At 36.8% G+C, this 57671-nt stretch carries 51 protein-coding genes, 3 tRNA genes and 1 riboswitch (2 of these 55 only partly in view); of the genes, 22 read left to right on the forward strand and 32 right to left on the reverse strand.

Annotated features, from left to right (window positions below):
- Positions 1-100, reverse strand: partial view of a peptidoglycan-binding domain-containing protein gene (locus tag OW492_RS04060; protein ID WP_290038622.1) — the start only. The gene continues 1385 nt to the left of window position 1, outside the view; only the first 100 of its 1485 coding nucleotides appear in the window; it begins with the start codon at positions 98-100; its stop codon lies off the left edge, out of view.
- Positions 101-217: 117 nt separating this feature from the next.
- Here OW492_RS04060 and OW492_RS04065 point away from each other — a divergent pair, with 117 nt between their 5' ends.
- Together OW492_RS04065 and OW492_RS04070 are read left to right on the forward strand one after the other, a co-directional pair.
- On the forward strand, positions 218-727 hold the full coding sequence (locus OW492_RS04065; protein WP_290038623.1) for an OmpA family protein: 510 nt from the start codon (positions 218-220) through the stop codon (positions 725-727).
- Between the two features lie 282 nt (positions 728-1009).
- Complete coding sequence (locus OW492_RS04070; protein WP_290038624.1) at positions 1010-3406, forward strand: diguanylate cyclase; 2397 nt, start codon at positions 1010-1012, stop codon at positions 3404-3406.
- Positions 3407-3452: 46 nt separating this feature from the next.
- Here the strand turns inward: OW492_RS04070 and OW492_RS04075 are convergent, their stop codons facing one another.
- Both OW492_RS04075 and OW492_RS04080 read right to left on the reverse strand, forming a co-directional pair.
- Positions 3453-3752 (reverse strand): hypothetical protein, encoded by a 300-nt coding sequence (locus tag OW492_RS04075; protein WP_290038625.1) that lies wholly within the window; start codon positions 3750-3752, stop codon positions 3453-3455.
- A gap of 286 nt (positions 3753-4038) precedes the next feature.
- Positions 4039-5997: a DNA topoisomerase III gene (locus tag OW492_RS04080; RefSeq protein WP_290038814.1), complete on the reverse strand. Its 1959-nt coding sequence runs from the start codon at positions 5995-5997 to the stop codon at positions 4039-4041.
- A gap of 284 nt (positions 5998-6281) precedes the next feature.
- Between OW492_RS04080 and OW492_RS04085 the strand changes: the two genes are divergently transcribed.
- The gene (locus OW492_RS04085) at positions 6282-6863 is read left to right on the forward strand and encodes a hypothetical protein (RefSeq protein WP_290038626.1); all 582 of its coding nucleotides are present in this window, start codon (positions 6282-6284) and stop codon (positions 6861-6863) included.
- Positions 6864-6943: 80 nt separating this feature from the next.
- Here OW492_RS04085 and OW492_RS04090 read toward each other — a convergent pair whose 3' ends face one another.
- The 3 genes from OW492_RS04090 to OW492_RS04100 all read right to left on the reverse strand — a co-directional run bounded on the left by OW492_RS04090 (position 6944) and on the right by OW492_RS04100 (position 8472).
- Positions 6944-7294 (reverse strand): DUF1294 domain-containing protein, encoded by a 351-nt coding sequence (locus OW492_RS04090; RefSeq protein WP_290038627.1) that lies wholly within the window; start codon positions 7292-7294, stop codon positions 6944-6946.
- Positions 7295-7296: 2 nt separating this feature from the next.
- Entirely contained in the window at positions 7297-7824 is a 528-nt protein-coding gene (locus OW492_RS04095; protein ID WP_290038628.1) for an NAD(P)H-dependent oxidoreductase, read from the reverse strand.
- Between the two features lie 411 nt (positions 7825-8235).
- The gene (locus OW492_RS04100; protein WP_290038629.1) at positions 8236-8472 is read right to left on the reverse strand and encodes a PA3496 family putative envelope integrity protein; all 237 of its coding nucleotides are present in this window, start codon (positions 8470-8472) and stop codon (positions 8236-8238) included.
- A gap of 354 nt (positions 8473-8826) precedes the next feature.
- Here OW492_RS04100 and OW492_RS04105 point away from each other — a divergent pair, with 354 nt between their 5' ends.
- Positions 8827-9879 carry an aldo/keto reductase gene (locus tag OW492_RS04105; protein WP_290038630.1) on the forward strand — a complete coding sequence of 351 codons (1053 nt, stop codon included), beginning with the start codon at positions 8827-8829 and terminating at the stop codon, positions 9877-9879.
- 57 nt (positions 9880-9936) lie between these two features.
- Here OW492_RS04105 and OW492_RS04110 read toward each other — a convergent pair whose 3' ends face one another.
- From OW492_RS04110 to OW492_RS04125, 4 genes are all read right to left on the reverse strand, one after another.
- Positions 9937-12351 (reverse strand): DNA polymerase II, encoded by a 2415-nt coding sequence (locus tag OW492_RS04110; RefSeq protein WP_290038631.1) that lies wholly within the window; start codon positions 12349-12351, stop codon positions 9937-9939.
- A gap of 73 nt (positions 12352-12424) precedes the next feature.
- Positions 12425-13690 (reverse strand): uracil-xanthine permease family protein, encoded by a 1266-nt coding sequence (locus OW492_RS04115; protein WP_290038632.1) that lies wholly within the window; start codon positions 13688-13690, stop codon positions 12425-12427.
- 115 nt (positions 13691-13805) lie between these two features.
- Complete coding sequence (upp, locus tag OW492_RS04120; protein ID WP_290038634.1) at positions 13806-14432, reverse strand: uracil phosphoribosyltransferase; 627 nt, start codon at positions 14430-14432, stop codon at positions 13806-13808.
- Between the two features lie 192 nt (positions 14433-14624).
- Positions 14625-15842, reverse strand: coding sequence for an ammonium transporter (locus OW492_RS04125; RefSeq protein ID WP_290038636.1), 1218 nt, complete (start codon positions 15840-15842; stop codon positions 14625-14627).
- 499 nt (positions 15843-16341) lie between these two features.
- On the opposite strand from OW492_RS04125, the gene OW492_RS17015 reads away from it, so the two are divergent.
- Positions 16342-16476 carry an ATP-binding cassette domain-containing protein gene (locus OW492_RS17015; protein WP_354669218.1) on the forward strand — a complete coding sequence of 45 codons (135 nt, stop codon included), beginning with the start codon at positions 16342-16344 and terminating at the stop codon, positions 16474-16476.
- Positions 16466-16654 carry a hypothetical protein gene (locus tag OW492_RS04130; protein ID WP_290038638.1) on the forward strand — a complete coding sequence of 63 codons (189 nt, stop codon included), beginning with the start codon at positions 16466-16468 and terminating at the stop codon, positions 16652-16654. The genes OW492_RS17015 and OW492_RS04130 overlap by 11 nt, the downstream gene beginning before the upstream one ends.
- Before the next feature lie 172 nt (positions 16655-16826).
- On the opposite strand, the gene OW492_RS04135 is transcribed toward OW492_RS04130, so the two are convergent.
- From OW492_RS04135 to OW492_RS04160, 6 genes are all read right to left on the reverse strand, one after another.
- Positions 16827-16975, reverse strand: a tRNA-Asn gene (locus tag OW492_RS04135).
- A 66-nt stretch (positions 16976-17041) separates the two neighbouring features.
- Positions 17042-17117 (reverse strand) — tRNA-Asn (locus OW492_RS04140).
- A 136-nt stretch (positions 17118-17253) separates the two neighbouring features.
- A tRNA-Asn gene (locus OW492_RS04145) sits at positions 17254-17329 on the reverse strand.
- Between the two features lie 322 nt (positions 17330-17651).
- Positions 17652-18395: a DUF3379 family protein gene (locus OW492_RS04150; protein ID WP_290038640.1), complete on the reverse strand. Its 744-nt coding sequence runs from the start codon at positions 18393-18395 to the stop codon at positions 17652-17654.
- Positions 18388-18951 carry a sigma-70 family RNA polymerase sigma factor gene (locus OW492_RS04155; RefSeq protein ID WP_290038642.1) on the reverse strand — a complete coding sequence of 188 codons (564 nt, stop codon included), beginning with the start codon at positions 18949-18951 and terminating at the stop codon, positions 18388-18390. Before OW492_RS04155 ends, OW492_RS04150 begins: the two co-directional genes overlap by 8 nt.
- 550 nt (positions 18952-19501) lie before the next feature.
- A complete protein-coding gene (locus OW492_RS04160) occupies positions 19502-19729 on the reverse strand; it encodes a hypothetical protein (RefSeq protein WP_290038644.1) in 228 nt (75 codons plus the stop codon).
- A 322-nt stretch (positions 19730-20051) separates the two neighbouring features.
- On the opposite strand from OW492_RS04160, the gene OW492_RS04165 reads away from it, so the two are divergent.
- Positions 20052-20789: an FNR family transcription factor gene (locus OW492_RS04165; protein ID WP_290038645.1), complete on the forward strand. Its 738-nt coding sequence runs from the start codon at positions 20052-20054 to the stop codon at positions 20787-20789.
- Between the two features lie 215 nt (positions 20790-21004).
- Positions 21005-21946, forward strand: coding sequence for a universal stress protein UspE (uspE, locus tag OW492_RS04170; protein ID WP_290038647.1), 942 nt, complete (start codon positions 21005-21007; stop codon positions 21944-21946).
- A 233-nt stretch (positions 21947-22179) separates the two neighbouring features.
- Here uspE and OW492_RS04175 read toward each other — a convergent pair whose 3' ends face one another.
- From OW492_RS04175 to OW492_RS04185, 3 genes are all read right to left on the reverse strand, one after another.
- A complete protein-coding gene (locus tag OW492_RS04175; protein ID WP_290038649.1) occupies positions 22180-24066 on the reverse strand; it encodes a methyl-accepting chemotaxis protein in 1887 nt (628 codons plus the stop codon).
- A gap of 207 nt (positions 24067-24273) precedes the next feature.
- Positions 24274-24738, reverse strand: a complete 465-nt coding sequence (gene bcp / locus OW492_RS04180) for a thioredoxin-dependent thiol peroxidase (protein WP_290038651.1) — start codon at positions 24736-24738, stop codon at positions 24274-24276.
- Between the two features lie 134 nt (positions 24739-24872).
- Complete coding sequence (locus OW492_RS04185) at positions 24873-25952, reverse strand: AI-2E family transporter (protein ID WP_290038653.1); 1080 nt, start codon at positions 25950-25952, stop codon at positions 24873-24875.
- Between the two features lie 412 nt (positions 25953-26364).
- Here OW492_RS04185 and OW492_RS04190 point away from each other — a divergent pair, with 412 nt between their 5' ends.
- Positions 26365-27810 (forward strand): M48 family metalloprotease, encoded by a 1446-nt coding sequence (locus OW492_RS04190; protein ID WP_290038655.1) that lies wholly within the window; start codon positions 26365-26367, stop codon positions 27808-27810.
- Positions 27811-27903: 93 nt separating this feature from the next.
- Here the strand turns inward: OW492_RS04190 and OW492_RS04195 are convergent, their stop codons facing one another.
- Entirely contained in the window at positions 27904-28536 is a 633-nt protein-coding gene (locus OW492_RS04195; RefSeq protein ID WP_290038657.1) for a GNAT family N-acetyltransferase, read from the reverse strand.
- Positions 28537-28862: 326 nt separating this feature from the next.
- Here OW492_RS04195 and OW492_RS04200 point away from each other — a divergent pair, with 326 nt between their 5' ends.
- Both OW492_RS04200 and OW492_RS04205 read left to right on the forward strand, forming a co-directional pair.
- Positions 28863-29483: a LysE family translocator gene (locus OW492_RS04200; protein WP_290038660.1), complete on the forward strand. Its 621-nt coding sequence runs from the start codon at positions 28863-28865 to the stop codon at positions 29481-29483.
- A 19-nt stretch (positions 29484-29502) separates the two neighbouring features.
- A complete protein-coding gene (locus OW492_RS04205) occupies positions 29503-31134 on the forward strand; it encodes an FMN-binding glutamate synthase family protein (RefSeq protein WP_290038661.1) in 1632 nt (543 codons plus the stop codon).
- 108 nt (positions 31135-31242) lie between these two features.
- Here the strand turns inward: OW492_RS04205 and OW492_RS04210 are convergent, their stop codons facing one another.
- The 8 genes from OW492_RS04210 to trmJ form a co-directional block, all read right to left on the reverse strand.
- Complete coding sequence (locus OW492_RS04210; RefSeq protein WP_290038663.1) at positions 31243-32085, reverse strand: S1-like domain-containing RNA-binding protein; 843 nt, start codon at positions 32083-32085, stop codon at positions 31243-31245.
- Between the two features lie 37 nt (positions 32086-32122).
- Positions 32123-32563, reverse strand: coding sequence for a hotdog fold thioesterase (locus OW492_RS04215; RefSeq protein WP_290038666.1), 441 nt, complete (start codon positions 32561-32563; stop codon positions 32123-32125).
- A gap of 22 nt (positions 32564-32585) precedes the next feature.
- On the reverse strand, positions 32586-35630 hold the full coding sequence (locus OW492_RS04220; RefSeq protein ID WP_290038669.1) for an FAD-binding and (Fe-S)-binding domain-containing protein: 3045 nt from the start codon (positions 35628-35630) through the stop codon (positions 32586-32588).
- Positions 35631-35916: 286 nt separating this feature from the next.
- Positions 35917-36345: a hypothetical protein gene (locus OW492_RS04225; protein ID WP_290038670.1), complete on the reverse strand. Its 429-nt coding sequence runs from the start codon at positions 36343-36345 to the stop codon at positions 35917-35919.
- 335 nt (positions 36346-36680) lie between these two features.
- Entirely contained in the window at positions 36681-37976 is a 1296-nt protein-coding gene (pepB, locus tag OW492_RS04230; RefSeq protein WP_290038672.1) for an aminopeptidase PepB, read from the reverse strand.
- Between the two features lie 274 nt (positions 37977-38250).
- Positions 38251-39444, reverse strand: coding sequence for an IscS subfamily cysteine desulfurase (locus OW492_RS04235; RefSeq protein WP_290038674.1), 1194 nt, complete (start codon positions 39442-39444; stop codon positions 38251-38253).
- A 16-nt stretch (positions 39445-39460) separates the two neighbouring features.
- A complete protein-coding gene (gene iscR / locus OW492_RS04240; RefSeq protein ID WP_290038676.1) occupies positions 39461-39937 on the reverse strand; it encodes a Fe-S cluster assembly transcriptional regulator IscR in 477 nt (158 codons plus the stop codon).
- Between the two features lie 121 nt (positions 39938-40058).
- On the reverse strand, positions 40059-40817 hold the full coding sequence (gene trmJ / locus OW492_RS04245) for a tRNA (cytosine(32)/uridine(32)-2'-O)-methyltransferase TrmJ (RefSeq protein WP_290038678.1): 759 nt from the start codon (positions 40815-40817) through the stop codon (positions 40059-40061).
- Between the two features lie 213 nt (positions 40818-41030).
- Between trmJ and suhB the strand changes: the two genes are divergently transcribed.
- From suhB to OW492_RS04270, 5 genes are all read left to right on the forward strand, one after another.
- Positions 41031-41819, forward strand: a complete 789-nt coding sequence (gene suhB / locus OW492_RS04250; RefSeq protein ID WP_290038680.1) for an inositol-1-monophosphatase — start codon at positions 41031-41033, stop codon at positions 41817-41819.
- A gap of 181 nt (positions 41820-42000) precedes the next feature.
- Entirely contained in the window at positions 42001-43530 is a 1530-nt protein-coding gene (locus tag OW492_RS04255) for a YbhB/YbcL family Raf kinase inhibitor-like protein (RefSeq protein ID WP_290038682.1), read from the forward strand.
- A gap of 59 nt (positions 43531-43589) precedes the next feature.
- Complete coding sequence (locus tag OW492_RS04260; protein ID WP_290038684.1) at positions 43590-44090, forward strand: hypothetical protein; 501 nt, start codon at positions 43590-43592, stop codon at positions 44088-44090.
- A gap of 116 nt (positions 44091-44206) precedes the next feature.
- Positions 44207-45616 carry an ATP-binding protein gene (locus tag OW492_RS04265; protein WP_290038686.1) on the forward strand — a complete coding sequence of 470 codons (1410 nt, stop codon included), beginning with the start codon at positions 44207-44209 and terminating at the stop codon, positions 45614-45616.
- Positions 45617-45621: 5 nt separating this feature from the next.
- Complete coding sequence (locus OW492_RS04270; protein ID WP_290038687.1) at positions 45622-46302, forward strand: response regulator; 681 nt, start codon at positions 45622-45624, stop codon at positions 46300-46302.
- Positions 46303-46304: 2 nt separating this feature from the next.
- Here OW492_RS04270 and OW492_RS04275 read toward each other — a convergent pair whose 3' ends face one another.
- The 3 genes from OW492_RS04275 to OW492_RS04285 all read right to left on the reverse strand — a co-directional run bounded on the left by OW492_RS04275 (position 46305) and on the right by OW492_RS04285 (position 49591).
- Positions 46305-46955: a LysE family translocator gene (locus OW492_RS04275; RefSeq protein ID WP_290038688.1), complete on the reverse strand. Its 651-nt coding sequence runs from the start codon at positions 46953-46955 to the stop codon at positions 46305-46307.
- Positions 46956-47212: 257 nt separating this feature from the next.
- The gene (locus OW492_RS04280; RefSeq protein WP_290038689.1) at positions 47213-48301 is read right to left on the reverse strand and encodes an endonuclease/exonuclease/phosphatase family protein; all 1089 of its coding nucleotides are present in this window, start codon (positions 48299-48301) and stop codon (positions 47213-47215) included.
- A 222-nt stretch (positions 48302-48523) separates the two neighbouring features.
- Positions 48524-49591 (reverse strand): PLP-dependent cysteine synthase family protein, encoded by a 1068-nt coding sequence (locus OW492_RS04285; protein ID WP_290038690.1) that lies wholly within the window; start codon positions 49589-49591, stop codon positions 48524-48526.
- Positions 49592-49767: 176 nt separating this feature from the next.
- Between OW492_RS04285 and OW492_RS04290 the strand changes: the two genes are divergently transcribed.
- Together OW492_RS04290 and OW492_RS04295 are read left to right on the forward strand one after the other, a co-directional pair.
- Positions 49768-50229: an Lrp/AsnC family transcriptional regulator gene (locus OW492_RS04290; protein WP_290038691.1), complete on the forward strand. Its 462-nt coding sequence runs from the start codon at positions 49768-49770 to the stop codon at positions 50227-50229.
- 76 nt (positions 50230-50305) lie between these two features.
- Positions 50306-52666, forward strand: coding sequence for an AsmA family protein (locus tag OW492_RS04295; protein WP_290038692.1), 2361 nt, complete (start codon positions 50306-50308; stop codon positions 52664-52666).
- 514 nt (positions 52667-53180) lie between these two features.
- Here OW492_RS04295 and OW492_RS04300 read toward each other — a convergent pair.
- Positions 53181-53678, reverse strand: a complete 498-nt coding sequence (locus OW492_RS04300) for a fasciclin domain-containing protein (protein ID WP_290038693.1) — start codon at positions 53676-53678, stop codon at positions 53181-53183.
- Between the two features lie 397 nt (positions 53679-54075).
- Here OW492_RS04300 and OW492_RS04305 point away from each other — a divergent pair, with 397 nt between their 5' ends.
- The 4 genes from OW492_RS04305 to thiD form a co-directional block, all read left to right on the forward strand.
- Entirely contained in the window at positions 54076-54897 is an 822-nt protein-coding gene (locus OW492_RS04305; RefSeq protein WP_290038815.1) for a TIGR01459 family HAD-type hydrolase, read from the forward strand.
- 596 nt (positions 54898-55493) lie between these two features.
- Positions 55494-56429 carry a porin gene (locus OW492_RS04310; protein WP_290038694.1) on the forward strand — a complete coding sequence of 312 codons (936 nt, stop codon included), beginning with the start codon at positions 55494-55496 and terminating at the stop codon, positions 56427-56429.
- A gap of 123 nt (positions 56430-56552) precedes the next feature.
- Positions 56553-57164, forward strand: a complete 612-nt coding sequence (locus OW492_RS04315) for a DUF2057 domain-containing protein (protein WP_290038695.1) — start codon at positions 56553-56555, stop codon at positions 57162-57164.
- Between the two features lie 165 nt (positions 57165-57329).
- A riboswitch (TPP riboswitch) is annotated at positions 57330-57446 on the forward strand.
- 67 nt (positions 57447-57513) lie between these two features.
- Positions 57514-57671: the 5' end (the start) of a bifunctional hydroxymethylpyrimidine kinase/phosphomethylpyrimidine kinase gene (gene thiD / locus OW492_RS04320; protein ID WP_290038696.1), read on the forward strand. The gene runs 733 nt beyond the window's last position; only the first 158 of its 891 coding nucleotides appear in the window; it begins with the start codon at positions 57514-57516; the stop codon falls past the right edge of the window.

A 57671-nucleotide genomic window follows, 5' to 3' on the forward strand; every position in this document is an offset into this window, starting at 1 on the left:
TCTTTGCTAAATCCTCATTTGAAGAATCTGATACTGAACACCCTGTTGCAGTAAGCAGAACCGAAGCTGCGATAGCTGTCATTTTAAAGTTAATTTTCATTGCTTTTCCCTTTCGTTGAATATGACAAGCACTTTATCACAAAAATAACTTTTATTTAGCTATTTAATTGCTAGTTCGTGATATAGTTCATTTATAAATTTAAAAAGGAGTTTAATTTTGAAAACATTAAAAATATTATTTACATCTTCGGTTCTTAGTTTAGCACTTGCTGGTAATATTTATGCACAAGACGGCGGAAAGGATTGTCCCGATTGCATTATGGTACCTGATTTAAATGTTGAGTTTAAAAATGATTCGACTGTTTATATGAATGATGCTGAAAAAAAGGAAATCGCTGAATTCGCTACTTTCTTAAAAGAAACAGACTTATACGCAGTCATCGAAGGCCACACTAGTAAATTTGCAACGGCTACTTATAATCTACAACTATCTTCAGATCGAGCAGTTAAAATAAGAGCTGAGTTAATTAAATTAGGTGTTAAACCTGCGCAAGTCAAAGCGATTGGATTTGGTGAAAGCTCACCACTATACGATAACAATACAGAGATTGGTGCACAAAAGAACCGTCGTGTTATAGCTGAAGTATTTAATGATGCAGTTGAGCTAGCTGAGTATGTTTCATCTGAAAGAAGTCGTATTTCAGAAATCAAATACAAAGAACAATAAGCCTTTATTTATCGTTCTTTACAATCATCAATAGCACTCTACTGCTATCAATATAACCACTGCTATTTTGCAGTGGTTATATTTCCTCTATATTTTATTTTGTATTACAAACCCTCATCAAATTCAACTACATCAAATAATTATTCATTTTAACCTATAAAAATATGATTATTTATTCATTTTATCTCCAAAAATAAATATTGCTTTGAAGATGTCTGCTATAATTAGCTTTTAGAGATGTATTGTGTGTATGTAGAGTCAAAGATTAAAAGGAATTAATGAGTGTTTAAAAATATAAAGATATTCATGTTCTTTTTTATACTTTTTAGCCACTTCTCAATTGCAGAAGAGTTAAAACAAGTAACATTAAAAACATCGTGGTATGAACAGTTTCAGTTTGCCGGATATTACATGGCAAAAGAAAAAGGATTCTACAGGCAAGAAGGACTGTCTGTCTCTATAAAACCGTTCTCAATAGAAAGCCAGTCAGATACTGTCCAACAAATTATTAATGGTGAGATTAACTTTGCCGTTGGTAAAGAAAACCTCATTTTAGAAAAAGCAAAACACAAACAAATCGTAGTGCTGTTTGCCTTATTTCAATCAAGTCCTTTGACATTAATCACCACTAAAGCTTCTAATATTAATACCTTTGCTGATTTTAATGGAAAGAAGATCATGACCAGTGTTGCAGATGCCAAACAAGTGTCTATAAAGGCAATGCTAAATGCAAACCATGTGCAATTAACTGACTTAAAACAAATTACTCATTCGCACAATATTGAAGATTTAATCAATAAAAAAACTGATATTATTTCAGCGTATATTTCTAAAGCGCCCTACGATCTACAACAGAAAGGGGTCGACTTTAATATTTTTTCCCCACAATACGATGGTTTTGATTTATATAGTGACTTCCTGTACACCAGCGAGCACTTTATAGCCGAAGATATCTCAGCCACAAAAGCCTTTAGAAAAGCATCTCTAAGGGGGTGGGAGTATGCATTCTCTCACATTGATGAAGCTGTTCAAATCATACTTGATAAATACAATGAACAAAATCTAACTAAAGAAGCCCTCACCTTTGAAGCGGTCGCATTAAAAAAATTAGCTTATCTGAATACAGCTAAAATCGGGGTTATTGATAAGACTAAAATACAAAAAAGCTTTGACCTATACAAAGTGTTAGGTATTAATGAAGGTAGTATTGATTATGATAAATTCATTTATGATGCAGAAACTCCTTACATATTTTTTAACTCTTCAGAGCAAGCATATTTAAAACAAAAGCAAAAAATAACCATGTGTGTTGACCCTAATTGGCTGCCCTTTGAAGGCCTTGACGGTAATGGCCGACACATAGGTACAAACAAGGCATTTATTGATATCTTTAGAGAGCAACTTCCTATCCCTCTTGAAATAATACCAACGGAGAATTGGTTGGAATCAATAGAATTAGCCAAGCAAAGAACCTGTGATCTACTTTCGTTAGCGGGTGAAACAGAGGAAAGAAAACAATACCTCAATTTTACAGATCCTTATTTAGTTTTCCCACGTGTTTTAGTAACTCAGCACCATATGCCTTTTGTTAATAATTTCAATTTATTAGCCAATAAAAGAATAGGTATGGTTAAAGGTTATGCACAACAAGATTTTATACGCCAAAACTACCCCAATATCATTGTAGTTGATGTTGATGATGTTCAAAGTGGTTTGAAAAAAGTTGCTGATGGAGAATTATATGGGTTTATTGATGGCTTAGATGCCGTGACCTATTTTTTACAAGAGCACTTTTTAGGACAACTAAAAGTCAGTGGCAAATTTGACCAAAAAAGGCAATTAGGTATAGGGGTTAGAAGTGATCAAGTACCGTTGCTCTCGATTATGAATAAGTTAATCCACAATCTATCGCAAGAAAAAATTGCACAAATAATGGATACCAGTGGTTCTATAAAGTATATAGAAAAGTTCGATTACAGATTACTCTGGTGGGGGCTAATTGTAACAATTTTGATTATCGCATCTTTCTTATACCGTCAGAGTCTTCTCAATAAACTAAATAAACGTTTAAACGTTCAAATAGAAGAAAAAACAAAAGCACTAAGAGAATTAAACGAAAGTTTAGAACGACAAATTAAAGAAAGAACAAAAAATATCGAACATTCAAAAGAGCTTTTACGTGATGTGGCTTATAAAGATAACCTAACAGATACCTTTAATCGTCACTATTTAATCGAGCAATCACGACTATTTTTCAAAACCTCTGATGAGCTTGATACTCCCCTTTCTATGTTATTAATTGACATTGATCACTTCAAAAAAGTAAATGACGATTTTGGACACATAACCGGCGATAAAATATTAAAATATTTTGTCACAATAACTCAAGAAGCATTAAGGGGGGATGATTTATTTGCACGTTATGGCGGTGAAGAGTTTGTTATTTTATTACCGAAAGCTGGATTAGATGAGAGTATCTCGGTAGCTGAAAAATTGCGTAAAAAAATAGAAACCAACCCTTACCTTTCACAAAGACTAAATTGCTTTATTAATATTACTATTAGTATTGGTGTCACTGAGTATCAGAAGGGTGACTCTCTGGAGCGTTTAGTTGAAAAAGCAGATAAAGCATTATACAACGCAAAAGAAAAAGGCAGAAATCAAGTGCAATCAAGCTAATACGGCTGGTGCACTGATTGACGATGAATCAGATAAAAACGAATAATTAAGCGGCTAGCGATAATCTAGCTTCCAAAAAGTCTTCAACAGACTCCCAAATAGCAATGCTAGCAAACTCTAAAATATTAAAAACTAGCCAACAATATGGATCATGCTCATACCACCTTAATCGAGCGGAATCTAAACGGAATTCATTCGCCTTTTCATCACTTAATAAACTAGGCTCTTCCTGTTCAACCAAATGAATAATCGCTTTTAAAATAGGCTCACGTACTTGAGGATCCATCTCTTTAAATTGATCTAGCCCTTTACCAAGTTGTGGGCGTTTATCATACCATCTACTCATAAACTCTACTTCTTTAGAACAATTGAGGTATTCAACCTTTAATCAAAAAAGTCAAACAGAAACAACCTGCAAAGATGTAAAGTTCATTAATAATTCACATACACCAATCTACAGCAAAAAGATATTACACTAATGGGTAATAAATTAACATTAATTAACTGGGTTTAAGTGCTTTATAATTGATCAATTATTTGGGTAAACCTGATTTATGTGAGGTGTAGATACGCTACTTGGACCACGTTACCTATAGTAAGCAGTTTGCATTAGTCATATCGAAAATGTCTTATTATTTACGCGAAGCAGCTTTGCCTTTTTTATAATTATTTTTTGTATAAGCAGTATTTTTAGTCGGCCGTCCTGCTCGTTTTCTAAAGGTTTTTTTAGTGCTTACTGAGCTACTAGGTAGATTAACCAAAGCTTGTGGACCATCTGCAATTGCTTTATGAATAACCCCTTCAAGTTGCTCTTGAAGTGGTAAAACAAACCCCTGATAAGTTTGCTGCTTGAGACTTATCGCATTCAACTGCATTTCCCATAACGCGGTCATATCAGGCAACGTTAAACTATCTGGTAGGCTTTCAATTAACTTGCGCCCTACTTCTGTTGCTTGAATGGTTTTACCGACTCTTTGTAAAAACAGTCTTTTAAACAATAATTCAATAATGCCAGCCCTAGTCGCTTCCGTCCCTAAACCATCAGTGTCTTTTAATACTTTTTTAAGGTCAGGATCTTGTACAAACCGAGCAATATTACTCATTGCCGCAAGCAGTGTCGCATCAGTAAAATATGCTGGCGGCTGGGTGTTTTTATCAATAACTTCGCCACGTTCACAGTGTAAAACTTGCCCTTTAGTTAAATGAGGTAAAAAACTTTCAGCTTCCTTGTGTGGAAACAATATTTTCCAGCCATCACTTATTTTAGACTTTGCTTTACTAACAAACAGACCTTGGTTAATCTCGATTTCTGCAATGCATTCTGCATAATGATAATCATCATAAAATTGACATAGGTATTGGCGTACCACTAACTGGTAAATATTTTTGCTTAGATTGTCTAAAGTGCTAGTTAGTTTTTTTGTATCCGTTGGGATGATCGCGTGATGAGCATCAACTTTACTGTCATTCCAAGCTCTACCTTTGATTGATAAATTTGCCCCTTGAACAGCCTGTTTCATCTCAGTATCGTTATGCATAATAGCTTGGCTAATAGTTTTAGCTTGCTTATGATGATTACGTGGTAAATAGCGTGAATCTGAACGCGGATAAGTAATAAGCTTGTAACGTTCATAAAGAGCTTGAGCAGCATCTAATACTTTTTGTGCGCTGTATCCAAAGCGCTTTGCTGCGTCAATTTGTAAGCTCGATAAATTATAGGGTAATGGCGCAATTTGCTTTTTTTGTTTATTCACAAAACTCAAGACCTTGGCTGGTTGATTTGTAATGCGATTTGCTACATTTTCAGCTAAGCCTCTCACTAGTACGCGACCTTCACTATCTTGATAAGGGGTACACGCTTCACTAGGCTGCCACTTTGCCGTAAAGTTTTCTCCAGCCCCTGTATTACAATGGGCTAAAACTTCATAAAAGGGTTTACTGACAAACTGCTGTATCTCACGGTCTCGTTTAGCCACCAAACCTAGTAATGGAGTTTGAACTCTCCCCACCGAAATAACGCCTTTATAGCCTGATTTTTGAGCTAATAAAGTGTAAGCACGAGTCAGGTTTAAACCGTATAACCAATCTGCACGGGTGCGTGCTAATGCTGAAGTTGATAATGGAATAAAGTCTTGATTTGAGCGTAATGATTGCAATGATCGTTTCACCGCATTAACCGTTAAATCACTGATCAAACATCGTTCAACTTGCTTTAGTTTAGCTCCTTTCACTCCACTAAAATGGATCACTTCATCTACTAATAACTGTCCCTCTCGATCAGGATCTCCGACATGCACCAGTTGATCGGCTTGTTTAATTAACTTCTTTAGCACACTCAGCTGCTTACTGGTTTTAGGAACGGACTTTAACTTCCACTGTTCAGGGATAATCGGAAGATGCTCAAACTTCCATTGTTTAAAGCTCGCATCATAAGCTTCAGGATCAACTTGTGTTAAAAGGTGTCCAATGCACCAGCTTACAACATCCCCATTACCGACGTAAATACACCCATCAGCTTTACGATGGGGTTTTGGTAAGGCATCAGCAACGGCTCTCCCAAGGCTTGGTTTTTCAGCAATATATAACTTCAACATGGACTCCAACTGTTTTTATAGACAGTATTTTATATAATAGAACAATTCAAGCTTTAACGCCCTATATTTGCAACTAAATTAACTGACAGTAGTCTATTTATGCAGATCAAATTAAAACGAATTTAGAAGAACATGACTATGAACATTAAGTCGCGTTACATTAAAAATCAGTAATAAATAGGTATTGTCTCTTTGAGTCATTCAATAGAACTTTTAAAATACCATTTCGTATATACTAGTGAGCTCTTTGTTACTCACTAATAGCCTAATAGGAAATAATTATGAATCATTTATCTCTCTCTAAAGCGGCACTTTACGCCAGTACTTTATTATTTCTTAGTGCCTGTAATGATAATGAACAGGAGTTGCCTACTGAACCAACAGTGATAGAAGCACAGCAAGACACAATAACAGACAGCAGTGCTGCAAAACCGACATTGTTAGAAAGAACCACTGCTGCGGCTTCTAAAGCTAAAGGCACTGTTGAAGATAGTTCATGGGATAACGTGACAAAATCCAGCAAAGAAATTTGGAATAAAAGCAAAAAAACTAGCCAAGAAGCACTCAATCTAAGCATTGAATCAGGTAAAGATGCTTGGCAAAAAAGCAAAGAAACTAGCTTAGAAGCATGGGAAGGCAGCAAAGAAAAAACACAATCTCTATGGCAAGATGGTAAAGAAACCAGCGAAGATTTATGGGAAAATGGCAAAACCTCTAGTGAATCTCTATGGAATGAGAGTAAGGAAAAAAGTCAGCAACTTTGGGATGAGAATAGTCAAAAGCTAAATGATTTATTTAATGATACTGAAGAGGAAGATGCATTCGATAAAGCAAATCAAGCTTTTGAAGCGGATGAAATCTAATTTGTGAAAACGAGCTTTTAAGAAGTCAGTTATCAAGTTACAAAAGATCGTTGGTTATCTATAGCATTAACAGCTCACATTTAGCGGTTAATATAATAAATATAAGCCGCTGTACTAGCTACATTGAAAAATATCATTAGATAAAAATATCGGCGAAAGCTAACTTTAGTCGTTTTATGGTTAAATAACATTTGTCCCGCTAGGCTGCCAGGCCAACCAGAAAACAAAGCTAAGTAATGAAAGTGTTTCTCCGGTGTTCTTTGCCATTGTTTAATGGCAGCTAACTTATCCATCCCATAAAGAACCACACTTAATACATTAATCGCCGCCATAAAAAGCAGTGACCAACTTGGTAGCCACTGAATTGATTGAAAATAAAAGACGGCTAAAACATAAATAGTAGCCAGTAAAATAAATAGCAGTTTATGCACGATTAGTCGGTTAATTTAGCCACCAGCGAAATAAGTGCATTTTGCACTTTTTCATCGATCATTTTATTACTCACAATATCAAACACATCAAAAAAGTTAGGTACTGATAATGTGCCTTTCACATCTGCCGCAAAGTAAGAGGCAGAACCTGTTGCAGAAGCAAGTACAGATGCTGCTCCACTCGGACCCGGCGAGGTGGCTAACATCAACATAGGTGTATCCTGATAGACCTTCATATCAATACGAGAAGTCCAATCAAACAGGTTTTTGTAAGCAGCCGTGTAAGAACCATTATGCTCTGCAAATGAGATAATAATGACGTCTGCTTCAGTTATCTTTTCATAAAAGTCTAACGCTTGTTGGGGCTTTCCTAGTTTCACTTCACGCTGAATACTGTAAATTGGCATCTCATAATCATTTATATCAAGCAACTCGACTTCAGCATCAGAAATTAGGCTGGCAGTGTACGCTGCTAACTTTTGATTAATTGAATTTTCAGAATTACTCGCTGCAAATGCTAATACTTTCATATTAACTCCTTGTTATCTTGATGAAAATAAATCCCCCACTCAATAACTATACTACTTAAGCATTTTATTAGGATAAGAGTGGTAAATTCACTTATATTTCTAGATTAATACATACGCTTTAAAACGGCGTTATGCTAATGATTTTAATAATGTTAACCTTTAAAAACATCTTATCACCTTCGTCAATTATTATTCAACGACGAGAATCGATATCATTTTCCTTGTTAGCAAACTTTTCAAGCTACGTCACTTATATAAAACGCAAGTGAAGCCAAAAAATAGGCGAAAAAAAAGGTTAATGTAAACATCAACCTTTTAGTGACAGAAAATATAAGCTATAAAAAACTAGCATAGCTCTGTACTACCTTATAAAAACATAGAGAATTATTTCTCCACAAAGATAAAATATCTTTAGCTATCTAGGTAATCTAAATCGTCGTAATCATCACCTAACAACTCTTTTAAACGTTTTCTTTCTTTAATTTCTTCAATGCTACGGCGTACTTTGCCTCGTTTTCTATCGTTCATTAATGCTTGTTTCTTTTTCACTGAAGAGTTCTCTTCATCCCAATCATCTTCAGAAAAAAAGTCAACCATATCTTGTGTGTCGTCTTCAGTTTGTAGAGAGTTTCTATTACTATTTGCCATTTTAGTTCTCCAATCATGACAGTATTGCTGAGCCGATTACCGGCTTATATAACTACAAAAATTAATTTTTAAATTGTGTGGTATGGGTGACTTTATTCAACTTTAAATAAATAACCATACACTCTCTTTTTAACTCATTATTCGAAAAATTCAATATAAATATTCAAAATAAATTAACTAAAAATTTATTTATTAAAAAATATGCGATTAGTGCATTATTTTAATACAGTTTTAAGCACCAGCTCCCTAAGTGGTCGGACATATAAATAACATTGATTAATAACAGAGAATATACAATCCATGTATAAGCAGTTACATTAAGCACTTATTTATAAGACGATAAAAAGGGTGAATATGCAATTTTCAACTTTAGGTAGTAGCGGTGAGTCAGTTTCACGTATTTGTTTAGGCAGTATGACTTGGGGGTTACAAAACAACCAACAAGATGCAGACCAACAAATTGCTTATGCTTTAGCACAAAATATTAATTTTATTGATACCGCTGAGATGTATGCAGTGCCACCCTCTGCCGACACATACGGTAAGACAGAATCTATTATTGGTCATTATTTAAAAAATAACCCTAGTCAACGCCAAGACATTATTCTTGCGTCTAAAATTGCGGGTCCAGGATTACCTTGGGTAAGAGATGGTGGCCCCATTACTGGAGAAGCTGTTATCAGTGCTGTAGAGGCATCTTTAAAGCGTTTACAAACCGATTATATCGACCTTTATCAATTACATTGGCCAAACCGCCAATCGCCTCATTTTGGTCGCCATCAACCAAACCACTTCAAGTTTTCTGACAGTGATGCAACACAACAAACTGAATCCATGTTGGACGTATTACAAGGCTTAGAGAAGTGCGTAAAAGCTGGTAAAATTCGTCACTGTGGGTTATCTGATGATACACCATGGGGAATAAACACCTTTTTAAAGTTGAGTGAGCAACATAACTTGCCACGCATGGTATCGATTCAAAATGAGTTTAATTTATTACATGCCAAAGATTGGCCATACTTGATAGAGAATTGTGTGCATGAAGATATTGCTTATTTGCCTTGGTCACCTTTAGCAACAGGTATGCTAAGTGGAAAATACCTTGACGGGGCACGCCCTGAAGGTAGTCGTTGGACATTACAGCAACGCAATGGCTTATATCGTGATACTGAAAGCAGTAAACAAGCAATTAAAGCCTACCAAGAGGTTGCAACAGCTAATGGCATCACCACCGCCCAGTTAGCGTTAAAATGGTGTGACCAAGTAGACGGTGTAACATCAACGATCATTGGTGCAACCACTATGAAGCAACTAAAAGAAAACATTGAAGCTTTTAAAGATCCGCTTTCTGAACAAGCATTGTCAGATATTAGTGAGATCGTAAAGCTTTATCCAGCTCCGTATTAGCCAGTTATAGTTATTACGTTAGCCTTACTATCACAGTATGGCTAACTCAAACTCCCATTAAAATAATGACATTTGGTCTGACGTTATTAAGTTAAAATCCTTCCCTAATACCGGTAAAATAGCTTCTGCAATTGGTTTTAATTGTTTATCAATGTATTGCTGATAATCAATATCTGAATGTAGGTATTCCTGTGGTTCAGGACCATTAACTGTCAGTAAATACCCAATTCTGCCTCGTTGCTGATAACGCAATGGCAACCCCAATGCGGCGTTTTGCTGATCTGCTAAACGTGCAGCTTTAACTTGTGGAGGCACATTCTTAACATAATCAGCTAAGGGCCGACGTAAACGTTTATGGTAGACCAACTTATCATCTAATTGACCTTGCTTGAGTTGCTCAATAGTCTCCATGATATAAGCTTCTACCGGCTGCTCTGAAAATATTTTTTTATAAAGCGTCTTCTGAAAGTTTTGCGCTAATTCAGTCCAATCCGAGCGAACCGTTTCTAGCCCTTTAAACACTATCTCTTCGCCCTTATCGGTCATAGTTAAACCTGCATAACGTTTTTTAGATCCCGTATCTTGGCCACGTAAAGTAGGCATAAAAAATTTCGAAAAAGCAGTTTCAAACTCAATCTCTAAGAAACAATCTAAATCGAACTCTTCGCGTAGCCTAGCTTCCCAATATTGGTTAATATCAGTCGCTAATTGCTTCCCAATCTCCATCGCTTGCTGCTGATCAGTACAATTTTTTAAATAAACAAATGTAGAATCTGTATCTCCATAAATAACCTGCTGCCCCTGCGCTTCAATGAATTGAGCCGTATCTTGCATTATTTGATGACCACGTAACGTGATCGAACTCGCTAAACGGGTATCATGAAAACGACAACCGGCAGAGCCTAATACACCATACATACTATTCATAATAATCTTAATAGCATGTTGAAAGGCATGGTTTTTCTCTTTTTTAGCCTGCTCACGCGCAGCAGTTAAGGTGTTGATAATTTTAGGCAAATAATGTGCTGTTCGACTAAATCTAGCCCCCCTAAAACCCGGAATAGTGTCATTTTCAGGTGCTAATAATCCTTCTACCATCCCTAGTGGATCTATTTTAAAACTCCGCATGATATTAGGGTACAGAGACTTAAAGTCTAAAACTAATACCCATTGATATAACCCAGGCACCGAGTCCATCACAAAGCCACCCGGTGAGTGTTGTGCTTGTACATCCCCTAAGTTAGGTGCAATGTAACCACTGCGGTGTAATAACGGTAAATACAGGTTAATAAATGCGGCAACTGATGCACCACGTCTATCTAAAGCAAGTCCCGTCAAACGTGCTCGTTGAATGGTATATTCAGCGAGTTGTTTATGTTCAAAAATACGCTCTACTAGCAAACAATCTTGTAGGTTGTAACGTGCTAATGTTAAGGGTTCTTGTTCAAATTGACGCTTAATTTCGAGGCCTTTATCGCTATTATTAGCGATCAACTTCCCTTCCCCAAATAAACTTTGACTAACATACTCTAAACTATAGCTTTCAAAGTGTAGACTGGCATTCTTTAATGCATCTATACCGTCCAATACGACTCGACCATTTAAGATTACTGAGCCTGATTCAGGGTCATCTCTATGCGTTAACCACTTTAATGCACTTCCATCACGACCAATGGTTAAAGGGACATTCAATAACTGCGCCCTTTTGGCTAATAAACGCATATCAAAGTTGCCAACAGCCCAACCAATAATCGCATCAGGATCATATTGCTCAAACCAACGAATCAACGCCAATAATAATGCCCGTTCATCTTTAACCCAGCACACATTAATATCATCGGCAGCTTGAGGACGACCTATCATCAATACCGTATGATGTGCTTGCTGTGCTTCTCCTACATTACCCATACTTAAAGCGATGCTGTATAACTCACTGTGTGGGCTACACTCCACATCCAATGAAACCATGCTTAAATGGCTATTGGCTTCAATGACTTCAGCATTAGCTTCACTCGACACAGTCGCTTGCTGACAGGACCAATAAGATCCTAGCCAGTCGATTTGACCTGACACTTTCACAACACCATAGATAAAACGCTCCATTAAAAAACGATCGCTTAATTTAATATCTCCTTCATAGGTAGCAATACCTTGTTGCATTAAAGCGAGTTGGCACCACTTATGGAGTTGTTGCTTAGCAGTATAAATAGCACAGACTTTTTGCCCATTAAAGGTTTTAAGCTCAATGGGTCTAATAAAGTCTGGGAAGCAATTTTCTTGTTTCCAAAGCGCTTCAGCCTGTTCTAAATGGGCTTGTTCGATGAGAAAAACATAACGTTGTTGGGGAATAACAATACGGCATGGACCACGTTCAGTGCTTAGCCAAAATATCAGGTTAACACCATTCGTAGTTTCGACTTGTTGACGAGATAAAATCAGGCCTGATAGGGAAGTAATAGAAGATTCGCTCATGACCTGCATATTATACTAAATAATATGATAAAGGGAGAAACAAGGAGCATTGAAGCTCCTTGTTAATCAAAACTTATAGACGATGACGCGGTAAAAATAGGTTCAGTAGAATAGCAACAATACCGCACAAACTTACACCCTGTAAGCTAAATGAGCCAATACCTAATGCCATACCACCGATACCAAACACTAAGGTAACGGAAACAATACACATGTTACGTGGTTGTGATAAATCAACACGATGGCGAATCATGGTATTCAGGCCTACCGAAGCAATAGTACCAAATAACAGCATCATGATACCGCCCATTACTGCACCAGGAATAGTTTGCAATACAGCTCCGAATTTACCTACAAATGCCAATAAAATAGCAATAATAGCAGCCCACCACATGATTTTAGGGTTAAAATTACGCGTTAGCATCACTGCACCGGTTACTTCTGAATAAGTCGTATTAGGCGGTCCACCAAATAATGAAGCAGCACTAGTTGCAATACCGTCCCCTAGTAAAGTGCGGTGTAAGCCTGGCTTTTTCAGGTAATCTTTCCCGGTAACATTACTGATCGCTAAAATATCCCCTACATGTTCAACGGCTGGGGCAATAGCAACAGGTATCATGAATAATACCGCATGCCAATTCCACTCAGGTGCAACAAACTTAGGCACACTTAACCAAGCAGCGTTACTGATGGCACTAAAATCTACAACACCAAACAAAAAAGCAAGAATATAGCCCACTAATACACCACAAAATATTGGTACTAGTTTGAAGATGCCCTTAGCTAATGTTGACACTAATAAAGTGGTCACCAATGCAGAGAAAGAGATGATCATCGCAGTATTTTGATCCATCAATACCGCACTTGCATCCCCGGTTTTACCTAACGCCATATTGACGGCAACAGGCGCTAACCCCAGGCCAATCACCATGATCACAGGGCCAACTACTACAGGTGGTAATAAACGATGAATAAAACCGACGCCTTTTAACTTCACTGCATAAGACATCAACATATACACCACACCAGCGGCAAACAAACCAGACATAGTTGATGCGATACCCCACGTTTGAACGCCATAGGCAATAGGAGCGATAAACGCAAAGCTAGATGCGAGGAAAATCGGTACTTGTCCTTTGGTGACAAAATGGAACAATAATGTACCAATACCGGCAGTGAATAACGCTACATTTGGATCTAAACCAGTAATCAAAGGCATTAATACCAATGCACCAAAAGCAACGAATAACATTTGAGAGCCGGCAAGTGCTTGCTGAAATAATGTTAGGTTAGCTGTGCTATCTAGCTCAGCTGAGTCAGAGGAAAGACTATCTGACATAATAAATTCCCTTTACTAAAAACGAATGAAATAGATAAATCGACTTATTTTACTGAGGTAAAGTAAGTCGATTTATTCATAAAATATGATGTTGTTAAGTTATGCTTTGATGGCGTTACTTAGTACCAAAGATTTTATCGCCAGCATCGCCTAAACCAGGAACGATGTAACCATGCTCATTCAAATGAGAATCAATTGATGCGGTGTAAACTTCAATATCTGGATGTGCTGCCTCTAGTGCTTTTAAGCCTTCAGGCGCTGCCACTAAGATCAGTACTTTAATGTTTGTACAGCCACTTTCTTTAATCAAATCAAGGGTTGAAATCATTGAGCCACCAGTCGCTAACATTGGGTCAACCACTAATGCCATACGTTGATCGATTTGGCTTACTAACTTTTGGAAATATGGCACTGGCTCTAGTGTTTCTTCGTCACGGTAAATTCCTACTACACTGACTTTTGCACTTGGAATATAATCAAGCACACCATCCATCATACCTAAACCTGCACGCAAAATAGGCACAACTGTTACCTTTTTACCTTCAATTTGCTGTATTTCTATCTCACCTTCCCAACCTTGAATTTTCACAGTTTCTAATGATAAGTCATTAGTCGCCTCATAGGTTAATAAGCTTGACACTTCACGTGCTAATTCACGAAAACGTTTAGTACTAATATTAGCTTCGCGTAATAAACCTAACTTATGCTGGATAAGTGGATGTTTTACTTCAATGACTTTCATGCTGTGTCTCCAAATGAATAAAATGTTAAAATCGACCGATCTTAGCAAGATAAAATATATCAATGTATGTGCTACATCATTATAAATTGAAATTAGATCTTTTTGTTAAATTTAGTCAATTTTTAAAACAAAAAAGGCTAAAGGTTTCCCTCTAGCCTGTTGATTTAAATAATTATTAATAACAAAGTTTATCTAGTTATTATTTAAATTAGTGGCGCCTATTTTATGAATTGCTATATCAGCTCCCTTGAACTCATCTTCTTCATCTAAGCGAATTGGTGTAATCGCATTGACGACCTTATAAACAACAAAGCCGCCAATAACAGCAAATACAATACCAGCAAGTGAACCAATTAATTGGCTCATAAAAGTAACACCGCCTAAGCCACCAAAGCTTTCTAAACCAAAGATACCTGCAGCAATCCCACCCCATAGACCACAGACACCATGCAAAGGCCACACACCTAATACATCATCAAAATGAGAGAATTTATTTTGCACATAAGTAAACAGCCAAACAAATAATCCACCAGCAACTAAACCTGTCATCAGAGCACCAATCGGATGCATAAGATCTGAACCTGCACAAACAGCCACTAAACCAGCTAACGGACCATTATGGATAAAGCCTGGGTCTTTTTTGCCAATCAATAAAGAACTGATAATACCGCCTACCATCGCCATCAAAGAGTTCATCGCAACCAATCCGCTAATACCCTCAATAGCCTGGGCAGACATGACATTAAAACCAAACCAGCCAATAGATAAAATCCAAGCACCTAATGCTAACAACGGGATATTTGACGGAGCAAATGCAATCACTTTACCTTGGCGGTAACGTCCATTTCGGCTACCTAAAACAATAATAGCGGCAAAAGCAATCCACCCACCTACGCCATGTACAACTATTGAGCCAGCAAAATCATGGAAAGCAGCACCAAAATTAGCCGTTAACCAATCTTGAAAGCCGTAATTACCATTCCAAATAATTCCTTCAAACAATGGATATACAAGGCCAACACATAAAGCCGCTGCAATGAGCATTGGATTAAACTTTGCTCTTTCAGCAACACCACCAGAAATAATTGCAGGGATCGCCGCAGCAAAAGTCATTAAGAAGAAGAATTTAACTAATTGATAGCCATTATTTTCCGCTAACACAGCGGCACTATCGAAAAAAGTAACGCCATAAGCTAACCAATAACCGAAGAAAAAATAAACCAATGCAGAGACACCAAAGTCAGACATAATTTTAACCAAAGCATTCACTTGGTTTTTATGGCGTACCGTGCCGACTTCTAAAAAAGCAAAGCCTGCATGCATGGCAAATACCATGATCGCGCCTAATAAAATAAATAAGGTATCCGCACTGTTAATTAGTGCTGTGACATGATTTTGTACTAAGTCCATCTCTTCCTCTTTAACATCCTTAAAAAATTGAAGCGAACCTTACCCGATAAATGCTTTAGTTAACAATTACTTTATCCTCTTTTCTGTATTTTTTTTGATATCAAATCAAGATTAGGCGAAAAAATCCCAGCTAATAATTTAGAGACGATCTGACTTTATAAAAACAAGATATTTAGTTAATTTAAATCACAATAAATAGAGAGTAATTATTTTTGTACGCCAATAAAGAAAAGCATCAGGAGGTGTAATTAATCCAATAACTTTCAATATTTATCAATAGTTAGTTTCAAAATAGATGGAGTTCTCAATGCAAATGTTACATTACAACATTTTACTGATTTAATAGATAACTAGGTTGGCTAACATTGGATCTTGATACAAATAAAAGTACGTATATTAATGCGCTTTCCTTACCTTACTTTCATATTGCCAACCCGCTTCCTTAGAGTTAAATGCATTAACTTGGTCACCTTACCGCAACAAACAGCGACTTAAACCCATTAGCCTTGATCTAAAAGCAGGTGAGTTTGCTGCTGTTGTTGATCCCAATGGCGCAGGAAAAACCAGCTTATTACGCTGCTTGTATAGAGTAAATAAACCGACACATGGCGAAGTATTACTCGATGGCCAATAATATTTGGTCATTATCAGGACGCCTGTGTGCTCAACATATTGCCACTGTATTACAAGATATAGGAGCAGAGTTTGCTTTGACAGTATTTGAAATGGTTGAAATAGACTTAATACCTAGAGCAACAGGCTGGAAACGAACGTTATCAGATATTGACTCTATTAACAGTCCGTTGTATTGATTTCGACACCATTCATAGTCTTCAACCAAGCGATGCTTATTACAACCCAATAACAGTACTCAAATGGCTCTACCAACTAAGCTAAAGAGGAATAAAATTTAACACTAAAAATTTCCAAAAAAAAAAGCCTGAACAAGCACTTAACATAGAGAGTGTTCAGGCTTTTTTAATGTGGCTCCTCTTGCTGGGCTTGAACCAGCGACACACGGATTAACAGTCCGTTGTATTGATTTCGACACCATTCATAATCTTCAACCAAGCGATGCTTATTACAACCCAATAACAGTGCTCAAATGGCTCTACCAACTAAGCTAAAGAGGAATAAAATTTAACACTAAAAATTTTCCAAAAAAAAAGCCTGAACATCACGTTCAGGCTTTTTTAATATGGCTCCTCTTGCTGGGCTTGAACCAGCGACACACGGATTAACAGTCCGTTGCTCTACCAACTGAGCTAAAGAGGAATTGTAGTTTTTTCCACTGATTAATCTTAAATGAATTAACAGTGTCTCTATCGCTCTATCAACTGAGCTAAAGAGGATTGTAACTTTTAAAGTCCTTAGACTTGTTAAACTCAAAATATTCAAGTTTAACTAAATGTGGCTCCTCTTGCTGGGCTTGAACCAGCGACACACGGATTAACAGTCCGTTGCTCTACCAACTGAGCTAAAGAGGAGTTGTAGTTTTTCCACTGATTAATCTTAAATGAATTAACAGTGTCTCTATCGCTCTACCAACTGAGCTAAAGAGGAATTTCAATTTTTAATCTTTATAACTAAAAGGTATTATCTAGCCCTTTATCATATCAATTCATTTAATAAATGAAAGGATAACTAAACAATATTTTGTTTGAGTCATCTTAAAGACGGGCGCAGTATATTTTTTGCAGTTAATCATGTCAACAAAAAAGGAGGATAAAAAAATTGGTTGCTGATAAATCAAACAACCAATCACAAATATTACCTAACCTGCTTTTTTATTGTGCAATATCAATCAGATTAAATATCCCACTTAATGCTGTCGTGGAGTTTTTCTTGCATCATTTCAAGTGGCTCATCTGGCTCACCAACAATCACGATATTGGCTTTCCCCATTTTTTCAGACATACCTTTCAAGTGTTCATTACTAAACTCGGCGGCAGGTGTGAACTTACCTTTTTCTGGCACTACAAAGACAGTAACGCGACCTTTTTCACCTTTTAGTATCATATGTAATGCTGAAGTCCCTTTAAAACTACAGTAGTTTACAAACATGATTTCACCTAAGCCCTCTTTAGCTTGCCCACCATACACTGCGAGTTTGGCATTCACCGCTTGTAAGCTTGCATTCTCATTAGCCTTAGCTGTTAAAAAGTATTCGTTTTTAACCATCTCTAACGCAACATTGCCTATACTTTCAGGGGCTTGCTCAACGGCTGCAACTTCTACAGGTGGGGTAACCGTTTTTTGTATAAGCGGTATACTTAAGCCGATAACAAAAGCCACAGAAGCAGCAATAGCGATATGCCATCGAGCACTAATATTTTTATCACGCTCTAACGCAAAACTTTGCTCTAACATGATTTTATCAGCCAAATCATCTGGTACATCAACCTTTAAACTATCTTTTAATAACTTATCGAATGCTTTGCCATCATCGACTAATTTTTTTGATGAATCAGAAGACATAGCTCTCTCTAAGAATTCTTCTGATTTATCGTTAGGTGTTGCTATCGCTGTATGACGAAATAAAATATCATCCATGCGCTTCTCCGGTATTATTAATTTCTACTTTTAAATTAGTTTTAAGTAGGTTTTTGGCTCTAAATAACCGTGTTAACACGGTATTTTTATTTAAATCTAATTGAACCGCTATTTCCTCAGCTGTAAAACCAGCTATTAACTGTAATAACAAAGGTTCTTTATAGTCTGCTGGTAAAGCGGCTATTTTTTGTTGAATCAGTTCTTTGTCATATGGACTTGTATCTTCTTCTGCTGCGACCTCATAATCATCGATATCAACTAACGACAACTGCTTACGCTCGAAGCGTCTTGCATTCTCACGTCTTAATATCGTAAACAACCAAGCTTTCGCTGATTTATCATCAAGCAAACTATCGATGCTTTTCCATGCACGTAAGCAAGTTTCTTGCACTAAATCCTGAGCTACCTCAGAATCACGGCAAACCCATAATGCGTAGCGATATAAATCTGCGCTATAAACATTAACTAATGATTCATATCGTTTCTGTTTTCTATTCATATCCTTAATGACCGAGGATGCAGAACTTTTATTTCGTTTAGATTTAAAAAAATTCATTATTTTCCTTTAATACTTACCCTACCCCTAACTCACAAGTGGATATCTGATATTTAGCTTATTGCTATATTGATGAAGGGGGTTGTTTTAACAATACAAATAGTACTTAACAAAAGATTATACTCTATTATTGAATAGTTCGAGGAAGTAGGCAAACAGAAGTCGTTTTAAACCTATGAAAACTTAATTTATAACTCACTACATGATTGATAATAGGTAATTTGAACACATTATTTTGTATTGGTTCCTATACAAAGGGAAAACTATCAACTCTCGGCTATCAATGAAGCTTAATTAGACATTACAAATGTATAATCAACTCGCACTTGTTCACCATTGACTAATAAGTCTATCTGTAACTGCATTAACATATTTTTTCAGCGCAGGCTCCCACCTTGCTTTATAAATAGTAATATCGTTTACTTTTCCATGTTCTTCAAGTACTGGTTCAATCGGGATTTTATCAGTAAATCCTCGCTCACTTACTCATTGAACGTTACTGACTAACCAATCTTTATTGTGGCTATGTAAAGTTAGTTGATACCACTCTTCAGGCACAATTTCCCCCTTCTAGATAGTCAAAAATAAAGTCGCCAACAGAGGATTGATAAATACAAGGTTCTGTCAAGTCACATATATTTGAATAAGGATTTAAAGTAACCTCAAGCTTATTTTGATCTTGATTCATCTCTTCAAAACTAATCGTCCTCCAAACAAATAATCCTATTAACAAGGTAAGCATAATTAACAATTGAATTAACCTGTTTGGTGTAAGCATTAGTATCCCTTAATATTTTTCATTCAATATAATGATATTTCGCTCAGTATAATAACAGCGAAAGGAGCGTTACTAACAATTCATTAAGTCATTTTATTATTAATGCTCTAAGCTTATTTATTAAATAGCCTTAACCAGCCCGCTTGCTCATTAAAGCAAGTCATCATCAGTGAATAATGCGAAGTCTGAACATATAAAGCGTCTTTTTGTGCTGAATTCTTTATAAACTCCCATCTCGATAACAACTTTTCTATTAACCATTTTAAAGGTACTGTAGAAGGTGCTAGTATTAATGTAAATCAATACTAACTAAGAGTTGAATATGGATAAAAGTAATGTGAGTCGTGTACAAATCGGAGCTTGTGCAATTCATTGTCAAGATTGTAGTATTAGCCAGTTATGTATCCCTTACTCCCTCAACGAAACTGAATTAGAACGTTTAGATACTATTATTGAACGTAAAAAGCCTATCCAAAAAGGGAATGAGATTTTTAAAGCTGGTGAACCAATGAAATGCCTCTATGCCATTCGCTCTGGTACATTAAAATCTTATACTATTACAGAGCAAGGCGATGAACAGATTACAGCCTTTCATCTAGCAGGCGACTTAGTAGGATTTGATGGAATCGGCTCAGGGCATCACCCAAGCTTTGCACAAGCTTTAGAAACAGCTATGATCTGCGAAATTCCTTATGACACGCTTGATAGTTTATCAACATCAATGCCGAAGCTAAGACAACAGATATTACGCTTAATGAGTAATGAAATAGTAGAAGATCAAAGCATGATACTGTTATTGTCTAAAAAGAATGCAGAAGAGAGATTAGCTTCTTTTATCAATAACCTTTCTGTACGTTATGCTGCACGCGGTTTTTCACCAAAAGAATTCAGACTCTCAATGACACGTGGTGATATCGGTAATTACCTAGGATTAACCGTTGAAACAATCAGTCGATTATTAGGCCGATTCCAAAAAAGTGGCATGATTGCAGTAAAAGGTAAATATATTACAGTATTAGATAATGCACAGCTTTCTGAACTAGCTGGCTCTACATCATAATTTTTTAAATACTGAGTTAACCAGAAGGTTAATAACTACTTCTGGTTATTTCCATTACCAATACATTGACGATCTAGTAGGCATTAAGTACAGGAAAATGCTTTATATTAAACAATAAAATTAACCACTTAAGTTAGTGTGATTGGTATCACTACCTATTTAGCGACATTTATTCTAGATTATATGCTAGTGATTTCTAAAAATTGGAGGCTAACATGCTTAAATATAATAATATTTTAGTTTATATCGATCCAACAAAAGAACAACAACCCGCGCTACAAAGAGCAATTGAAATAGCTCAAAAAAACAAAAGCACTAAAATTACGCTATTTCTCTCCTGTTATGACTTAACTTATGAAATGACTTCCCTAAGCTCTGCTGAAGAGCGTCAAGTAATGCAATCGTTGGTCATTAAAGAAAATCAAGAGTGGTTAGATACTCTCGCCGAACCATATCGTGTAGAAGGCTTTGCCATTGGCTGTCAGGTACACTGGCATAACCGTCCTTTTCAAGCTGCGATTCAACTCATCTTAAGAGAAGGATATGATTTATTAATTAAATCAACACACCCGCATTCACGTCTCAGCGCAATATTATTTACACCTACAGACTGGAACTTATTACGTAAATGCCCTATTCCATTATTGTTGGTAAAAGCAAAATCGTGGCCAGAGAACGGTAATATTCTTTGTGCAATTGATTGCAAAAGTGTCGAAGATGAAACGCACCACAGTTTGAATGAAGCCATTCTGACTGAAGCCAGTGATATTGCACAAATGATAAAGTCTAATATTCACGTAGTAAATGCTTACCCAAGCCCTCCCATGAATATAATGATGGAGTTACCTGAGTTTGATCCCATCCATTATGAAGATGGGTTGAAAAAGTTCCACCAGAAAACACTCAATGACTATGCGAATAAATACCAGATTGACCCTGGAAATATTCATCTTGAACAGGGGTTACCTGAGGATGTGATCAGTGACGTTGCTCAAGAGATTAAAGCAGAGTTAGTCATTTTAGGTACTGTTGGTCGATCTGGTTTAGGCTTAACATTATTAGGACATACCGCAGAACAAGTTATTGATAAGTTAGACAGTGATTTATTGGCTCTAAAACCAAAAGGGTTTATTAGCCCTATTAAAATAGATGAATAATCTTAATACTATTTGATAACACCAATTACATTAAATAAGTGAGCTAAATTTTGCATAGGAAAAATGACTTAATTTAAGGTGCAAGTTAAGCATTTAGAAGATTAACTTGGTTATTCGTATGTCGGAGAGTTAGCGACAAAAGTTAATTTTTAATAGTTGTTCATTTAGCAACTTATAATAAAGAAATAGGCTCTGTTAACAAAAAAGAGCCTATTTAATGTATATAGTTGTTATTACAGTTTAAACACTTCTACTGACTTACTTAGTGCATTAGCAATCTCTAATAATTCGTCCGCACGTTTAGCATTATTTGCAGAACTATCAAACGTCATTTTTGCCATATCATTAATACCTACGATACTTTGATTAATCTCGCCAGCCACTAACGTTTGCTCTTCAGCTGAAGTGGCAATCTGGTTGTTCATATCTTGAATGATAGAAACAGAATGACGTATCTCTTCCAATGCTTGATTCGCTTGTTGAGATTTAGTTGCCGTTGATTGTGCATTATTTACATTCACCTGCATCAATTCAACAGAGTTTTTAGACTCAGTCTGTAAACTATTAATCATGGTTTGAATTTCAGTCGTACTTTCTTGTGTTCTATTTGCTAAGCTACGAACTTCATCGGCTACAACCGCAAAACCACGACCTTGTTCTCCGGCTCTTGCCGCTTCAATTGCCGCGTTCAGTGCCAGTAAGTTAGTCTGCTCAGAAATAGCGCGAATAACTTCAATGATACTGCCAATATTATCGATTTCACCTTCTAACTTATTCATCACTTGTTGTACACCAGTAACCCCTTCAACCAGTGTCGAAATATCTGAATTCATACCATTAACCACTTCAATCCCTTTATTTGATTGGTTATTGGCTTCGTCTGCAGCCGCTGACGCACTTAATGCATTACGGGCAACTTCATCGACAGTCACTGCCATCTCATTCATTGCTGTTGATGTTTGCTCTAACTCCATCATCTGAGTTTCAGAACTACGATTAACACTTGAAGCAGAATCAGACATCTGTGCAGAAGCACTATTTAACTGGCTACTAGAGACATTAATATGTTCAATAATATCTTTTAAACTATCAACCATGGTTAAAATAGCACGATAGATCCCTGTCTCTTGACCTGTTGCTGGGACAACAGAATTCAGTTTGCCTTGTGCAATACTCGCGACTATTTTTTCAATATCCGCAGGCTCTCCGCCCACAGGACGATACATAACGTTGATGATGATCAAATAGATCAGGTATAAAGAAATAACGATAAAAGCCAAAGCAATCAATAAAGTTGATTGTAAGTCATCATTAGAAGCTTCTGTAATGTCATCCCATGCCGTCCATGTCCATACATTCCAGTTCAATCCATCAATACGAATGCCTGATACAGTGTATTCTTCACCATCTAAAAAGTAATTATGGTGGCTAGTATCAGCTGTTTGATACGCTCTATAAGACGGCCTTTCTTGGTATAAGTTTTTACCTACTAAAGTATTATTTTTAGCTGCTAATAAATAACCGTCTTCACGACTTACAAACACATGGTTATCTGGGTCTAATATATGCACAAATTCGCTTAATTGTTTAACACTAATATTTAAACCAACAGCTCCTTGAATACGTCCATTTCGTTGAACAGGTATTGCCAATGACATGACAACATTGCCTGTTACGCTTTGGTAAGGTTTTGTGATAATTCTATTTTCATTGTTAAATATCCTAACAAACCACTCTCTTTGTTGAGTTTTTGCATTAAAGTTTTCAATTAAACCGCCTTTACCATTTGAATAACTGCGACCTTCTTTGTCAGCAATAAAAACATCTAACACATCAAGATTACTCGCTACAGCAGCTAAGGCATCGACCGCTTGTGTCACACTTTTTAACCCACTTTCATCCATTTCAAGGTTCACAGATAAGATATTAAGCGCATCAAAATAACGTTCCATTTTTTGTTCAATTGCTTTAGAAATCAATGCTGTTTGAATATCCATTCTTGTATTGTTATTTTCAATAGACTCTGTTCTAAAATTAAAATATCCAACACCTGAGATGGCTGATATAGTAAGCGTTAATAGCAGGCCTATCAGTAATAATATTTTTGTCTTTGCGGTCATGGTTTATGCTTCCTTGGTAAACTACTTTCATCTCAGTAATGAAAAGGAGTAATACAATTATCTTGTCGAATTTTACGTTTTAATAACAATGGAATCGCGGCTAGATAGTTAAAATAATAAGGGGTTAAGTACAAATAACTGCTCCGCTCTTACTGTCATACACACAATGAAATACATGACATTAAAAGGGAACAGTTTAGTAATGTGTTACGCTTGTTCGTTTAAGTAGTTCAACACCACTTCGTGATGATCTTTTGTTTTAAACTTATTAAAGATATGTTGTAGCTTGCCTTGTTCATCGATTAAGAAAGAGGTCCTTACTACCCCCATATTTTCTCTCCCCATGAATTTTTTTAATTGCCACACACCAAAGCTTTCACAAACACTATGATCTTCATCACCTAGTAGAGTGAAGTTCAAAGATTGTTTATTAATAAAATTGGTTAATTTTTTAGGCGTGTCAGGGCTAATACCCAATACCACCACATTCAAATCAGCTAGCTCTGCTTTACTATCACGCAATGCACAGGCTTGAGTTGTACAGCCTGGAGTAGATGCCCTTGGATAAAAGTAAACTAATACTTTTTTACCTAAGTAGTCACTCAAAGTAACCTCGTTATTATCTTGATCAGGTAAAGTGAAATTTGGCGCTAAGCTACCGACTTCTAACATAAAGTTTATTCCCGTTAGTTAAAATTAGACATATTATTAATACTTGTCATTTCTTTCGACCTTATCGGCAGAAGAAACGACTTCTTTACCTATTATTTTAATAAAATTGTAAAATATCCAATAAAACAAGCTTATTAATCAATAGATTCTATTTCATTGTTCTCCATTTGTACTGATGGCCACGCATTGAGTACCGCTTTGACTAATGTGGCCAAAGGTATTGCAAAAAACACCCCCCAAAAACCCCATAAACCTCCAAAAATTAACACTGAGATTATAATAACCACTGGATGTAAATTAACTGCCTCTGAAAACAAAATAGGAACAATTAAATTACCATCTAATGCTTGTATGATGCCGTAGGCAATCATCAAATATGCAAACTCCGGCGACATTCCCCATTGAAATAACGCAACAAGTGCCACTGGTACCGTTACTGCAGCAGCACCAATATAAGGAATAAGCACAGACAACCCAACTAATAACGCAAGTAATGCCGAGTAACGCAAGTCCATAAAGAAAAAGGTAAAATAGGTCGCTACACCGACAATCACTATTTCAGTAATTTTCCCGCGGATATAATTCATTATTTGACCATTCATTTCAGACCATACTTGTGCCGCAAGCTTTCGGTTATCTGGTAAAAACTTGACCATACTGGCAATTAATTCGTTTTTATCTTTTAGCATGAACACCATCATTAAAGGCACTAAAATCGCATAAACTAACAGTGCTGCAATATTCAATAACGAAGCAAAAGATTGAGACAGTAAGAAACCACCACTATCTACTAAGTAACTTTTTATAGTACCAATCAAATGCTTAATCGTTTCTGGGTCAACCGCTTCCGGGTAATGAGCAGGCAAGGTTAGAATGTAGGTTTGACCTTGATTTAACATAGTCGGTAAATCATGTATGAATGAAGCCGCTTGCTTAAAGATGGTTGGTAATACACCTAGAAAGGCAAAGATGGAAATGGAGATAAATAACACCATTACAATTAGAGTAGCGAATGTTCTATTTATTTTAAAACGCATTAGGTAAGTGACGGGCCAATCCAATAGGTATGCCAATATAATAGCTACAAACAAAGGCGTTAAAATATTGCCAAAAAGATAGATAACGGTAAAAGAAAACAATAGTAACAGGAACAAAACACTTAAATTAGGGTCTGAAAAGCGTGTCTTATACCATTGAAATAGTTGCATAAACATTCAAGATTCATCCTTATATGGGGTCGAATATGTTATTTTATTTATAACCTAAATGGTTATATAACAATTTATATCAGCACTGGTCATACTCTGTTAAAAGTCTGGCTTTAAATAGTCATCTTTTAACTTAATACATTCAATTAATTTGCTAAACACAAACAGAGTAAAATATCTGAAGATTACTGATTAACTTAGCTCAATAATGTAGTGTGCTGATAATGATAGCAATAGTTTTTTCTTTATAGCCAACTTATTAGACTTTGAAATATGACATAAAGATAACTCGTTTATATTGAATAGATTTAATATAGCATTCGAGACCATCAAATAAGCGCTATTTACGGTTAGCAATAAACAATGTAATTGAATAAATAGCCGAACCGAGTGTTGCCTAATTTAAACCGGAGCATATATGCTTTACCAATTAAAAAAATTAACAGCATGTTTATTGTTATCCACCATTGCCACAACTAGCTTGGCCAATGATGACTTACCAGAAATAGGTACTGCAGGTGCAGGTGTTTTAACAATCCAAAAAGAAAAAGAATACGGCTGGGCATTTAAAATGATGGCTCAACAATCTCTACCGGTTGTTCGAGATCCCGTCTTAAATAACTACCTCACCAAGCTAGGAGAGAACATTGTTAGTCATGCAGACTCAGTGAAATTACCCTTCGAATTTTTTCTAGTGGAAGATGATGAAATCAATGCTGCTGCTTTTTTAGGGGGAAATATTAAAATTAACACCGGTTTATTTATTTACGCTGACACAGAAAGTGAATTAGCCAGTGTAATTGCCCACGAAGTTGCGCATATTACCCAGCGTCATCTAGCCCGTATGCTAGAAAAGCAAGCGCTCAGTAATCCGGCTTCTATGGCGGCATTAGCCGGTTCTGTCCTATTAGCGATTATTGCCCCAGCGGCAGGTTTTGCTGCATTAACATCGACCTTTGCTATTAATATACAAAATCAAATAAATTATACACGTGCTAATGAATACGAGGCTGATCGAATCGGCATTCAAACATTAGCTCAAGCAGGTTATAACCCTTATGGTATGGCAGACTTTTTTGGCAAGTTAGCGAATAAATATAAATATGCGTCATCACAGCCACAAATGTTACTGACCCACCCATTGCCTGAAACTCGCCTTGCAGAAGCAAGACTACGCGCAAGTCAACTCATCAATAAACATATTAAAAAGAGCCTTGATTATCAATTAAGTAAAGTACGTATCATAGTGCGTTTTAATTCAGGTAATGCAGCTTCATTAATTAGTCGTTATAAAAGTGAATTGAGTAATAAAAGTTACCAAGTAAAAGCAGCGGCTCAATATGGTCTAGCATTAGCATTTTTTAAAAACCAACAACTAGATTTGGCTGAAAAACTAAATAATCAGCTATTAGATGAAGCACCTGATAACCTGTTTTACATTGATTTAGCCACCGATATTTCACTCTCTACAAATAAAAATGAACAAGCAATTACACGTTTAACCGATTATGAAAAACGCTATACCAGTAATGCGGTCAGCACACTAAATTTGGTCATTGCACTGAAAAAAGATAAACAATATGCCTTAGCAGATAAGAAGTTATCTTATTTCATTCGTAATCATCCTGATCATGTTTTAGCACACCTAGTGGCAATAGATTTGTATAAAGAGACAAAAGAAAAAGCGAAAGAATTTGCAACAAAAGCCGAATATCTGGCCTTGTTAGGCCGCTTTAAAGAAGCCTCTGAACAGATGGGAAGTGCCTTAGCTTACACCGATAAAAAATTAGACCAAGCTAGATATAGTGCAAAAATAGAAGAATATAAACGCGGAGATTTGCGGTTAAAAAAGTTACAAGAGTGAAGGCCAAAATAGACAGTCTAACAAACCATCACCTATTTATATCTATCTAAATAGGTGATGGTATAACAATCAATAAATCAATGACACAACCTATTAAATTTGTTTTTCAAAGTGTAACTCGTCATTAGCATTAGGCACAAAGCCCATTTTTACTAAATATCGACGATGCATGTAATGGTTTGCAACGGCTTTTAATACTTGTACACCTCTATTTTTTAAGAACTCTTTATGTGTTTTGAAGTAATAAGTACCTAGCTTATAATCACGATATTTAGGCACAACATAATCTAAATATATTTCAAAACGCCCTTCTTTATCTAGGTTACCAATCAATAACCCAGCAATATTATCATCACGCAGCATGTAGAAAACACGGTTTGCTTGGTACAATTCTACTAAAGAGGATTGTTTAGTAATTTCTTCTTCATTATTAGTTAAGAAATGACGTAAATACTCAGAATCTATCGAAGTAGAAACAATTTTGAACTCTTCTTTTGTTGAGTAAATTTTATATAAGAAATAAACATTAATCAGTGCAATTCCAAGATTCATCACCATAGTCGGCCAAGAGCTGATGAAGTAAGCAAAAGCAGCAAATAGCAAACAACCTACAAAGTTAATAAAACGCAATTTTATAATTGAACTCATTGTCAACGATATCAACACCACTAATGATGCGGCATAACCAAACCACTCAACCCAATTTTCTGAAATTAACTCATACATACTATTTACTCCAAAACATTCACAAAACGCCACCAGCTATGAAACACCTAATCGCTAATGACAGTTTACTTAACATCAAAAATACAATTAAAATAAAACCAAAGTAGTTTAAATAAATTAAGTACTTTTAATATATAAATAAGCACAACTTATGATAGAACTCTCTACTTTGAGAAAAACTTATTACCTAACTCACCGTTCTGCTAAACCTTAAAAAGAACAGCAATATAAATCAATGATAAAACTTAATAAACACTATATTTTATCATCAATATATCACTATAATGAAACTTCATTTATCTCTACTAAACAACATGAGAACCACTATGGATAACAACCTGTTACTGCTATTTATTCCCACTTTTTTTGCCGTTTCGATCACGCCTGGCATGTGCATGACATTAGCGATGACATTGGGCATGACCATAGGCATTCGCCGTAGCCTTTGGATGATGCTTGGAGAACTCGTTGGTGTTGGATTAGTAGCCCTATCTGCATTAATTGGCGTAGCAACGCTATTACTCGCTCGCCCTAACCTATTTTTATTACTTAAATATGCAGGTGGTGCTTACCTACTGTATCTCGGTATACAAATGTGGCGGTCTCGAGGAAAAATGGCAATCCCAGCTACTCCTGTAGATAATGCTGAAGTTAAACGCGGCACGTTAATCAGCCAAGGTTTTATTACCGCCATCGCAAACCCCAAGGGCTGGGCATTTATGATCTCATTATTACCGCCTTTTATTAACCCTGACTCTAATCTGTTACCTCAAGCAACTCAGTTAATTGCAGTTATCCTGTGCTTTGAGTTAACCTGTATGTTGTTATATGCAACGGGCGGCAAAACATTACGCCATCTATTACAGCAACAAAGTAGTGTAAAACTATTGAATAGAATTGCTGGTTCGATGATGATGTTGGTAGCTGTCTGGTTAGTGATCAGTTAATTTTTAACAGGGCCTTTCTATGACAATAATGCAAAAAACATTTTGGTTTATTGCGACCATTGGTAACATATTTCTATTAGCGTTATTAATTTATGTTCCTAATCTATTTACCTTCTTCTTATTACTTTTATCTTTCACCTTTAGCATCGTTGGCTTTTACGATTATTTTTACAGCCCACACACGTTAAATCGACTATACCCAGTGGTCGCTTATTTAAGATATTTTCTGGAATCCTATCGAGTTGAAATACAGCAATACTTCATTGCCAATAACACAGAAGAAACCCCTTTTAATCGAGAGCAACGCTCACTTGTCTATCAGCGTTCTAAAAATCAACGTGACACCATTGCCTTTGGCACACAACGAGATCTAGCTGAAAACAATTATTTAAGCTTGTGGCACTCCTTGGCTCCTGTCCATTTGACCCAAGATACGCAAAGAGTATTGATTGGTGAGAGTAACTGTAAACAACCTTATACGGCATCCCATTTAAATGTATCTGCCATGAGTTTTGGAGCACTAAGTGCGAATGCTATCGAAGCACTGAACTTAGGAGCAAAGAAAGCAGGCTGTTACCACAACACTGGTGAAGGTGGCGCTAGCCCATATCACTTCAAACATGGTGGAGATCTCGTTTGGCAAATTGGTACGGGTTTATTTGGTTGTCGTGATGAGCATGGTCGTTTTGAGCCAGAAAGTTTTAAAAAAACAGCCACCTTACCAAACGTCAAAATGATTGAAATAAAGCTATCTCAAGGTGCCAAACCTGGGCATGGTGGTGTATTACCTAAAGCAAAAATTACCGATGAAATTGCTGAGATAAGACATATTCCCAAAGATCGAGATTGTATCTCTCCTGCAACTAACCCAGAGTGCAGCACTCCAAGAGAGTTATTGGCGTTTGTTGAACGTTTACGTGAGTTAAGTGGTGGTAAACCCGTTGGCTTTAAACTATGCGTTGGTAATCCTGCAGAATTTCTAAGTATTTGTAAAGCCATGTTAGCCACAGGTATCACTCCCGATTTTATTACTGTCGATGGTGCTGAAGGTGGAACAGGTGCAGCGCCAGTTGAGTTTTCAAACCGTTTAGGTCTTATGTGCTTAGAAGCCATCAGCATTGTTAACAATGCCTTAAATGGTGTTGGTTTACGCCATAAAATAAAAATTATTGCTTCAGGTAAAACCGCTTCTAGCTTTGACCTATTAACCAAAATTGCCGCTGGAGCTGATCTGGTAAACGCAGCGAGAACCATGATGATGGCGATTGGTTGCATTCAATCTAGGCATTGTAATACCAATCAATGTCCAACGGGTATTGCAACACAAGATCCTGCACGTTCTAAGGCACTTGATGTACAAGTAAAAAGTGACCGAGTAAAAAATTTTCACGATAATACTCTCGCCAGTTTCTTTGAGCTGATTGGCAGTATGGGCTTAGATTCCCCAGCTAAATTGACCACTCAAATGATCAAAAAACGCACTATTTGTGGCAGTCAGGTTTCCATGGCGAGTTTTTCAGATCCATTAAATACTAATGATTTGATTAATAAAAAGGACCTTGGAGAACCCTGGCAAGCATGGTGGGAAGCGAGCAGTGCAGAGCAGTTTTTTGTAAATGACCTGTTTATATTAAAATTACCGACGTCATAAGCGTCGACAAAAAAGCGCCAATTCACAGCTGAATTGGCGCTTTTTTATTTCCACGAAATACATCGAATATCATTGATATTAGATGTATTAAATATGGATCTGAGTTTACTAGGTATTGTTAGTCACAGTAATGCCTTTATCTTCAATCACAATATGCCCTTGCTTATATAATTGGCCAATTGCTTTTTTGAAGTTACCTTTGCTCATTTTTAAGATTTTAGCGATTTGCTCCGGGCTGCTCTTATCTGATAAAGGCAGGAAACCATCGTGTTGCTTTAAGGTTAATAGGATACGATCAGCTAAACCATCCATTTTTGCATAACCTGTTTGCGTTAAACTTAAATCGATTTTACCATCTTCACGAATACGACGAATATAACCTTTACATTTCTTACCAATGCCTAAGTCTCCGAAGACATCATTTTCGAAAATAACACCCCAGTGTTTATGATTAATAATCGCTTTAAAACCGATATCAGTTCGCTCTGCAATCAGTAAGTCAACTTTATCACCTGCTTTGTAAGTCGCTGGTACTTTATCCAGAAAGCGATCTAGTTTCGATGAAGCAAGTAAACGCTCGCTGATATCATCTTGGTAAACATAAACCACATAACCAAAGCCAGTTTTCATCGCCACTTTTTGTTGGTTAAATGGCACAAGTAGATCTTTAGGTAATCCCCAATCTAAAAATGCACCAGCACGGTTAGTATCTACTACTTTTAACGAAGCAAACTCACCAGCCACTGCTTTTGCATGTTGCGTCGTTGCGATTAAACGATCTTCTGAATCGTAATACAAAAATACAGACACGCTCTGTCCAATACGCATCTCGTCTGTGATGTAGCGTTTTGGCAATAGGATTTCGCCATAATCATAGCCACCATCTAAGTACAACCCAAAATCTACTTCTTTAACGATTTTAAGCTCGTTATAAGTACCTACTTTAATCATAATTTCTCTTTTTAAATAACCTTCAACAGTGAAGGTGTTATTGTTTTGGTTTATCAATCACCGCTACAGTCAATCGTGATGTACACACTAACTGTTGGCGTTCATTGCAAATTTCTATCTGCCAAACTTGAGTGCTGTAACCAATATGAACCGCTGTTGCGGTGCCTGTTACCACTCCTTTTTTAACGCTGCGAATGTGATTTGCATTGACTTCTAAGCCAACACAAACCTTATCATCTCCAACCACCAAATTAGCAGCAACACTACCAATGGTTTCAGCAAGCACAACCGATGCCCCACCATGTAATAGACCATGAGGTTGATGAGTACGACTATCAACAGGCATACTTGCCTGCAAAAAATTGTCACCAATTGCCGTATATTCAATGCCCAATAAAGCGATGATAGTATTGTCGCTAAGCGCGTTTAAGCGGCATAAATCGGTATTTTTTTTCCAAATATCTGCCGTTTTTTCCATCTTATTGATTAACCTTCTAGGATTACAATAAAGTTAATAACGCCTGTACAGGGTGTTTTAACGTTTCGCCTTCAATACGTTTAACTTGGCTACGACAAGAGTAGCCTGTTGCCAAACATTGTGCTCTATCATGCTTAGCGATTTCAGCTTCCCAACTTAAACTGTAAATAGCTTTAGAGTCTGCTAATTTACCCGCATCATGTCCATAGGTCCCAGCCATACCACAACAGCCCACGGCAACATTTGATAATGTCCCACCGAAATGACTAAAAATAGTAGCCCAATCATTACCGGACGTTGGTTCTGCGGTTTTTTCAGTACAATGTCCCAGTAAATAGAAATGACTATTCTGCGACGTTTTTGCTTCTCCCGATAAACGAGGTTTCAACCATTCTTGGAATAACTGAACATTAAACTCACCACGCTTTTCACCTAAGGCTTGCTTGTATTCGTCACGGTAACAAAGCACCATCGCAGGATCTGTGCCGACCATAGCAATATCTAACGCAGCCATTTGATTTAAAAATGCTGCAGAATCTTCAGCAGTTTTAGCGAACTTAGTTAAGAAGCCTTTAATGTGCTGTGGTTTACCATTCGGCTTAAAAGGTAACAACACAGGTTTAAAGCCTAACTTCTTAATGGTTAAAAACAGATCTCTTACTACGTCAGCATCATAAAAAGTAGTAAATGGGTCTTGTACAACTAGAACGTATTGTTCGCGTTCCTCTTTACTTAATGCTTGCAGTTTACCTAAATCAAACTCGACAATATCATTATCTTGCAATGCGGTTTTTAACGTAGGCGAAGACAGTTGAGGAATATCAACCATACCAACCACTTTTTCAGTCAAAGCAGAGGTCACTTTTAAACCGGTAAAGAAGTTAAAGAAGCGTGGCATTTTGCCCATTAGAGGAGCGTATTGCTCTACATAAGCAACAAAGTAATCTTTTACCGGACGTAAGTAGCGATCGTGATACAAGTGTATAAAACGCGACCTAAAGGCAGGCACATCTACTTGAATAGGACATTGACTACTACAAGCTTTACACGCTAAGCACCCTTGCATTGCTTCCATTACTTCATGAGAGAAGTCATATTCACCGCCACGTTTCGCTAATGTGTTTTTAAATTTCGTAAAGATGCTAGCATTTTTACCTGCATAGAGGTCGCTTTCTAATTGTAGAATATCAATATCATTATTAGCTAACTGACGTAACCATTCTCGCATTAAACCAGCGCGTCCTTTTGGCGAATGTACACGATCTCGTGTTACTTTTACCGACGGACACATTGGAGATTTTGTATCATAATTAAAACACAACCCATTACCGTTACAGTCTAAGGCTTGCGCATAACTTTCACGTACTTGAATTGGAATTTGACGATCAAAGGTACCGCGTTTAGCTGCATCAACGCTCACTAATGATTCCGTGGAATCAATCGGTGTACAGATTTTTCCTGGATTAACTCGATTATGAGGATCAAAGACTGTTTTAATTTTTCTTAATTCTGTAAACAGCTCATTACCAAAGAAGTCCGGTCCATATTCACTGCGGAAACCTTTACCATGCTCCCCCCACATCAAGCCTTTGTATTTCGCTGTTAATGCCACCACTTTATCAGAGATTTCACGCATCAACTTCTCTTGCTCTGGGTCGCATAAATCCAAGGCTGGACGCACATGTAGTACACCGGCATCAACATGACCAAACATGCCGTAATGAAGACCTTTATCATCGAGTAACTGACGGAACTCGATAATATATTCAGCTAAGTTCTCTGGTGGTACACAGGTATCTTCAGCAAAAGCAATTGGTTTTGCACGGCTATCTGCTTTACCTAATAAACCAACGGCTTTTTTACGCATTCCATAGATACGGTTAATATCAGCAAGGTCACTACAAATTTGATAACCAATCACCCCAGCTTGTTTATTTTCAATCAATCCATCTAGCATCACAATCAATGCATCAATCTTTTGTTGTTGAATCGTTTCATCGGCTTCTGCAAATTCAACAATATTGATGCCATCGAGTACTTGTCCTGGTACATCACTAATTAAGTCTTTTACACTGTGCCAAACAATATCTTGCTTCGCTAAATTCAGTACCTTAGAGTCAACGGTTTCAACTGATAAAGCATTGGCTTTTACTAAAAAAGGGGCATTTTGCAGTGCAGATTGGAAACTGTCGTATTTAATATTAAATAAAGTACGGTAGGTTGGAATAGGCTGCACGTGCAATGTAGCTTCGGTAATAAAAGCTAAAGAACCTTCAGCACCACATAAGATACGGGTTAAATCAACAGTGCCAGTTTCATGATCGTAAACATGCTTTAAATCATAACCGGTTAAAAACCGGTTTAGTTTTGGAAAAGTATCTTCAATGTTTTGAAGTTGTGTTTCGCAAGTATCAATAACCTGACGATAAATAGCACCAATCGAATCTTGACGCTCCACTTGATCAATTAAGTCGAGTGCAGTTAATGGTTTACTTTCTAATACACTACCGTCAATCAATACCGAAGTAAGCGCTAAAACGTGATCGCTGGTTTTACCATAAATCAGTGAACCTTGACCCGATGCATCATTACTGATCATACCGCCGATTGTCGCGCGGTTACTGGTTGACAAATCCGGAGAAAAGAATAAACCATGCGGTTTTAAATATTCATTTAATTGGTCTTTAACCACACCAGTTTGAACACGAACCCAACCTTCTTCTGCGTTTATCTCTAGTACATTATTCATGTATTTAGATAAATCTAAAACAATATCATTCGTTAATGACTGACCATTAGTACCAGTACCACCACCACGTGGAGAAAATCGAATATCTTCAAATTCAGCTGATTGCGCAAGTTGACAAATAGCCACAATATCCTGTGTCGATTTAGGAAAGATGACGGCTTGAGGAAGACACTGATAAACACTGTTGTCCGTTGCTGCTGCTAAACGACTAGCATAACTTTTTGCTATCTCACCTGAGTAATCACTTTCAGATAACGCTTTGATAAACGAAAAAGTATCTTGCTTAATATTTTCTTGGTGGTTTAAATTTGGGATCATGAATAAAACACTCTAGTCCAGTAATGATATTTTAGAAGATAAAATAGACACTGATAATAGCATAATTAACCAACAAATAAGCACTTTAAAAAATCAAGGTTATTCACTAACAGAGCGGTCATCTTAATTTAAGTATGGTTATTGTTGGTTTAATGAAAGGGTCGCACAACCACAAATCATTAAGCGCTTTTCAAGCATTTTATCTAAGGGAGTTACACAGGTATTAAGGTTATAAAAGCTGATTAATTCTATTTTTTGATACGTTTTAATCAGCTTAGTTTGTCGCTTAAAAAGCGTAATTAGTTAGCTTGTTTTTAGGTGGAAAACTAGGCTCTTCTACCACAGGAGCAGTCTCAACGGGAGCAGGCTTCACTGCAGGTGTTGGAGCAGCAATCACTACCGGAGCTAACTGTTCATAGTTTTTTTCTTTTTCGCTTAAACAAGAAAACATCAAGGTAGTTTTTGTATCATTACCGAACCAACCTGAATACTCATTTAAGTGTTTCACTTCCATATAGCGCTGTTGATCAACACAATATTCATTGGCCTGTGAAAGAATTGAAGATAACAATTCATCTTCTTCATTTGAAAAAGTAGAGATCTCTTTACTAATAATATAACTATCAGGGCCAGCAGGAATAGGACCAATAGAAACGGTTGAGCAACCACTTAATAACGCAAAACCAGATATAATAATTAATGTTCTAATAACCATTGCTATTTTCTCTACCTATACAAGTGTAAACTGGGCATATAATGCCTACTTAGCGCGAGATTCTACGTTATTTAAATATAAATTTCACGTTTTACCATAAGTTCAACTGTTTTCATTTTTAATCTTTGATCCTGCTTTTAGGAATTCTGACTACAAGCTTAAAAGTATTAACAGAATAGAGGCCTTGTAACTATTAAGCATTCCTCTTTAGACATAAAAAAACCAATATTAAGTGGCTTAATATTGGTTTAACTGTCAATGACATAGACGCATATATGTTAAAGACCAGGGCAGTTAAGGCCATCAACAGAAGCATTTAATAAATGCTTCATCAATTATTTTAGTAATAAATCACAGATCGTTTGTATACCGTGTCCTTTACCGCCTGTTGCCCATAAACCATTACCAGATAACTGATAGCTACCCGACAAATCAAAGTGTAACCAATCTTGCTCTGGGTGTATAACAAATTTAGCAAGGAATGCAGCCGCTGTTGATGCACCAGCCATGCTTTCTCCACCACTATGAATATTAGCAATATCAGCAAATGATGATCCAATCTGTTGAAGATGGAAAGACTCTAATGGTAGACGCCATAGTTTTTCATTTGTCTCTTTTGCAGAATTTAATGCAGATTCAGTAAATTCATCATCCATACTTAATACACAGTTATAATCACGACCAACTGCAACCTTAGCTGCACCGGTTAATGTAGCTGCATCAATGATCTTTTTAGCACCATCTTCTTGCGCAGCAATTAAACCATCAGCTAAAACTAAACGCCCTTCTGCATCTGTATTTAACACTTCCACAGTCACACCGTTTTTATAAGTGATTACATCTCCTAATTTAAAGGCTTTATCGCTGATCATGTTCTCTGCACAACATAAGTATAACTTAACGCGTTTTTGTAAGCCGTTAGCAATTGCCAGTGCTAACGCACCTGTCACTGTAGCCGCTCCGCCCATGTCACTTTTCATCGCTGCCATTGATGCACTTGGCTTTAAGCTATAGCCGCCTGAATCGAAGGTAATGCCTTTACCTACTAAAGCAAAGTCAATTTGCGCATCTGCATCGCCCGTTGGATTATAATCAATCTGTAACATACAAGGTTCATTTACACTGCCTTTACCTACCGTATAAATACCAACAAAACCATGCTCAATTAACGCTTCACCTGCAATTTCATATTGTGTTAATTGGCGACTGTCAGCACAAACCTCAGTTAATAATGCAGTAGCTTTTTCACTCAATGTTTTAGGAGCAAGTGCATCAGGGCCTAAGTTAATGGTTTCTCTCACCCATTCACTAATGCGCTTTTTACTCTTTAATGCGCTAATTGCTTCCTCATCAAGCTCAGGAAATAATACTTTTGCACCACTTTTAGCGTTATAAAACCCTTGGCTAAACGCCCAACATAGATCAGAGTTCCATTGCTCACCCACTAATTGAATACTAGGTAATGACATTCCATCTAATTTACGTGCGGCACTTTGCACCTGTGATAAAACATCATTCTGATAATTAATATGAATGGTAGCTTGTTGTTGATCAAAAGATAATAAAGCATTCTCTCCCCAAATTGGGTTGGCTTTTTGATCCGATAGAGTGACTAAAAATGACTGGCTCATAATATTCCTAGATTGAAAGTGGATTGCTCTTATATTAACTGTGTCGTTAGTTTTTTAGCAAAGAAAATTATACTAAAAAATAATATATCGATTGCTTAAGTTTTGTATTCAACGTTTTATGCAGTAAGAAGCATGAATGAATATAGCTGGATATTAATAGGTAAGAAGGAGAGGAAGTGCTGAGTTACCCACTTAATAATAACTCAGCAATTGAACATTGTATGGATAGCGATGCCTTTAACGCATCGCTTTACTTATCCAGAAGTTAGGTCACCTAATGGGCAGCAACACCCTCTTTAAACATATTCCATACAGGAGACATTTCACGTAAACGGCTGATATTTTGACGAATAATGTTAATCGCGTAATCGATCTCTTCTTCTGTAGTAAAACGACCAATACTAAAGCGAATAGAACTATGTGCTAATTCATCTTCACGTCCAATAGCACGCAAGACATAAGAAGACTCGAGACTTGCAGAGGTACAAGCGCTACCCGATGAAACCGCTAAATCTTTTAATGCCATCACTAACGATTCACCTTCAACATAATTAAAACTGATGTTGAGATTACCTGCAACACGGTTTTCTAAGGAGCCATTAATATAGATTTCTTGCATATCCTTCACGCCATCTAACAAGCGCTCACGTAACGCAAGGATGCGTTGGTTTTCACTGTCCATCTCTTGTTTAGCAATACGGAAAGCCTCTCCCATCGCCACAATTTGATGAGTGGGTAATGTCCCACTACGCATACCACGTTCGTGACCACCACCATGCATTTGAGACTCTAAACGAATACGCGGTTTACGACTAACGTAAAGCGCACCAATACCTTTTGGTCCATACGCTTTATGCGCAGAGAAAGAGATTAAATCAACCTTCATACTCTGTACATCAATCTCCACTTTACCCGCACTTTGCGCAGCATCAACATGTAAAATAGTTTCATTAGCTCGACATAACTCGCCAAATGCAGCAATGTCTTGAATAACACCTATTTCATTATTCACATGCATTAAGCTCACTAAGATCGTATCTTCACGCAGAGCGGCTTGTAATTGTGCAGGGCTAATAATACCGTCTTGTTGAGGAGCTAAATAGGTGACTTCAAACCCTTCATGCTCTAATTGGCGGCAAGTATCTAAAACAGCTTTATGTTCCGTTTTAGCAGTAATAATGTGCTTACCTTTATTTTGATAAAAATGTGCAGCACCTTTAATCGCTAAGTTGTCTGACTCTGTTGCGCCAGAAGTAAAGACAATTTCACGAGAGTCAGCATTAATTAACTCGGCAATCTGTTCACGAGCAATATCAACCGCTTCTTCAGCCTGCCAACCAAAGCGATGTGATCGAGAGGCTGGATTACCAAAGTCGCCATCCATTGATAAGTATTTAACCATTATTTCAACAACACGAGGGTCAACAGGCGTTGTTGCTGCATAATCAAGGTAAATTGGTAATTTCATTTCTTCTCCACTGCTGTTACTTAGAAATAATATTCAGCAGTTCGCTATTAATAAACTTATTCTTTTGTTGTTCGGATACATTCTGTACGTGTTCGCTAGCCATCAACTCTTCCAATGTAATACCATCTAAAAAAGAACTAATGCGTGTACTTAACTGTTCCCATAAAGAATGAGTTAAGCACTCAACACCGTCTTCTTGGCAACCACCTTTTCCAGCACATTTACGAACATCAACACTTTCGTTAACAGCATCGATAATCATTGATACAGATATCTCAGACTTACTTTTACCTAGTTTGTATCCGCCACCAGGGCCCCTGACACTACTAACTAGTTGTTTTTGTCTTAGTTTAGAGAAAAGCTGCTCTAAATATGAAAGCGATATTCCTTGGCGCTCTGAAATTTCAGCAAGTGGTACAGGTCCTGTATGCTCTTTTATTGCAACGTCTAACATTGCAGTGACCGCATAACGGCCTTTTGAAGTTAATTTCATAATAGAATTCGCTATAATAAGAGTTTATAAAGCTAATGTAATTTGCATTAGTGATCTAATACTCTCAGTATAAATACCCGACAATTTTAGTCAAGTAAGAAACCCTACACTTTAGTTGGTTTTATTTTTTACTGTCGTTTTTGTTATTTCTTGGGTTTTCTTCAAGACTTTCTACCGACTTTTGCATGCTACTAAAAATACCTCGCAGCATTTTTAATTCATTGATTTCAGGTCTTGCTCGATTGAATAAACGACGAAGTTTGTCCATCACTAACCCAGGATGAGCAGGCACAATGAAACCAATTTGGAATAAGGTTTTTTGTAGATGTTCTAGCATACCTTCAAATTCAGCAGCTCTTGGGTACTCTTCAACGACTTCAGGAAAAGACTCAGAGGCAAGATAAGCCATACGCACTTCATAGCTTAATGTTTGTACTGCCATTGCAAGGTTCAATGAACTGTAGTCTGGATTTGCAGGAATAAACACATGGAAATGACACTTTTGCAGTTCATCATTAGTTAAACCACTGTTTTCACGACCAAATACTAATGCTACTTTATGTTTTTTACCTTCTGAAGCTGCTTTTTCACCCATTTCTCTTGGATCTAGCATAGGCCAGTTAAGGGTTCTAGGCCGAGCACTCGCTCCAACCACTAGGCCACAATCAGCAATACCTTCATCGAGTGTTTTATATACTTTATGATTTTTAAGTACATCACTTGCGCCAGCAGAAAGTGCTACTGATTTACCATCTACTTCACATTCAGGATCAATCAATACCAAGTCAGTCAAACCCATCGTTTTCATTGCTCTAGCAGCACTACCAATGTTACCTGGATGAGAGGTGCCAATTAATATAATACGCACATTGTCTAGCATTGTTTTTCCTTCATATTTCAGTGATTTTTTGAGCGCAAAGTTTAGCACTATTCAATTAACAACAAAACACTACAGACAGCCATTTTGGATTTATTAATCACTAATTAGACTATATTTTGAACAATTAAAATATTGCACAATAGTGTGACCTGTGTATAATTCGCCGCCGAAGGAATTTCCCTTCACGTTCTTTTAAAATCTAATGGTGATCCAATGCATCCAATGTTAAATATTGCGATTCGTGCTGCGCGTAATGCGGGTAAAGTAATTGTTAAAGGTTATGAAAATTTAGAGTCAGTTGAAGTGGAAGAAAAATCCCTTAATGACTATGTGAGCAGCGTAGATAAAGAAGCTGAATTAGCAATTATTGGTACGTTACGTAAATCTTACCCAGACCACAGCTTTGTTGCTGAAGAGTCAGGTATCGATAATGGTAAAGATACAGATCACCAATGGATTATCGACCCACTAGATGGGACAACAAACTTCATTCGCGGCATACCTCACTTTGCTGTATCAATTGCATTAAAAATCAAGGGTCGTACTGAAATCGGTATCGTATTCGATCCTATCCGCAATGAATTATTCTCTGCAGTTCGTGGTCAAAGCGCTCAAATCAATGGTTACCGTACTCGTACAAGTTCAGTGCCTAAGCTAGCTGGTACATTATTAGCGACTGGTTTCCCGTTTAAGCAAAAATATCACCTTGAAACTTACTTAAACATCTTCCAAGACTTCTTTAATGATGTTGCTGATATGCGTCGTGGTGGTAGTGCTGCACTTGACCTAGCTTATGTAGCAGCTGGTCGTATGGACGGTTTCTGGGAATTCGGTCTAAAACCTTGGGATATCGCAGCAGGCGAATTACTATTAAAAGAATCAGGTGCAATGATGACTGATTTTAACGGTGGTAATGATTACTTCAAATCTGGTGATGTTGTTGCAGCTAACCCGAAATTATTGAAAGAGATGTTAACCGTTATTCGTAAGCACAACGCTTAATTGAATACTGTTATATAGTCACCACCATTAGATGTTAGCCAGAACTTGTGTTCTGGCTTTTTTTTATCCATTTTTTAGTCACTACATATTTGCCCTACATTTCCTCGTTATACTACTAATATTAGTCTTAATATTAGGACTACTTACTCTTCTATTTTTGACATTAATCGGATCTTAATTTATGAATAAAATTTGGATAGGCGCAGTGACTTTACTTTGCAGCATATTGCTTAGTGCCTGCAATGATGCATCAACGCAACAATCAAACTTCACCATCAGTAGCTCGGTAATGCAAGATGGTGGTGCCCTTCCTAAAATCTACACCTGCGATGGTGATAGCATAAACCCACCAATCAGTTGGCAAGGCGCGCCTGAAGGTACTCAAGCTTACGCTGTTATCATGCACCACAATGCGCCTGAAGGTGTTCATTGGTACTTAACTTTGTATAACCTAGCGACGGATATCACCCATTTAGACAGTGATTTCTCCTTAAGTAAAGAGCAAGGTCAGCAAGGTACCAACAGTGTTAACCAAAAAACTGAATATGCACCACCCTGTTCAAAAGGCCCCGGAGAAAAAGCCTATACGTTTACTGTTTATGCGTTATCTGAACAAGTAAAAATCAGCGATAATACACAGGTTGAGAGAGCAAATTTATTGGATGCGATTAAAGAGATAACGCTAGCATCAGCTGAAATGACCGTTACCTATCAACGTAATGAAACAGATCAAAAGCACGCACCTAAACCACCAGTGAAAAATGCTCAACCGGCACCACAGGCAAATCACACTCAAAGATGCCAAATTATAGAGAACTCAATTAACCAAGCAGGGTTTGCAAAAAGTGTTCAAGTCACCTGTGATCAAGAATATGCTTATGTAGCTTCATCAACCTATCCAGACCATCAAATGATGACAGGTATTACCGGTACTAATGAGCAAGTACCTGTTCCCGCTTTAGGTTATGCCGCACCAATAAAATTACACCCCCAAAAAGCAACTGAGATAACCACCATTGATGCGGCCGTTGGTGTTGCTGTTAACGGCGTACCGATTTACGACTATTCATCTCAAGGCGAGTTATCAGTTGAAGAATATGATCCTGCGCACGATACATTGACACTTGGGCAATTAGATATTTGTGGTGGCCACTCAGGAAGAGGAGATGATTACCATTACCATGTTTCACCTACATGCATGATAGACACCATGAAAAACCAAGGCAGCGATGCCATTATTGGTTGGGGTTATGATGGCTATCCTTTATATGGTAACGAAAATCCTGATGGCAGCACTATTACTGAAGGGACTTTAGATGTGTGTAATGGCCAAGCAGATCCAGAATTTGGTTACCGCTACCACACCTCTACTAAACCACCCTATATCATCCAATGTTTAGTCGGTGACGTAGACACTAGTCAATTGCCAAGAGTTGCGCCGTTAAGTGGTGATACACAAGGAATAAGAGCCAATCTTAAACCACCTGCAGACGGTGTTGATGACCTACAATACACAACAGCGGAAGATGGAAGCCGCAGCATGCGTTATACCTACCAAGGCGAAAGCTACTTCACAACATATCGAGCAAGCGAACAAGGTGAACAGTGTTATGATTTCGAACAAAAAACCATTAGTAATGGTGGTCAAATAGAACACGGCACTTTTTGTAGGGACGCTCAACCTAATGAACAGAAAGTTAACCATCAATAAAGGAATGAATCAGACGACTAGCTATCGTCGTCTGATTCACCTAAATAAGATACATTAAAATGATTCATCAAATTAAATCCACACTGTACATATTTTTGTTATTGGTAACCTGTTTTAGCAACCCAATAAGCGCACACACATTAAAAGAAAGTACCGCACAAGTTATCTTACGTGATGGGCAAGTATCCATCAAAATCATAACTCAAGAAGATCATTTATTGATTGCCATGCAAAATGACCTCGCTTGGTTAATGGGTGATTTACAGGAGGTCATGCCTGATAATTTAACTGCTAAAGAGCAAAACTCCTTTATAGAAAACGCTCTACTGCAGTCCACTAATTTGCAAATAAACAACCTGGCAACAAGCTTACAAACAGCAAATATAGTGGCACAAAAGAAAGGTGAAATTGAAATTCTGTTGCAAGCAAAACATACCTTTAAAACGGTCAATAATATTTCAGTGTCTTTCTCTAAAACCCTAGGCACAGTACACGTTAGCTTTGTGAAACCCCAATATAAGCTAATAAAAGCAGGAAAAAGTGCAACAGCTAGCTTTTAAGCAACCATCTCGCGCATCAAAACGTGAACAACTCGCAAATTGTTTGGAGATCATCAATATGCAATACTGTTTGCTATCAAGTAGAGTAACTTGTGTCGATTAAAGCTAGAGAGCCCGTGAAATTAATACATAAATTTTTTCTTGCCTTCTTTATTACAAACATCACCTTAGTCGGGGCGATGTTTGTATTCATTTATCTTAATTTCACCACTGAATTTAATCACTTTGTTGAAAAACAAGAACAGAAACACCTCTCCGAAGTAAAACTCCACCTCACTCAGTTTTATGCCAAAGCAAATAGTTGGGAGACAATTGCCTATAACAATCAATTATGGCGCTCTATTGTTGACCCTAAACAACAAAATAACGAAGATAGAGCAACTCTAGACAACCCACCTCCCACTTTATTATGGATTGAACTACCAGGTGATTTACTAAAAACAGGGCGGCGGATCAGTTTATATAATCAGCATAGACAAGTGGTAGTAGGTCGTAATGAGATCAATGAAAATCCATTAATTGAACCTATTTTACTGAACAATACTATCATCGGATGGATTGGCTTAGTTCCTTCTAAACTTGCAGCAAACAGTCCTGCAAAGGCTTTTTTAAATGCCCAACTGCATAACTATATAATCATTACATTATTAGTGATTGTGCTGGCTTTTATCATGGCAATTGTGCTTTCTAAACACTTGATTAAACCCATTCAGCAAATTGTTATTGCCACCAATGAACTCAATAAGGGCAATTTTACTAATAGGATAACTCCCCTTTCTCAAGATGAATTGGGCACTTTATCTAACAACTTTAATGAGCTAGCCAGTACACTGCAAGAAAACCAACAAATGCGTTTTCAGTGGATGTCTGATACGTCACATGAATTAAGAACACCATTAACCGTATTACGGTCCCATTTAATCGCAGTGCAAGATGGTGTATTTGTGGCCGATAATAAACGTATTAGTTTATTGATAGACCAAGTCAATAATTTAAATTTGATCGTCGATGATCTGTCACAACTCGCACACAGTGATACGGCCAGCTTAAGTTATCAATTTAAACCACTCAATATAGCTGCACTCTTGCAGCGCACCTTAGAGAGTTATAGTGCGCGGTTTACACAGTGCCAACTTAATATTGCTCCGTTACATTTAGATAATTCGGTCAACTATCAAGTGTATGGAGATCAAGAACGTCTTCAACAACTATTTATTAACTTATTAGAAAACACTTGCCGTTATACGAATCAAGGTGGTCAGGTTCAAATTAGCCTAAAGCAAGTTAAACAACATATCGAACTAACCTTTTCAGACTCTGCACCTGGCGTTAATAAACAGGACCAAACGAAATTATTTGACCGATTTTATCGTGTTGAAAAATCACGAAGTCGCGAATATGGAGGTGCAGGACTTGGTCTTACACTCTGCCAACAAATAACAGAAACACATAAAGGTAGTATTTCATTACAAGACTCACCTTTAGGTGGCTTACAAGTGACATTAACACTTCCACAAACAGGTTAATTTATATGAAAACAAAAACGATTTTAATTGTTGAGGATGAAGAAAATATCGCAGAAGTGCTAATTGCTTATAGCCAGCAGCAGGGTTATCACACCCAACACCTCGATAACGGAGCGAAAGTTCTTGAATTTATCAAGCTCAATACAGTCGATTTGGTTTTATTGGATCTGATGTTACCAGAAGTAGATGGACTGAGTTTATGCAAACAGATCAGAGATTTCTCTAATTTACCTATTATTATGGTGACCGCAAAACAACAAGAGCAAGATAGATTAATAGGCTTAGAAAGTGGCGCTGACGATTATATTGTTAAACCTTTCAGCCCTAAGGAAGTCATGGCCAGAATTAAAGCCGTATTACGAAGAACGAGTCAACCTCATTTGAATACAATTAATCATGCAGGTTTTCAATTGAACGTCGACGGCTATGTAGCTTTATTAGAGCAAAGAAACATCGATTTTACTGCCGTAGAATTTAAAATATTTCTCTTATTTATAACCCATATTGGCAGAGTTTTTACTCGAGAAGATATTATTCAGCATATCTATCAAGGTGATGCATTGGAAGTATCTGACCGAAATATTGATACACATATAAAAAATATCCGTAAAAAAATTAATGCTGTCAAAATGGGCTGTAACCCAATAGCTTCAGTCTATGGCGTTGGCTATAAATTTATAGACTGAACTTACTTTTGAGTAACAATCAAAAAACTAAAGTAAATCATAACAGCACCAGATAGTCGCTCAGTCCAAAGGTTTAACCAAGAACCTTTACTTTGCCGCAACCCTTTGATCTTATCCACCAGCACAATTAATAAACTGAACCAACATATAATTAATGAGGCATGAATTCCCACTAGTAAAAAAGCAGCTGTAATATCTTGTTGGTCAAAATGAATAAATTGTGGAAACGCTGCTAAATAGAACATTGACACTTTAGGGTTTAATAACTGCGTAAAAAAGCCTTCATTTAAGCAGCTGATAAAACCACTATTGCGCACATCCGGTGCAGTCGTATTAAATGCGCCGTCTTGTGGAGGTCTTTGTTTAGCTTTTTTAAAAGAACCATACAAAGCTTTAAAGCCGATATAAAACAGATAAGCGGCACCTAATAATTTGATCAACATAAACAATTCAGCTGATTGCATCACTAAGGCAGACAAACCAAAAATCGATAATCCACCATGCATAAAAGTAGCACAAGCAATACCCATTAAATTGATCATTGCCGCTGACTTAGGTTGATTGGCAATTGTTTTTAAAATTAAAACGCCATTAGGTCCTGGAGAGACCACTAACAATAACGCCACCAAACTAAAGGCAAAAACCTCATTCATTTTTTGTATTACCTTCTTATATTGTGCAATTGATTTTATCGCCAATCATACTAATTAACTGATCTATTTTACTGATTAAAATAACTTAGTTCTTCGTTGTAATTTTCGTAGATAAAACAACGATTAAAGAATAAACATTTATCGTTCATTCTCCGGTCATTATTAACAAAGTTAATCTTCGAAAGGCTAAAATTCTGCCTTAAACTGAGTCACTTTTACTGTACAAAATTTAGATCACTTATTTAGTATAAGTGATCTTATTGTCTGAGCGTCAAACAAATACTAACCACAGCATGGTCAGTACTTTCCCCATCGATTTCAAAGCTTGGATTAATCAAGTGCTTATCTGTATTTACATAATCACTCACTTCAAAGAAGTTAGATTGTGCCTTTGTATCAAACTCGCTGGATAATAGAATATAATCGAGTACCGAGCTACTTTGACCAAAGTAATGCGTTGCAGCCCGTTTTAAAGGCTGCTCTGAGATCAATGTTTGATTGCTTTCATAAAGATCCCAGGCATCACGTAATGTATAAAACTGCATTAATTGCTGTTGCTGCTGATCATTATTAAATAGCAAATTAGGTGTGCTTAAATGCGCTAAAATCCCATCTTGTAATGGATTATTAAAATCCCCCATCAAGATCATGGCATTACCCGTTTTAGCCCGCCTTGCAACCATATGCATCATCAATAAAGTGGCTTCACTGCCTCGTTGAATAGAAGAAGCCCATCCACCAGCGACTTGAGCTTTGAACTGTTCAATCACTTTACCTTCCAGTGAAGTAAGGGGATCTGGCTCAGCCTGCCATGCAGCACGCTTTGATTTAAAGTGAACCACATAACAATCACACAGACCGAGGTGCGGCAATTCAACCGTCGCTCTCACCACTTGCCGACTAAAATCAAATTCAGCAGTTAACCCTAACTGCATTGCCAGCTCAGTATCAACTGCGACAGATGAAACAGAAACAATGGGGAATTTACTGACTAATGCAACAACAGGATCACGATAAATAAAATCATCAATCACTGTTGGCTTATCTACTACAGCAAAATATTCATAACCTTGTTTTTTTACCAATATCTCAAGTGCTTCAATACTAAAGACCTCTTGAAATCCGATAATATCAGGTTGATGTTTTTGCAAATAAGAAGCAATCCAATTTTCCTTTTTTTGCCACTGCTCTGCTGAATAGATACGATCAAAATCGTAAAATGCATCTGGTGGAGCAAGGTAATTAAACAGGTTAAAAGTCGCTACTTTAATTTGCGTTTGTTCAACTTGTTCCGTTGATGATAAATCATCATTAGAAGATCGAAGGGAAATAGAATTAATTGGCACAAACTCCTCTCTTTTATTCCTGTTTTATGAGCATTAATGAAAATGATGATAAAACATAGATAAGGTAAATTATTTAATCTTTAAAAAATAATAGTATCGCACAGAGAAGTCAGAGTATAAGTATAAATGCCCCTATCGCTTATTTACCCTTTTAAAGTCTTAGATTTAAAATGGGTAACAATGAAGACAGAGAAACTATAAAATAACCACAAAACATCTAGCCTATTCATTGGTTATTTTATCAAGGTAGTTTGTAATACTATCTTGCTGCAAACTAATATCACCTATATTAGAAGCAACCCACTGTTTATCATAATAGCTATTCGTGTAACGCTCACCACGGTCGCACATCAGAGTAACAATTGAACCTGTTTGCCCTTGCTCAATCATTTTCTGCGCCAGTTTTAATACTCCGAACATATTGGTGCCTGTACTTGCCCCCACTTTTCGTCCTAATAATGACGCAGTCCATAACATTGCAGCAATAGACTGTTTATTATCAACACACAACATATTATCAATAACAGAGGCGATGAATGAAGGCTCAACACGAGGTCGGCCAATCCCTTCTATTAAACTCCCTTTACAATTAATTAACTGTTTATTTCCGGTTGAGTAATAATCATAGAAAACCGAATTTTCAGGATCAACAACGGTTAATTCAGTCGTTAATTGATGATAACGAATATAACGCCCAATAGTTGCACTGGTACCACCGGTTCCTGCACTCATTACAATATGTTTTGGCACAGGATGTGGCTCATGTTGCATTTGTTTAAAAATTGAATCGGCAATATTGTTGTTACCGCGCCAATCCGTTGCGCGTTCAGCATTAGTAAACTGATCCATATAATACCCATTTAACTCTTTTGCTAATCTTTCTGATTCTGCATAAATTAAATTGGTTGAATCCACTAAGAAACACTCACCACTATACCGATCTATCTCTGCTATTTTTTGTATGCTGGTTGATTTAGCCATCACAGCAATAAAACGTAATCCTAACAAACGAGAAAAATACGCTTCAGAAATAGCAGTACTGCCAGATGATGCCTCCACTATCACCGTATCTTCTTTGATATTGCCATTACATAATGCATATAAAAATAAAGAGCGAGCTAAACGATGCTTTAAACTTCCCGTTGGGTGTGTGCTCTCGTCTTTAAGGTAAATATCAATGCCCTTTAATTGTGGTAAATCGACTTTAATTAAATGCGTATCAGCACTACGTTGGAAGTCAGCTTGAATTTTGGCGATGGCCGCACTTACCCATTGACGTTGATGATTCATAATATTTATCCTGTTCAAATAATAAAGCTAGTTTACCTTTGCTTAAACAGAATTAACGTCCTAAAAATCTTTTAATAAGCCACAATGAAAAATATTTTTCTGCTAAAGTTAAATATACAGAAAATAATACTCAACCTTTAGACCAACTTACTCTATAGAAAAATTGAAGAGGCAATATGAGCTTAGACGCTACGGATAAAAAGATAATTACCTTACTACAGCAAGATGCTTCATTATCATTACAGCAATTATCAGAGCAATTGAACCTAACCAGTACACCATGCTGGAACAGAATTAAACGCTTAGAAAGTGAAGGTGTTATCCAAAAGCGCGTTGCATTAGTTGCCCCTGAAAAGGTAGGCCTAGAACTGGTCGCCTTTGTACAAATTAAAACACAACAACATTCGGAAGTCTGGCTGCGAAACTGTGTACAGCAGGTAAAAGGATTTGCGCAAGTTTTAGAGTTTTATAGAATGGCTGGTGAATATGATTACTTACTCAAAGTGATTGTTAAAGATATGCGTAGTTATGATCACTTTTACCAGCAATTGGTAAATGATGTAGACGGATTAACCGATGTGAATACTAGCTTTGCTATGCAACAGTTAAAATTTACTACCGAACTCCCTATAATGTAATCAAATAGTGATCATGAACCCTTAAGCTATTACACTGTCTATTACCAATAAATCTTTTCTTTATAAGGACATGTTAATGAAATTGTTTCTAAAACTCGCATTAGCCGTATTACTTTTATTAGTTGCAGCCATCGTGATCGTAGTTGCTACCGTTGACCCAAATGACTACAAACAACAAATTCAAGACCAAGCTAAAAACGCCATTGACCGAGACTTAGTGATCACAGGAGACCTAGGTTGGAGCTTATATCCGCTATTAGGGTTTAAAAGTGGACAAGTAACATTACAAAACAGTCCAGAATTCGAAGAAAAAACACTATTAAACATACAAGAAGCTGCTGTATCGATTAACATTTTACCTTTATTTTCTGGTAACTTAGAAATTGGAGAGATTGTACTTGATGGTGTTGAATTCAATTTAATCACTAATAAAGATGGTACGACTAACCTTGACGACCTTACAGCAGATACTAGCGAAGAAACGGCGACTGACACTGTAGATCAAAAATCAACAGAGACGACTGACGAAGAAGCATCGAGTTCACTAGACCTATCGAAATTTGTCTTGTCTGGTATCAATATCACCAATGCGACTTTAAAAGTGATTGACCATCAAACCGATGAAACGCAAGAAGTTGCTATTAATAGTCTTCAACTAGAAGAGTTTGCATTTGGACAAGTTGCGCACTTCAGCTTAAACAGTTCAGTTAAAAATAGCCAAGTAGAAGCAGATATTGATGTTAACGCGGACGTATTTGTTGATGCCGACTTAACCACGGTAGAGCTAACTAATTTAACCATTGAAAGTGATATTTTAAGTGATGCCTTATCTGGCAGTAAGCTTAATATGATTTTCACCAGTGGTTTAAAATACCAGCCTGAAACACAAGAACTAGATATTCAAGCAATCACTATTAACAATACATTTACCGGTGATTTCTTAGCTGGCACCATTTATATCAATAGTAGTGATATCAATGTTGTTGAACATAACCAAGTGAACTTAGGTAAATTAACCTTAACCAGTAGTTTGAATGGTTCTGCATTACAAAATAACCAAGTAAACAGCACATTAGAAACGAACCTTGCGCTAGATATCGCCAAAAAAACGGCAAAAATTGATACGTTTAAAGTAAATAATTCTGTTAAAGGTAATGATGTTGAAGGTGAAATGAACTTCTCCTTACAAGAGCTAACTGTAAGTGATTTCCAAAAAATTCTTATTAAACAATTTACCATTGACAGTGAGATGGTGGTTGCAGCTATTGGTGAAAACAAAATTAACAGTGATATCTCAACAGATATCAGTTACGACCTAGACCAACAAAAACTCAGCCTAACATCACTTAAAACCAAAGTTGATGATATTGAATTAAATGGTGAAGTTAGTTTTGTTCAACAAGCAGTGCCAGTTATCCGTTACAACTTAAACGGTAATGTTTGGAATTTAAACCCTTACCTACCTGAAGCCACAGAAAACGCTAATTCTGAACAAGAAACAACCACTACAAGCGAAGAAGTTGAGCCAGATTTAAGCATTCTTAATGACTTAGATATTAAAGGATCGTTAACTATTGCCGGTATTTTATACCAAGATATTACCATCGGAAAAATTACTAATGGTTTAACAGTTAAAAATGGCAAAGCAACCATCAATCCATTAACCGCTAACCTATATGATGGTTCATTAACTGTTAACGCATCTGTTGATGAAGACGGCGGTAAAAATAGTTACCAAGCAACCACAACACTGAAAAATGTTGCTTTACTCCCTCTTTTAAAAGATGCAGCAGAAGTTGATCTGTTAAGTGGTACAGCGAATTTTAACCTGGCAGCTAGTGGTCAAGGCCTGACTAGCACTAAAATCCAGCAAGGTGTAAATGCAAAAGGTGACTTTAAAGTACTAGACGGGGAACTTTATGGCATTAACTTACCTTATGAAATACGTGTATTCAAAGCTAAACTAACGGGTAAAACAATTGATGAAGATAAATTGGTTAAAAAGACTGACTTTGCTTCTTTAACCGGTGAGTTTACTGTAGATGATGGTATTGCTAATAATCAAAAGTTAACCATGACATCACCCGTTATTCGTTTAGATGGTGCAGGTACAGCTGATACTATCAAGCAAACGATTGACTACAAGTTAGGGGTTACACCTTTATCTAAAACAGATGAAAGTACTAGTTATGCAGATTTAAGCGGGGTTTCTATTCCACTGCGTATACAAGGTTCATTTTCTGATCCAAGCTTTAGCCTCGATACTGAAGGTGCGTTAAAAGAGCAACTTGAAGCAGCTAAAACAGCCGTTAAGGATAAAGCTAAAGAAGCACTCAAAGATACAACCAAAGACATATTATCTGGAGAGAAAGTCTCTACTGATGACTTAAAAGAAGAAGCAAAAGACTTAAAAAACAAGTTAAAAGGCTTATTCTAGAGTGTGATAAAAATAAGTGAGTGAGTTAACCGCTTAATCGTTAGCAAAATCTTAATACTTTTATCATTAACTCAATATACAGAGTTATAAAATAGCTAAATCAGCCCACTGATTTAGCTATTTTTTTATCTATATAAAGCATTCATAGACTTAATTAAGCATCGATCTCATCGCCAGACTTTACAGTAACAGACCAACCTAACACGACTCAATTGAATACGTTCCCGAGAGGCTGGAGGCTATTTCCCCTTTGAGTTGAGAGGTTTATAAGGCGGCCTATTTTGCGTGAGAAGCATAACTTAGTTTAGAGCATAAGTTGAACCTTTCAAAAATTAACAGGGTTAATCTTCAGTCGAAAAACTGAAGAAAGAAGTTGATGATTGAGATTGCTCTTATACAGAACAAAATATTAACCACAAAAAAAAAGGATAACTTGCGTTACCCTTTACATTAAATTCTTAAGACTCAATTTAAGAATTAATCTCTTTCGTATGAAAGTGATGAATTATGGAATTTATTTTGGCATTAACACTGTGTCAACAGCATGAATAATACCATTGCTCGCTTCAACATCGGCAATCACAACATGTGCATTATTAACCATTACTTTGTCGTCATTAACTTTAATCATGACCGACTGACCTTGAACTGTTTTTGCGCTATCGATTTTCACTACTTCTGATGCAGTCACTTTTCCTGGTACAACATGATAAGTCAGCACTGCAACCAGCTTATCTTTATTCTCTGGCTTCAATAGCATCTCAACAGTGTCTTCAGGCAGTTTCGAAAATGCATCGTCTGTTGGAGCAAATACTGTAAATGGGCCTTCACCTTTTAAGGTATCAACTAATCCGGCAGCTTTGACTGCTGCAACTAAAGTTGTAAAAGAACCATTTTCTGATGCCACTTCAACGATGTCTTTGTGCGTACCATGATGTGCAGCCTGCGCAACAGAGGTGAAGGTAAAGCTAGCAACTAAAATTGATAAGGTAGTGATGAACTTCTTTAACATAGTATTTTCCTTTTGGATTGGACTGTAGAGTGTTATTTCGAAATGTTCAGATTGTTTTACGCTTGCTAAAACAAATAAGATCAGTCTAATTAAACAACAAATATCAAACAGTCGGCTTTTATCAATTTTAATTTAAATACTAAACATTTGACTCCCTATCGCTTAACAATGCCCCAGTGAATCTTAATGCTTTTTATCTATATAAATAGAAAAACAAATAAAATCATAAGCTTAAAAATAAATAATTATTGAATTATCTTGAAAATATTGATTCATAAAAAACGACTAGATAGCCCTCGCACTATATTGGCCACACTATAAGCTGACATAAAAGCAGTATACAATGATATGAATAGAGCCTTTATCACCTTCAAAAAGAGGAGTTAGTACATTGAAAATGATTGCAGGTTTAACAGATATTATTGATAAATTTGACACTTTTATTCTAGATCAATGGGGTGTATTACATAATGGTGGACACGCTTTCCCTGAAGCAATAGCTGCATTAAATTTATTAAAAGCACATAACAAAAAAGTCGTCATCTTATCGAATAGCGGCAAAAACAGTGCATTCTCCTATGCTCGACTCACTGAATCAGGCATCAGCCGTGATCTATACCTAGATGTGCTGACGTCTGGTGATCATATGCGTGATAACTTCAACTCAGGGAAGTTCAAAACTCTGGGTCAACAAGCCTTACATTTCAAATGGGAAGAAGATGATACTGTACTTGAAGATTGCAGTGTGCAATCAGTAGCAACAGCAGAGCAAGCTTCTTTTATACTATGTTGTGGTGTAGATAGAGGCAGTGTTGAAGCTTATATGGAGGATTTAGCTATTGCCTGCCGTAACAACCTAGAGTTAGTTGTGAGTAACCCTGATCTTGTTGCCATGACACCAGAAGGTAACTTAAAAACCTGTCCAGGTGCGATTGCCATGGCCTACCAAAAGCTGGGCGGAAAAGTACATTGGCATGGTAAGCCACAAAAAGAGATCTACGACATGTGCAAAACCCTAGTTGGTGGATGGGGTAACGCTATTGCTGTCGGTGATAGTTTAGAGCATGACATTGCAGGCGCAAATGGCGCAGGTATTAGTAGTTTATTCATTACTAGCGGTATTCACGCAGATAAAATTTCCAATCATGCAAGTATTGAAAAATTAGCCAAGCAATACAAAGTCGCTCCTGACTTTTACATCGACTGGTTTAAGCAATAAGAAAAACATCTTCAATTGTTGTAATTAATAAACTTCAATAGACGCTAGATTCTGAGCCTAAGCTATTTTACTAGAAAAGTAGCTTAGGTTTGTCTTCTATATTTTGGAATCCACAAAAGATCAGACGTAAAAAATATTATTTATCAGCAATAAGTCTTTGTTATCTATAAAAATTGGTCTTGGATATCTTTCTTTATTGCTAGCTATATAATCACTTTATTAGAAGATTTCTAGCTATTCGGCTACTAATTAAGCAACTAGTGTCTACAAGTAGAGCCCCCCATTAGTTGATTTGGAAAAATCTCACTTTTAAACAACTAACCCAAATGAAAATTCACCACGTAGACCAAATTTATAAAAATATAAAATTTTAAATAACAAGAGTTGTGACAAAGATCACCAAACACCATTTTTTTTGTGAGTTTATTGTGAATTCTTTGAAAAATTTATATAGATTGGCAATTGAGATTTAAAGGGACATGGAAAGTCTACATTTTTTGCAGGAAGCACTTACAACATCTTCCTGCTTAACTAAAACAATAACATTTAAATATGACAGTTTTTAAATGAATCTAATAAAAAACAGGAAAATGAATATGACATTCAATAAATATCTACTAGCTATCGCATCTAGTGCAGTTATTGCATCACCTCTTTATGCCGCAACAATTTACAAAACGGATACTCAAGAATTTAACATTGACGGTCGAGCTGAAGTTCGAGGATACCGAGCTGACGGTAGTTACGACGATACATCTCGCGTTCGTTTAAACCTTAGTGGCTCAAATGCACTAAGCGATGACTTAACAGTATTTGGTCGTTATGAGTTTGAAATAAAAGAAAATGACGAAACGGGCGATACAGACATTAGCAGCACTCGTCATCTTTATGTTGGTGCTGACACTAATTACGGTACTGTCATTTACGGTCACCAAAATAATGCAGTAACTTACCTTACAAACTTTACAGACCAAGCTGAAACATTTAGTGGTTACATCAATGAATTTAACGCTGTAACTGGAGACCGTTCAAGAAATACATTACGCTACGCAGTTGAAAGCGATGGACTTACCTTCCAAGTATCTGGCACGAAAATAGATGCAACTAGCACACAAGGTTTTGGTGCAGTTGTAGGTTACAAAGTATCACCTGCTGTAGAATTAGCAGCTGGTTTTACATCTGCTGAAGTAGCAGACGATACAACAAACACTTACTTACTAGGCGCAAAATACTCTAAAGATAGTGTTTACTTAGCTGCAACTGGTTTAATGGGTGACGAAGAAGGGGATGATTTTGAAGGAATGGATGCATTTGCAGCTTATTACTTCGGTGAAAACGCAGTAAACGTAAGCTACAACTACTACTCGCAAGATGATGCTGATGATGAAAAATTGAACTTTATCGGTTTAGAGTACGCTCGTTACATTGACAACTTTGCAGTCTACGGCAGCTACAAAATTGCATTAAGCGGTGATACTGCTGATGGTGATGAAGAAGATGCGATTCAAATCGGTGCTCGTTACAAATTCTAAATCTCTATTAACATAATAGAAATATGAAAAGCACTCTCTTTTGAGTGCTTTTTTAATGGCATACTGGTAGTGTATTTCCTTCTCTGCGCTTACAGCGTTTAACTATTAAAATGAGCATCATTTATGAAATTATGGAACATTTTTACCTTTGCAATAGCCAGTATATTAAGCACACAAGTGCTAGCTGATATAAATCTGACATTCCCCCCACAACTAAAACTACAATTAGTTAACGAAAAAATTTCAAATTCAGAAAACGCTTTGCGATTAAAAAATGGTCAAAACCAAATTGGCTTCCAATATCAAACTCGTTATCGTTCAGAAGGAGAGAGTCAGCTATTTACATCAGAAATAATATTAATCTCTTTTTCAGGTGCTAACCAAAATTTCACTATTACTCTACCCGAACTGAATTCAGAAAAAGAGGTTGACCAGTTTAATAAAAAGCCACAAATAACACTAAAAGATGATAGTGGTAAATCAGTCGAGTTTGAACAAGGCAAATTAATAAAAGAGGGTTATCAACTCAATAGAGACTTAGCCTCAGAAGTGATTGCTTATAATCAAACAGACAAACCAGCTTCATTACAACAACCGGAGACAATTATTATTCCAGCCAATGGTCAAACTGAAGGTGATGTAGCAGGTCAAATGCTAGATTACTGGTACAAGAAAGCAGATGAGAAAACTCGTGCGCAATTTAAAGCGCGTATTAATACCAATCACACTAAGTAACTGATCTATTTTACTTGTTAAAATGAATTATCTCTTGTTTGCGCTTTGCTTAACTCAGCAAGCGCAAACATATCCTTCCCCTTTTCCTCATAAATTTATGCCTCACAGATAACAAAGCGCTATATGTTGCATTGCACTTTCATTTAAACTTGTTATGATTCAAAACACTTATAGTCGGGGAGCCGAAGGCTGAGAACGAATGCGATATCTACTGGGATTGCATCGATACCCGTTGAACCTGATACAGTTAGCACTGGCGCAGGGAACTATGTAAACACCTACCATAGTGCACCTTTGCGCGTATTGGGTTTTATCATATAGTTCCGATGGCGTTGTAATCGGAGCAATGATGGCCAATAACAACCTTAAAACTCAAATAGCAGACTCAATTAAAATATCTTCAACTCATGCAGAAGTGCCTATTGTGTTGACCATCGCAGGTTCTGACAGTGGCGGTGGCGCAGGTATTCAAGCGGATATTAAGGCTATTTCAGCCACAGGTGGTTA

It is taken from the genome of Psychromonas sp. 14N.309.X.WAT.B.A12 (genome assembly GCF_030397575.1).
Lineage (GTDB): Bacteria > Pseudomonadota > Gammaproteobacteria > Enterobacterales > Psychromonadaceae > Psychromonas.

Excerpts from the sequence above, each read along its gene's own strand:
- OW492_RS04075 (WP_290038625.1), bottom strand. The coding sequence starts at position 3,752 with ATGAGTAGATGGTATGATAAACGCCCACAACTTGGTAAAGGGCTAGAT.
- OW492_RS04085 (WP_290038626.1), top strand. The coding sequence starts at position 6,282 with ATGAATCATTTATCTCTCTCTAAAGCGGCACTTTACGCCAGTACTTTA.
- OW492_RS04095 (WP_290038628.1), bottom strand. The coding sequence starts at position 7,824 with ATGAAAGTATTAGCATTTGCAGCGAGTAATTCTGAAAATTCAATTAAT.
- OW492_RS04100 (WP_290038629.1), bottom strand. The coding sequence starts at position 8,472 with ATGGCAAATAGTAATAGAAACTCTCTACAAACTGAAGACGACACACAA.
- OW492_RS04105 (WP_290038630.1), top strand. The coding sequence starts at position 8,827 with ATGCAATTTTCAACTTTAGGTAGTAGCGGTGAGTCAGTTTCACGTATT.
- OW492_RS04110 (WP_290038631.1), bottom strand. The coding sequence starts at position 12,351 with ATGAGCGAATCTTCTATTACTTCCCTATCAGGCCTGATTTTATCTCGT.
- OW492_RS04115 (WP_290038632.1), bottom strand. The coding sequence starts at position 13,690 with ATGTCAGATAGTCTTTCCTCTGACTCAGCTGAGCTAGATAGCACAGCT.
- upp (WP_290038634.1), bottom strand. The coding sequence starts at position 14,432 with ATGAAAGTCATTGAAGTAAAACATCCACTTATCCAGCATAAGTTAGGT.
- OW492_RS04125 (WP_290038636.1), bottom strand. The coding sequence starts at position 15,842 with ATGGACTTAGTACAAAATCATGTCACAGCACTAATTAACAGTGCGGAT.
- OW492_RS04130 (WP_290038638.1), top strand. The coding sequence starts at position 16,466 with ATGGCCAATAATATTTGGTCATTATCAGGACGCCTGTGTGCTCAACAT.
- OW492_RS04150 (WP_290038640.1), bottom strand. The coding sequence starts at position 18,395 with ATGGATGATATTTTATTTCGTCATACAGCGATAGCAACACCTAACGAT.
- OW492_RS04155 (WP_290038642.1), bottom strand. The coding sequence starts at position 18,951 with ATGAATTTTTTTAAATCTAAACGAAATAAAAGTTCTGCATCCTCGGTC.
- OW492_RS04160 (WP_290038644.1), bottom strand. The coding sequence starts at position 19,729 with ATGCTTACACCAAACAGGTTAATTCAATTGTTAATTATGCTTACCTTG.
- OW492_RS04165 (WP_290038645.1), top strand. The coding sequence starts at position 20,052 with ATGGATAAAAGTAATGTGAGTCGTGTACAAATCGGAGCTTGTGCAATT.
- uspE (WP_290038647.1), top strand. The coding sequence starts at position 21,005 with ATGCTTAAATATAATAATATTTTAGTTTATATCGATCCAACAAAAGAA.
- OW492_RS04175 (WP_290038649.1), bottom strand. The coding sequence starts at position 24,066 with ATGACCGCAAAGACAAAAATATTATTACTGATAGGCCTGCTATTAACG.
- bcp (WP_290038651.1), bottom strand. The coding sequence starts at position 24,738 with ATGTTAGAAGTCGGTAGCTTAGCGCCAAATTTCACTTTACCTGATCAA.
- OW492_RS04185 (WP_290038653.1), bottom strand. The coding sequence starts at position 25,952 with ATGTTTATGCAACTATTTCAATGGTATAAGACACGCTTTTCAGACCCT.
- OW492_RS04190 (WP_290038655.1), top strand. The coding sequence starts at position 26,365 with ATGCTTTACCAATTAAAAAAATTAACAGCATGTTTATTGTTATCCACC.
- OW492_RS04195 (WP_290038657.1), bottom strand. The coding sequence starts at position 28,536 with ATGTATGAGTTAATTTCAGAAAATTGGGTTGAGTGGTTTGGTTATGCC.
- OW492_RS04200 (WP_290038660.1), top strand. The coding sequence starts at position 28,863 with ATGGATAACAACCTGTTACTGCTATTTATTCCCACTTTTTTTGCCGTT.
- OW492_RS04205 (WP_290038661.1), top strand. The coding sequence starts at position 29,503 with ATGACAATAATGCAAAAAACATTTTGGTTTATTGCGACCATTGGTAAC.
- OW492_RS04210 (WP_290038663.1), bottom strand. The coding sequence starts at position 32,085 with ATGATTAAAGTAGGTACTTATAACGAGCTTAAAATCGTTAAAGAAGTA.
- OW492_RS04215 (WP_290038666.1), bottom strand. The coding sequence starts at position 32,563 with ATGGAAAAAACGGCAGATATTTGGAAAAAAAATACCGATTTATGCCGC.
- OW492_RS04220 (WP_290038669.1), bottom strand. The coding sequence starts at position 35,630 with ATGATCCCAAATTTAAACCACCAAGAAAATATTAAGCAAGATACTTTT.
- OW492_RS04225 (WP_290038670.1), bottom strand. The coding sequence starts at position 36,345 with ATGGTTATTAGAACATTAATTATTATATCTGGTTTTGCGTTATTAAGT.
- pepB (WP_290038672.1), bottom strand. The coding sequence starts at position 37,976 with ATGAGCCAGTCATTTTTAGTCACTCTATCGGATCAAAAAGCCAACCCA.
- OW492_RS04235 (WP_290038674.1), bottom strand. The coding sequence starts at position 39,444 with ATGAAATTACCAATTTACCTTGATTATGCAGCAACAACGCCTGTTGAC.
- iscR (WP_290038676.1), bottom strand. The coding sequence starts at position 39,937 with ATGAAATTAACTTCAAAAGGCCGTTATGCGGTCACTGCAATGTTAGAC.
- trmJ (WP_290038678.1), bottom strand. The coding sequence starts at position 40,817 with ATGCTAGACAATGTGCGTATTATATTAATTGGCACCTCTCATCCAGGT.
- suhB (WP_290038680.1), top strand. The coding sequence starts at position 41,031 with ATGCATCCAATGTTAAATATTGCGATTCGTGCTGCGCGTAATGCGGGT.
- OW492_RS04255 (WP_290038682.1), top strand. The coding sequence starts at position 42,001 with ATGAATAAAATTTGGATAGGCGCAGTGACTTTACTTTGCAGCATATTG.
- OW492_RS04260 (WP_290038684.1), top strand. The coding sequence starts at position 43,590 with ATGATTCATCAAATTAAATCCACACTGTACATATTTTTGTTATTGGTA.
- OW492_RS04270 (WP_290038687.1), top strand. The coding sequence starts at position 45,622 with ATGAAAACAAAAACGATTTTAATTGTTGAGGATGAAGAAAATATCGCA.
- OW492_RS04275 (WP_290038688.1), bottom strand. The coding sequence starts at position 46,955 with ATGAATGAGGTTTTTGCCTTTAGTTTGGTGGCGTTATTGTTAGTGGTC.
- OW492_RS04285 (WP_290038690.1), bottom strand. The coding sequence starts at position 49,591 with ATGAATCATCAACGTCAATGGGTAAGTGCGGCCATCGCCAAAATTCAA.
- OW492_RS04290 (WP_290038691.1), top strand. The coding sequence starts at position 49,768 with ATGAGCTTAGACGCTACGGATAAAAAGATAATTACCTTACTACAGCAA.
- OW492_RS04295 (WP_290038692.1), top strand. The coding sequence starts at position 50,306 with ATGAAATTGTTTCTAAAACTCGCATTAGCCGTATTACTTTTATTAGTT.
- OW492_RS04300 (WP_290038693.1), bottom strand. The coding sequence starts at position 53,678 with ATGTTAAAGAAGTTCATCACTACCTTATCAATTTTAGTTGCTAGCTTT.
- OW492_RS04305 (WP_290038815.1), top strand. The coding sequence starts at position 54,076 with ATGATTGCAGGTTTAACAGATATTATTGATAAATTTGACACTTTTATT.
- OW492_RS04310 (WP_290038694.1), top strand. The coding sequence starts at position 55,494 with ATGACATTCAATAAATATCTACTAGCTATCGCATCTAGTGCAGTTATT.
- OW492_RS04315 (WP_290038695.1), top strand. The coding sequence starts at position 56,553 with ATGAAATTATGGAACATTTTTACCTTTGCAATAGCCAGTATATTAAGC.